This is a genomic window from Herbaspirillum sp. NPDC101397 (genome assembly GCF_044767325.1).
GTDB lineage: Bacteria > Pseudomonadota > Gammaproteobacteria > Burkholderiales > Burkholderiaceae_D > Herbaspirillum.
The window spans coordinates 55870-102786 of the sequence record NZ_JBIWNS010000012.1; the positions used below are offsets into that span (position 1 = coordinate 55870).

A 46917-nucleotide genomic window follows, 5' to 3' on the forward strand; every position below is an offset into this window, starting at 1 on the left:
CGCCGTAGCGGAACTGCACACCGAGTTCTTCAGCCATTTTCGCCAGCTTTGTGGTGAACAGTTGGCAGTCGCCGGTTTCGTCATTGGGCAGACGCAGGCCGCCGGTCAGCTTGTGGCTGACTTTCGCCAGCGCAGGTTCGGCGCCGGCCAGTTGCTCGCGGCTCAGCAGTTCGAACGGCACGCCGGTCTGGCGCAGTACGGCGATGTCCTTTGCCGCGCCGTCGAACTGCTCCTGCGTGCGGAACAACTGCAGCGTGCCTTGCTGGCGGCCTTCGTAATCGATGCCGGTGGCGGCGCGCAATTCACGGAAACAATCGCGGCTGTATTCTGCCAGGCGCACCATACGTTCCTTGTTGACGGCATAGCGGTCGGCGCTGCAATTGCGCAGCATCTGCCACATCCAGCGCAATTGCTGCAGTGTTCCGTCAGGGCGGATCGCCAGCGGCGCGTGTTCTTCAAACATCCATTTCAGGGCTTTGAGCGGAATGCCGGGCGCAGCCCAAGGCGAGGCGTAGCCGGGCGAGATCTGGCCGGCGTTGGCGAAGCTGGTTTCCAGCGCGGGGCCTGGCTGGCGGTCGAGCACGGTGACCTGATGGCCGGCCTTGGCCAGATAGTAGGCGCTGGTGACGCCGATGACTCCGCTACCTAGAATGACGACGCGCATGATGGATTCCCCGAAATGATGATGAGTATGTAGAATATAAAACCATGATATTGGCAATCGACCAGTATTTGTTCTGGTATTGAGTGAATAAAACGAGAATAAATCATGAGAACACAGCAGCTTTCAGTACGCACCCTGGACAAGCTCGACCGCCGCATCCTGGCGGTCCTGCAAAAGGACGGCCGCATTTCGATGAAAGACCTGGGAGAGCAGGTCGGGCTGTCGATCACGCCCTGCATCGAGCGCGTCAAACGGATGGAGCGCGACGGCGTCATCAGCGGCTATTACGCGCGTATCGATCCGGCCACGCTGGGCGCGACCTTGCTGGTGTTCGTAGAGATCACGCTCAACCACAAATCGGGCAACATGTTCGAGCAGTTCCGCCGCGAAGTGCTGCGCATTCCGGAGGTGCAGGAATGTCACCTGGTGTCGGGCGACTTCGACTACCTGATCAAGGCGCGCATCCGCGGCATGGCGGAATACCGCAAGCTGCTTGGCGACATCCTGCTGCAACTGCCGGGCGCTGCGCAATCCAAGAGCTACGTGGTGATGGAAGAAATCAAGGAGACGCTGGCGTTGCCGCTGGAAGAGTGAGGCGATTTGCCAACGCGATGTGCTTTTCCAAAGTTTTTTTCATCATGAAAATGGGCTGAAGACCTCGTCGCCTTTGTCATTTTTGTTGCTGTTTTTTTACGATTTTCAGTTGCACCATCTCGTCTCACGGCCGCGTCCTGCGACCGTTATCTCGTCCGTTTTCGATAATCCCCCGGGCCTGCTTTTGCGGCTTTCCGGGGTTGTCGCGCGCCAACCCGCAGTGCGCCTCAGTTTGGTGATGAGGGCAATATCTGCGCCCGATTTTGGAGCAGTGCAGCATTTGTGTTACTAAATAACAGTCCTTGCTTTTTCTTCTTATCGTGCATGGGTAAAGAGTTTTAGTTGTTTGGGCCGGTGTTTACTTATTGCTGCGACAAAGATCGTGATATAAACTACCAAAAAATTTCAGCAAGCAGTCCACAGCAAATAACAACGAATAAACAGCCGGACGCTGAGACCGCCGCAAGGCGCGTGTCGCGACAGTTGGTCAAGCCAGGATTTTTAACCCAGCAGCATCGAGGAGAAGATGATGACAGTGCGAACTTTTTTACCGTCGTTCAACAAGGGCAGGCGTCTGCTATTTCAATGTGCAGTGAGCGCCGCCGTGTTGGTTACGGCGGGCGTGTCGCCACTGGCGCAGGCTGCTCCCGGCGGTGTCGCCAACCTGGCGATGGTGGCCGAGCCGCAAACGCTGGATCCGATGGCATCGACCACCGATTTGGTCGCCACCATCATGCAGCACGTCTATGAGCCGCTGTACACCTTCGATGCCAAGTGGGTCATCCAACCGATGCTGGCCGAAAGCCTGCCCAAGGTGAGCGCCGACGGCAAGACCGTCACCATCGAATTGCGCAAGGGCGTCAAGTTCCACAACGGCAAGGAAATGAAGTCCGACGACGTGGTCGCTTCGCTCAAGCGCTGGATGGACATCGCGCCACGCGGCAAGGCCGTCTCGAAAGAGATCAAGAGCCTCGACGCCAAAGGTCCTTACACCATCGTGCTGAACATGCAGAACGCCTATGCGCCGCTGTTGGCGCATCTGGCATTGCCGTCCGGTTTCGCCGCGATCATGCCGAAAGAGTCTGTCGCCAATCCGCTCAAGGATTTCATCGGCACCGGTCCTTACCAGTTCAAGGAGCGCAAGCCCGACCAATACGTGCTGCTGACCCGCTTCGACGGCTACAGCGCGCGCAAGGAAGCGGCCAGCGGCTATGCGGGCAAGCGTGAAGCCTTGTTGTCGGAGCTGCGCTTCATTCCCGTGCCGAACCCGAACACCCGCGTCGAAGGTTCGCTGTCCGGCCAGTACCAGTTCGCCGACTTGCTGCCGGCCGAGGCCTCGCCGCGTCTGGCGGGAAAATCCAACGTCGTGCCGGTGATCACTGCGCCGTTCGGTTTCCCGTATGTGGTGCTGAACACGGTCCAAGGTCCGCTGCAAAAGCAGGGCGTGCGCCAGGCGATCCAGGCTGCATTGAACATGAAGGAAATCATGACAGCCGGTTTTGGCGATCCGAAGTTCTTCTCGGTGGAGGGCAATCATTTCCCGAAGGGTTCGCCGTTCTATTCGATGGACGGCGTCGCGTCATATAACCAGGCCAATCCTGCCAAGGCGCGCGACCTGGCCGCCAAGGCCGGGTACAAGGGCGAGCCGATCAAGATCCTGACCAGCAAGCAATATGAATTCCACTACCGTATGGCGCTGGTCATGGGTGAAGAACTCAAGCTGGCCGGCTTCAAGGTCGACATGCAAGTGGTCGATTGGGCCACGCTGATCCAGCGTCGCAATGACATGGCGCTGTGGGACATCTACATGACGCACTCGGCCTTCCTGCCTGAACCGACCTTGTCGCCGCCGCAGTTGAGCGACGGCGCGCCGGGCGGCTGGAAGAGCGCGGGCAAGGATGTCTCGGTCACTGTGTTCTCGCACGAAATGGATCCGACCCATCGCGGTGCCTTGTGGGGCAAGGTGCAAAGCACGGTCTACGATGAGGTGCCGTACATCCGCCTGGGCAGCTTCAACAGCCTGACCGCACGATCGGCCAAGCTGCAGGGATATGTGCCGATGCCATGGCCGTACTTCTGGAACACCAAGCTGGCTGACTGATTGCCGTAGCAGGCCCCGGGTTCCGCCCATCGGCAGAACCCGGACCGCGACGCGCTTTTGCACTGCCTTTGCAATACCTTTTTGCCGTGCCCTTGAAATTTTTTTGTACCGCAGACGCAACCGGTTTCATCGACGATGAAGCCGGTTGGCAAGCTGCATCCCTCATTCCTTAACGGATTTCACGTTTATGTTACGTTACCTGTCAGGACGTTTCACCGGCATGGTGATCGTCATGCTGATCGTCGCCGTGCTGGTGTTCTTCATCACACGCCTGGCGCCGGGCGATCCGGCTGCGATCATGCTGGGCGACCAGGCCACCGTTGCCGACATCGCCAAACTGCGCGCCCAATACGGGCTCGACAAGCCGATGCTGGTGCAGTTCGGCTTCTGGCTCAAGGAGCTGGCGCAGGGCAATCTCGGCCAATCCATTTTCCTGCAGATGCCCGTGACCGAAGCGTTGGCGTCTCGCACTGAACCGACTTTTTTCCTGACCATTTTTGCCGTGGCGCTGGCCTGCCTGATCGGCATCCCGTGCGGCATCGTTTCCGCGGTATGGCGCGGTCGCATGGTCGACCAGATTTTCACCGGCGTCGCGATGCTGGGCGCGAGTATTCCGAGCTTCTGGTTCGGCCTGATCCTGATGCAGATTTTTGCGGTCAAGATGGGCTGGTTCCCGGTGGCCGGCTATGGCGACCCGGGCGCGCCGTTGCTCGATCGCCTGCATCACTTGTTGTTGCCGGCGGTTGTCCTGGGCGTACTCAACTCGGCGCTGATCATTCGTTTTACCCGTGCTTCGATGCTCGACGTCCTGTCGGATGACTACGTCCGCACGGCACGCGCCAAGGGCCTCAACGAGCGCCGCGTGATCCTGCGTCACGCCTTGCGCAATGCGTTGATTCCGGTGGTGACCGTGATCGGCCTGACGGCGGCGCTGATGATCGGCGGCGCGGTGGTGACCGAGACCGTGTTCGGCCTGCCGGGCGTCGGCAACCTGGTGGTGTCGGCGGTGCAGCGGCGCGACTACCCGGTGATCCAGGGCGCCTTGCTGGCGATCGCCGTGATCTACGTGCTGATCAACCTGGCCATCGATTTGCTGTACACGCTGATCGATCCGCGCGTGCGTTATTAATCCCGGGGACTCGACATGTTCGCTTTTCTTTCCAAATTCATGCGGCGCAAGCTGGTCATGTTCGGCGTGTTCACCCTGGTGGCGCTGACCTTGCTGGCGATCATCGTGCCGCTGACTTCTCCTTACGATCCGTCCGCGCTGGACATCATGGCGCGCCTGCAGGCGCCGTCCGGCGCGCACTGGTTCGGCACCGACGAATTCGGCCGCGACATCTTTACGCGCGTGCTGACCGGCGGCCGCTATTCGTTGACCATCGGTGCGCTGGTGGTAGTGGTGGCGCTGGCTGCCGGTGTCTTGATGGGCCTGTGCGCCGGTTTCTTCAAGCGCATGGACGCACCGATCATGCGCGTGGTCGACGCCATGATGTCGTTCCCCGACATCCTGCTGGCGATTGCGCTGGTGGCGATCCTCGGTTCGTCGCTGATCAATGTGGTGCTGGCGCTGGCCATCGTCTACACGCCGCGGGTGGCGCGTATCGTGCGCGCCTCGACGCTGGTGGTGCGCGAACTGTTGTTCGTGGAGGCGGCGCGCGCACTTGGCGTGTCGACTGCGCGCATCGTGTTTTTCCATGTGTTGGGCAATATCCTGTCGCCGATCCTGGTGCAGGGAACGTTCATCTTCGCTTACGCGATCCTGGCGGAAGCCGGCTTGTCCTTCCTCGGCGTGGGCGTCCCGCCTGAGCTGCCGACCTGGGGCACGATGATTTCGTCCGGCCAGGCCTACGCCGAACAGGCGATCTGGCTCGTGGTATTTCCCGGCATTGCCATCGTGCTGTCGGCGTTGTCGCTGCAGATGGTGGGCGACGGCTTGCGCGACATGCTCGATCCGCGTCTGCGCAAGAGCCTCTAATTCCTCCAGCAAAGAGAGTACAGATCATGCAAGAACAGAGAGTCCAAAAAGGGACGCCGCTGCTGGAGGTCGATAACCTGCAGACGCATTTTTTCACCGAGCAGGGCACGGTGAAATCGGTCGACGGTGTCAGCTTCACCGTCAATGCTGGCGAGACGCTGGCGGTGGTCGGCGAGTCCGGCTCCGGCAAATCGGTGACCAGTTTGTCCATCATGGGATTGATTCCGGCCGATGCCGGTCGCGTGGTCGGCGGCAGCATTCGCTTCAAGCGCCGCGACGGCGAGATGGTCGACCTGACGCGTCTGCCGCAACGCAGCCTGCGCCAGTTGCGCGGCAATGAAATCGCGATGGTGTTCCAGGAGCCGATGACCAGCCTGAATCCGGTATTTACGCTGGGCGACCAGATTGCCGAGAGCGTGCGCCTGCATCTGGGCAAGAGTCACAAGGATGCGATGATCCATGCGCAGCGCATGCTGGAGCTGGTCGAGATTCCCGCTGCGGCGCGCCGGCTGTACGAGTATCCGCATCAGTTGTCCGGAGGCATGCGCCAGCGCGTGATGATCGCACTGGCCTTGTCGTGCAATCCCTCGCTGCTGATCGCCGATGAGCCCACTACGGCGCTCGACGTGACGATTCAGGCACAGATCCTGGCGCTGTTGCAAAAGCTCCAGCGCGAAACCGGCACCGGCATCCTGTTCATCACGCACAATCTCGGCGTGGTGGCGGAGATCGCCGATCGCGTCGCTGTCATGTACGCGGGACGCATGGTGGAGCAGGGCAGCGTGCCGCAGATTTTCGACGCGCCCCAACATCCCTATACGACCGGCTTGCTCAATTGCCTGCCCGGCCGCAGCAAGAATCATGCAGTCGCCGGCGAGCGTCCGCGACTGGCCGCCATTCCCGGCCAGGTCGCGAGTCCGTTGGCACCGCCGCCGGGCTGCGCTTTCGAGCCGCGGTGCGCCCACGCCTCAGACGCCTGCCGGGTTGCCATACCGTCGCTGACGCTGGGTGAAGACGGTCACAATGTACGTTGCATACTGAGGGAATCGGCATGAGCACCACCGCCACCAACAACACAAACAATCCGACCACGCCTCTGGTCGAGGTGCGCAACCTGAAGAAGTATTTCAGCGGCAAGCAAAAGGATGCGCCGATTCGTGCGGTCGATGACGTCAGTTTCAGCATCATGCCCGGCGAGGTGCTCGGCCTGGTGGGTGAATCCGGTTCGGGAAAAAGCACGGTCGGCCGCACCTTGCTGCGCCTGATGGAAAGCAGCGGCGGTGAAATCCGCTATCAGGGCGAAGACATCTCCAATCTGTCCGCCGCACGCATGCGCGCCCTGCGTCGCGAGATGCAGATCATTTTCCAGGATCCCTACGCCAGTCTGAATCCGCGCCAGCGCGTGCGCGACATCATCGGCGAAGCGCTCGATACCCACGGCCTGCATCGTGGTGACGCACGTGCGACCCGCATTGCCGAATTGCTGCAATTGGTCGGCCTGCGCGCTGAGCATGGCGCCCGCTATCCGCATGAGTTTTCCGGCGGCCAGCGCCAGCGTATCGGCATCGCCCGCGCGCTGGCGGTGGAGCCGCGTTTCATCGTCGCCGACGAGCCGGTGTCGGCGCTGGACGTGTCGATCCAGGCGCAGGTGATCAACCTGCTGCAGGATCTGCGTCAGCGTTTCAATCTGGCGATGCTGTTCATTTCACATGACCTGGACGTGGTGGAATACATTTGCGACCGCGTGGTCGTGCTGTATCTCGGCAAGGTGATGGAAATCGCCCCGGCCGCGGCCTTGTTCGAGCGGCCCCTGCATCCGTATTCGCAAGCCTTGCTGGCGGCGTCGCCCAAACCGGAGTCGAATGCGCGCGAGCAGGCCCTGCTGCGCAAGCCGCTGCAAGGCGACCTGCCGAGCCCGGCTAATCCGCCTTCGGGATGCGTATTCCGCACACGTTGTCCTTATGCACTGGAACTGTGCGCGGCAACGGTCCCGGAGTTGAAGGAAGTCGCACCGGGCCGCTGGCGCGCCTGCCTGCGCGAAGACGTCTTGCTCTGAGGCTGCTGTACTCTTTTTAATCGTGGCGTACTGTGTACATCGCCCCGATCCCTTTGCCGTAAACTGGGCACCATCTGAAATTGTATTGGTGGAGCACAAATGGCTAAGGCTGGCAAAGCAAAGATCGAAACCTACAACAATCCCGCAGGCGGGTGGGGCGCGCTGAAGTACGTCGCGCTCAACCTGGTCAAGGAGCATGTCGCCGACGGCAAAGGCCTGCGCACGTTGTTGTCGCAAAACCAACCTGATGGTTTCGATTGCCCCGGCTGCGCCTGGCCTGACCGCGAGCACACGTCCACCTTCGAATTCTGCGAAAACGGCGTCAAGGCGGTGGCGGCCGAAGCCACCAAGAAGCGCGTCACCAACGAGTTCTTTGCAAGCCATACGGTCGCTGAGCTGATGCAGCAGTCCGACTACGAGCTGGAGGATCATGGCCGCCTGACCGCGCCGATGGTCTACGACGCCGTCAGCGACAAGTACGTGCCGATCGCCTGGACCCAGGCTTACGAACTGATCGCCAGGCATCTCAATGCGCTGCCCGATCCGAACATGGCCGACTTTTACGTGTCCGGCCGCGCCAGCAACGAGGCGGCCTTCCTGTTCCAGTTGTTCGTGCGTCAATACGGCACCAACAATTTCCCCGACTGCTCCAACATGTGCCACGAGCCGACCAGCGTCGGCCTGCCGGGCACCGTCGGCGTCGGCAAGGGCACGGTGCTGCTGGATGACTTCGACCTGTGCGACACCTTGTTCCTGTTCGGCCAGAATCCCGCCACCAATCACCCGCGCATGATGGGTGAACTGCGCCATGCGTCCAAGCGCGGCGCCACCATCGTCGCCATCAATCCGCTCAAGGAGCGCGGCCTGGAGCGCTTCGCCGATCCGCAAAGCAAGATGGAAATGCTGACCATGGGCAGCACCCAGATCAGTTCGATGTTCATCCACCCGACGCTGGGCGGCGACCTGGCGCTGATCAAGGGCGTCATCAAGCGCACCATCGAGCTCGACGACGAGGCCGTGGCGGCAGGCGCCGAACGCGTGCTCGACGTCGACTTCATTGCCGAGCATACCTCGGGCTTTGAAGAATTCGCCGCCGACGCGCGCGCCCAGAACTGGGAAGACATCATCGGCGAGTCCGGCGTGTCGCGCGACGACATTGAGAAGCTGACCCAGGTCTATGTACGCGGCAAGGCCGTGATCGCCACCTGGGGCATGGGCCTGACCCAGCACAAGCATGCCGTTGGCACCATCCAGCTGTTGTCCAACATGATGATGCTGCGCGGGAACATCGGTCGCCCAGGCGCCGGCCTGTGCCCGGTGCGCGGCCATTCCAACGTGCAGGGCGACCGCACCGTCGGCATCGATGAAAAGCCGACCGATGCTTTCCTCGATCGCCTGGAGCAAGTGTTTGAATTCAAGGCGCCGCGCCATCATGGCAACGACACCGTCGGTTCGGTGATGGCGATGCTGGAAGGCCGCACCAAGGTCTTCATCGGCCTCGGTGGCAACTTCGCCATGGCTACGCCCGATACGCCGCGCACCTTCGACGCCATGCGTTCATGCAACCTGACCGTGCACATCACCACCAAGCTCAACCGCAGTCATCTGGTGCACGGCAAGGACGCCTTGATCCTGCCGACGCTGGGCCGCACCGAGATCGACAAGCAGGTCAGCGGCGCGCAAGGCGTGACGGTGGAGGATTCGATGAGCATGGTGCACGTCTCCTACGGCATCAACAAGCCGGCTTCGGAGCTGTGCATGTCGGAAACCGCGATCGTCGCGCATATCGCCGAAGCCACCATGAAGCATCGCAACAACGGCAAGAAGATTGATTGGCTGTGGTACGCCGAAGACTATGCGCGCATCCGTGACGCCATCGAAAAGGTCTACGATTCCTTCAAGGATTACAACCAGCGCATCACCAATCCGGGCGGCTTCCATCTCGGCGTTGCTTCACGCGAGCGCGTCTGGAAGACCAACACCGGCAAGGCCAATTTCGTGGTGCATGCGATCCCGCTGGACACGCCGATTCATCGCGCCCGCAAGATCCACGGCGACAAGCTGATGACGCTGATGACCACGCGCTCGCACGATCAGTACAACACCACGATCTATGGCATGGACGACCGCTATCGCGGCGTGTTCGGCCAGCGTCGCGTGATCTTCATCAACAAGCAGGATCTGGACGTGCTGGGTCTGAAGGACGGCGAGTGGGTCGATGTGGTCAGCGTCTGGGACGATAACATCGAGCGGCGCGCCGATGGTTTCCTGCTGGTTGAATACGACATCCCGCGCGGTTGCCTGGGCAGCTACTATCCGGAAACCAATCCGCTGGTGCCGCTGGAAAGCTTCGCCGACAAGGCGCGCACGCCGACGTCCAAGTCGATTCCGGTGCTGCTGCATCGCGCTGCCGTGCAGCACGCAAAGGCTGCGTAAATAACGTCATGAACGACGATCCGGAATCTTTGCCTCCCGAGTTGGTGCGCATCCTGGATGAGCTGTACCAGGAGCACCAGCGCAGCGGCGCGCCGTTGTCGCTGGCGCGTCTGTCCAAGCGCACCGAACTGCGCATGAGCACGTTAAGAAGATTTTTGACGGCGCTGGAAGAGGCGGGGATTGCGACCGTGGTGGTCAATGATGACGGCACCGGCAACGCCGTCCTGACGGCTGCCGGACTCAAGCTGCACGGTTAGATGTGCAGTATCGACTCAATTCAACTTAACTCTGCAACGATTTTCCCGATCGTCTTCAACGCCTTTTCGATTTCAGCCGACCACGTGTAACTGTAGTTGAGCCGGATGAAATTGCTATATCGATTGGTCGCGGCAAAGATGCGCCCCGGCGCGATCGTGATGCCCAGCACCAGGCAGCGCCGGTACAACTCCATCGCCTCCACGCGCGGCGGCAGCTCTATCCACAGGATGTAGCCGCCGGCCGGCTCCGATACGCGCGTCCCTTCCGGAAAGAAGCGCAATACGAAATGCCGCATCAGGTCGCGCTGCTGCAGCAGGCCGCGGCGCACGCGGCGCAGGTGGCGTTCGTAACCTCCCTGGGTCAGGTATTCTGCGATCGCGCGCTGCGGAATCGTCGGCGTGGCCAGCGTGTTGAGGAATTTGAGTTTTTCGACCTGATTGCGGTAGCGCCCCGGGATCGCCCAGCCGACCCGGTAAGCCGAGCTCAGGCTCTTGGAGAACGACGAGCAGTGCAGCACCAGGCCGTCGCGGTCGTAGGTCTTGAGCGACGTCGGATGAGCGGCGCCGTAGAACAGTTCGCTGTAGACCGCATCCTCGATCAGCGGCATGTTGTGCTGGTGGGCTAGTTCGACCAGGCGCTTCTTGTGCGCGTCCGGCATCATCGAGCCGAGCGGATTCTGGAAATTCGGCATCACCATGCAGGCCGAGATCTTTTGCGTCTTGAGCAATTCTTCGAGGGCGTCGAGGTCCATGCCGGTCAGCGGATCGGTGGGAATCTCGACGGCGCGCATGCCCATGCGTTCGATCGCGTGCAGCATGGCGTAGAAGGTCGGAGTTTCCACCGCGATGGTGTCGCCCGGTTGCGCCACCGCCTGCAGGCAAAGGTTGATGGCTTCGGTGGCGCCGACCGTGATGATGATGTCTTCCGGATCGACGGCCAGGCCGGTTTCCAGGTAGCGCCGCGCGATCTGGCGCAGCAGGTCGGGATGGCCGGGCGGCAGGTCGGTGAAGACGCTGAAGCTGTCGCTGTTGCGCGTGATGCGGCTGGCGTACTGGCCGATGCGCTGCGACGGGAACAGCGCCGGATTCGGATAGGGCGAGCCGAGCGGAATGGTGCCGTCCTGCTGGATGGTCCGAAGCGTGGCCAGCACCAGCCGGCTGACGTCGACCTCATGCGGCTGCTGGGTGGCGGGATGCGAAGGCGGCAGCAGGGTCATGGCGGCCGGCGTGCTTGCCGGCGTTGCGGTCTTGCGCACGAAGTAGCCGGATTGCGGATGGCTTTCGATGATGCCGCGGCTTTCCAGCAATTCGTAGGCGCGCACCACGGTGGTCACGCTGAGGCTGTGCTGTTGGCTGGCGGCCCGCACCGAGGTTACGCGCTCGCCGGGCTGCAAGACGCCGGCGCGGATCGATGCCGCCAGTTCGTCGGCGAATTTCTTGTAGAGCGGGACCTGGGGCGTTGTGGGTGTGCGCGGCATGCTTTTTTATATTGTGCTGTTATGCTTCTTGGGACGCATTCTACAGAAAGGCGCAGCACATGATCACTGTCCACCATTTGAACAATTCCCGCTCGCAGCGCGTACTCTGGCTCCTGGAAGAGCTGGCATTGGAGTACGACATCAAGTTTTACCAGCGCGATCCCAAGACCATGCTGGCGCCGAAGGAGCTGATGCAGGTGCATCCGCTGGGCAAGTCGCCGGTGATCACCGATGGCGACCTGACCATCGCCGAGTCCGGCGCGATCATTGAATACCTGGTCGAGCGCTACGGCAACGGCCAGTTCATCCCCGCGGCCGGCACCCCGGATCGCCTGCGCTATCGCTATTGGCTGCACTATGCCGAAGGCTCTGCGATGCCCTTGCTGCTGCTCAAGCTGATCTTCAGCCGCCTGCCGAAATCGGTGCCGGCGCTGATCCGGCCGGTCGCGCGCCTGATCTGCGGCGGCGTGCTGGGTCGCATGGTCGATCCGCAACTGAAGCGGCACCTGAATTATCTCGAGGGCGAGCTGGCGCGCGGCGGCTGGTTTGCCGGCGACAGCTTTTCGGCGGCGGACATCCAGATGAGTTTCCCGGTGGAAGGCGCGCGTTCGCGCGGCGGCCTGGACGCGCAATACCCGAACCTGCTCAAATACCTGGAGGTGATTCATGCGCGGCCGGCTTACCAGCGAGCCTTGCAGCGTGGCGGGCCGTATGAGTTGCTGCGCTGAACCTGCGCCGGATAGTGTTACCTGAAAAACGCCGCAGCGGTCCTGCGGCGTTTTTTATTGGGCGGCTGTCTTGTATCGGCATGCAGCCGCATGTATCGCAAAGTAAATCCTTGATCCGACGCTGTATTTTTTCTTGCAGTCGCAGTTATAATTGAGAATTATTACCATTTAGGCGATTGCAGCCGCCCGCGACAGATCATGAAGCAAGCCACCATTGCCGGGAAATTGCCTGACCAGAAGCGCCGCTCGTTCTGGCTCAGGCACCTGCATCAATGGCACTGGATCAGTTCGGCGATTTGCCTGATTGCCATGTTGCTGTTTGCGGCGACCGGCATCACGCTGAACCATTCGGCGCAGATTGAGGCGCATCCGCAGGTTTCCGCCAAGCAAGGGCAATTGCCGCGCGATTTGCTGGCGCAACTGACCGCGCAGGAACACAAGGACAAGGAGGCCGTGCCGAAACCGTTGGCGGCCTGGTTCGACAAGCAGTTCGGCGTTGACGTCGGTCCGCAACCCGGCGAATGGTCGCCGGAAGAACTGTACGTTTCTTTGCCGCGCCCGGGCGGCGACGCCTGGCTGCGCGTGGACCTCGGCAACGGCAAGGTCGAATACGAGAAGACTGATCGCGGCTGGGTGTCGTACTTCAACGATTTGCACAAAGGCCGCAACACCGGCGCGGCATGGAGCTGGTTCATCGACATCTTCGCCGTCGCCTGCCTGGTGTTTTGCATCACGGGCTTGTTCCTGCTGCAGCTGCATGCAGGCAATCGCCCTGTTACCTGGCCGCTGGTCGGCCTTGGATTGGTGGTGCCGCTGGTGCTGGCGATCATTTTCATCCACTGATTTTTCATTAATCCTTACTAACGAACGAGGTTGAGTCATATGCGCATGCTGGTTCCTGGTCTCTTGCCGACGGCATTGTCGGCTGCCCTGACGGGCGTGGTGTCGTTGCCGGCGGTTGCGGCGGACCTGAATGTCAAAGTTGAAATCCCGCGCCTGAACGTGGCCGAGTATCACCGCCCCTACGTCGCCGTCTGGCTGGAGCGTCCCGACCAGAGCGTCGCGGCCACGCTGGCCGTGTGGTACGACGTCAAGAAAAAGGACAAGGAAGGCGAAAAGTGGCTCAAGGATCTGCGCCAGTGGTGGCGTCGCACCGGCCGCGAAGTCCACATGCCGGTCGATGGCGTCAGCGGCGCCACGCGTCCCGTCGGCGACCAGCAACTGACCTTGAGCAGCGACAAGGGCCCGCTGGCGCAGTTGCCCGCCGGCGACTACATCCTGATGGTCGAAGCGGCGCGTGAAGTCGGCGGCCGCGAAGTGGTCAAGGTGCCGCTGCAATGGCCGCCAAAAACGGCGCAAACCGCCAGGGGCAAGGGTGAATCCGAACTCGGCGCGATCACGCTCGACTACAAACCATAAGACCAGGGGACGACATGAAACTCTCATTCAAACTTGCGGCAGTCGCGATGACACTGGCGATCGGCCTGCCGTTGTCGGCCAGCGCACACCGCACCTGGCTGCTGCCGTCGGCAACCGTCCTGTCCGGCAATGATCCCTGGGTCAGCGTCGACGCCGCAGTGTCCAACGACCTGTTCTTCTTTGAAAGCTTCGCGCTGAAACTCGATGGCTTGCAGGTGACGGCGCCGGACGGCACGTTCGCCAAACCGGAGAATGCCTACACCGGTAAACTGCGCACCAGCTTTGACGTCCACCTGACGCAAAGCGGAACCTACAAAGTCGCGTTGTTGAGCAACGGCTTGTTCGGCAGCTACAAGGATGCCGCCGGTCAGACCAAACGCTGGCGCGGCAACGCCGAGACGCTGGCCAAGGACGTCCCGGCTGACGCCAAAGAGTTGCAAGTGACGCAGATGCAGGGCCGCATCGAAACCTTCGTCACCGCCGGCAAGCCGTCCCAAAAAGTGTTGGAGCTCAGCGGCACCGGGCTGGAGCTGCAGGCCATCACGCATCCGACCGACCTGATCGCCGGTGAAGCCGCGAACTTCCGCATGGTGCTCGACGGCAAGCCGGCCGCCAACCTCAAGGTCACGGTAGTGCCGGGCGGCACGCGCTATCGCGACAAGTTGAACGAGCTGACGCTGACGACTGACGCCGACGGAAAATTCAGCGTGACCTGGCCGGCTGCCGGCATGTACTGGCTGGAAGCCACGGTCAAGGACAACAAGCCCAACCTCAAGCCGGCTACGGATCGCCGCGCCAATTACACGGCCACCCTGGAAGTCCTGGCGCCATAAGTTGTACGCAGGCGTTCGCCGTACCGGCGGCGAACGCTGTTTTACCGGCCGTCGCAGCGTGGTTGCATTGCTGAGGCGGCTTTCTCTTTTTGGAATCGAATGTTTCAATATTCATGAATCGCGTCTTTATCCCGTTAAGCCTGTCCCAGCCCGATCCGGTTCCCGCCGATGCGCCTACTGAGAGCCTCGCTGGACAGACCATGGGCACGTCCTGGTCGGTCAAGCTGATCCGTCCGCCGCAGCTCGATTTGCCGACCATCCGTGATGGCGTCCAGCGGCAGCTTGATCTGGTGATCGCGCAGATGAGCACGTGGAGCGCGAGCTCGGACCTGAGTCGTTACAACCAGGCCGAGGCCGGTAGCTGGCACGTGCTGCCGACGCATTTCCTGCGCGTGCTGGATTGCGCGCTGCAGATCGCCGAACGCAGCGGCGGCGCTTACGATCCCAGCGTCGGGCCGCTGGTCAATTTGTGGGGGTTCGGTCCTGATGCGGCAAGGTCAACGGCGCCTGACGCGGTTTCACTGGAGCAGGCGCGCGCACGTTGCGGCTGGCGTTGCGTGCGCATCGATCGCGCGCGCAACGCCTTGTTGCAGCCTGGCGGCTTGTACCTGGATTTCTCGTCGATCGCCAAAGGCTATGCCGTCGATCTGGTGGTCGACTATTTGCGCAGCATCGGTGTGCACAGTCATCTGGTGGAAATCGGTGGCGAGTTGCGCGGCCATGGCGTCAAGGCCGACGGCCAGCCTTGGTGGGTCGGCCTGGAGCAGCCGCCTGTGCCGGCAGCCAGCGAGCCCGCCATGCAGAGCATCGTTGCGCTGCACGGCCTGGCGCTGGCGACTTCGGGCGATTACCGGCGCTATTTTGAACATGAAGGGACGCGTTATTCCCACACCATCGACCCGCGCACGGCCCGGCCGATTGCACACACTCTGGCTTCGGTGGCGGTGCTGCACGCCGATTGCATGACGGCCGACGCCTGGGCGACTGCGCTCATGGTGCTCGGTGATGAAGACGGCATGGCGCTTGCCCTTGAGGCCCACCTGGCTGCGCTGTTCGTGCGTCGCGACGGCGCCGGGTTTCGTGAGAGCATGACGCCGGCCATGCAGGCGATGCTGTCATGAACAAGCGCGCGATTTCCGATTTGTTCCCGGGACCGGGTTGGCTTGGCCTGGCTTGCGCGATTGGCGCGACGGCTTCGATCGCACAAACGCAGTTGCTTGACGGGGCTGCCGGACGTTTGTTCGCTGCGGCGCTGGTGCTGCTGTTTTATTGCGTATTCTGTCTGGTCGTCTTCATTGGACATCGTCGCAAGCAGCAAGCTTTTGCGCGCTGGGAGTCCGGCGGCGCAGGTGTAGATAAAGATATAGATGCGGACAACGTCGTGGTGGCGTTCGCCAGCCAGACCGGATTCGCGGAGCAGCTGGCGCTGCAGACCGCGCAATCGTTGCAAGCGGCAGGCATGGCGGTGCGCCTGTGCGAACTGGGGCGCCTGGATCTGGCGCAATTGCAGTCGACGCCGCGCATCCTGTTCATTGTCAGCACCACGGGCGAGGGCGATGCACCCGACAGCGCCGCCGGTTTTGCGCGCAAGGTCATGGGACAGCCGGCGCGTTTCGATGGCTTGCGCTATGGCGTGCTGGCGCTGGGAGATCGCAGCTACGGACATTACTGCGCGTTCGGCCACGCACTCGATGTCTGGCTGCATGGTCATGGCGCACAAAGCTTGTTCGACACGGTCGAAGTCGACGCCGGCGATAACGGCGCCTTGCGCCACTGGCAGCATCATCTTGGCGTATTGAGCGGCCATACCGACATGGCCGACTGGAGCGCGCCGACGTATGAGCGCTGGTTGTTGACGCAACGTCGCCTGCTCAACCCGGGCAGCATCGGCGCACCGGCTTTCCATCTCGCGCTGACGCCCGCGGACGGCAAACAACGCATGACGTGGCAAGCGGGCGATATCGCCGAGATCGGCCCGCGCAATGCGCCCGCGAAAGTCACCGCGCTGCTCATTGCATTGCAGATGGACGGATTACAGGCCGTGCGCGACGAGACGCGCCAGACCTCCCTGAACGAGTTGCTGTCACGCCGTTTACTGCCTGATGATTTGCAGGCGTTGACGGCATTGCGCGCATTGACGCCGCAGACGCTGGTCGCGCAATTGCGCCCCTTGCCGCATCGCGAATATTCCATCTCCTCATTGCCGCAGGACGGCCGGCTGGAATTACTGGTGCGCCAGACCGTACTGGCCGACGGCAGCCTCGGCCTCGGCTCCGGCTGGTTGACCGCGCATCTGGCAGAAGGCGGCGAGCTCGATCTGCGCGTGCGAGAAAACCGCAGCTTCCACTCACCGGCATCCGATGTGCCATTGATCCTGATCGGCAACGGCACCGGCCTTGCCGGTTTGCGTGCGCACATGAGGGCACGCATCGTCGGTCGCCGGAAACGCAACTGGCTGCTCTTCGGCGAACGCTCACAACAGCATGATTTTTTTTACCGCGAAGAAATCGAGCGCTGGCAGGCGCAAGGCATGCTGCACCGATTGGACCTGGCGTTCTCACGAGACCAGAGCGAACGCATCTATGTGCAGGATAAACTGCGCGACGCCGGAGACGAGTTGCGGCGCTGGGTTGACGACGGCGCGGCGATCTATGTCTGCGGCAGCCTGGAAGGCATGGCGGCGGGCGTTGCGCAGGTCCTGCGCGACACGTTGGGCGAAGAAATATTGGAAAGCATGGCCGCAAACGGCCGCTATCGCCGCGACGTCTACTGAGATCGCGACACACGCATCCGGATGTTGCGCGGGTGTACTTTTCGCCCGTGGCAGGCGAGAATGGGTGCATAGCGACTTCAAGAGATAAGAAAAATGAGTTTTTTCGCCAGTTTTTTATTGATCCTCTTGCTCGTGGTCATCAGCGCCTTTTTGTCCTGCGCCGAAATTTCCCTGGCGGCGTCGCGCAAGATCCGTCTCGAAATGCTGGCCAAGGAAGGCGACGCCAATGCCTTGCGGGTACTGGCTTTGCAGGCCCAGCCGGGCAACTTTTTCACGGTCGTGCAAATTGGTTTGAACGCGGTCGCCATCCTCGGCGGCGTGGTCGGCGAGCCGGCGTTGACGCCGCACATGGCCGACCTGGTCGGCAACTTCTACCAGGGCCCGATGCTGGAAACCATCAGCTTCTCGATTTCCTTCCTGCTGGTCACGTCGTTCTTCATCCTGTTCGCCGATCTGATGCCCAAGCGCCTGGCGATGCTGGCGCCGGAGCGCGCCGCCATCGTGCTGGTCTCCCCGATGCTGATGCTCGAGCGTTTGTTCAAGCCGCTGATCTGGTTTTTCAACGGCTTGTCGAAGATGTTCTTCACCCTGTTCGGCCTGCCGCAGGTGCGCCATGACGTGATCACGCCCAACGAAATCCACGCCATCGTCGATGCCGGCGCGCAAGCCGGTGCGCTGCTGCGCCAGGAGCACCACCTGATTGAAAACGTGTTCGAGCTGGAGAGCCGCTACGTGCCGTCGGCCATGACGCAGCGCGAGAGCATCGTGTACTTCCTGATCACCGACACCGAGGAAATGCTGCGCCAGAAAATCATCGACCATCCGCATTCGCGTTTCCTGGTCTGCGAAAACAACATCGACGACGTGCTCGGCTACATCGACAGCAAGGACGTGCTCAAGCGCCTGCTCAAGGGCGAACAGTTTTCGCTGCAGGACAAGGGATTGATCCACGTGCCGCTGTCGATCCCCGACAGCCTCAACCTGTGGGAAGTACTGGAGCGCATGAAGGCGGTCGACGAAGACCTCGCGATCGTCGTCAACGAATACGCGCTGGTGGTCGGCATCATCAGCATCACCGACGTCACCAGCGTGCTGATGGGCAATCTGCTGAACCTGTCCTCGGAAGAGCAGCAGATCGTCAAGCGCGACGAGAACTCCTGGCTCATGGACGGCCTCACGCCGCTCGCGGAAGTCATGAACGCCCTCGACATCGACGACTATCCGAATCCGATGGGATACGAAACGCTGGCCGGCTTCATCATGTACATGCTGCGCAAGATCCCGAAGAAGACCGATTTCGCACTGTTCTCCGAATACAAGTTTGAGGTGGTCGATATCGAAGGCAACCGCATCAACCAGTTGCTGGTGACACGCTACAAGGCAGAAAAAAGCGACAAGCCCGAACAAGAAAAAGTCTGATCGGACCGGCCGGGTTTCATTCACAAGGGAGGGGTTTCGTCGTCAAGGAGCCCCATGCAGCACGTTACAGCTATCGTCACATCCATCATCGGCGCGCGCTCGCGTCATCTCTGTTTTTTCCTGCTATTCCTCTGCTCCCTGCAAGCCGGCGCTGAACGCGCGCCGGTCATGCTGGCCAACGTCTATCGTCCGGGCATCGCGCTCGACGACTATTGGGTCAGCGAAAAATACGACGGCGTGCGCGCCTTGTGGGATGGTCGTCGCCTGCTCACCCGTGGCGGCGAAACGATCCACGCACCAGCCTGGTTCGTCGCCGGCTGGCCGGCCATGGCGCTGGACGGCGAGTTGTGGGCAGGGCGCGGCGGCTTCCAGCAGGCAGTCTCGACCGTGCGTCAGCAAACGCCCGACGACAAGGCCTGGAGCAAAATGCGCTTCATGGTGTTCGACATGCCGGGCAAGGTCGGGGAGTTCAACCTGCGCCTGCGCGCGACGCGCAGCACCGTCCAGCAGATGAATCTGCCCTGGGTGCAGGTGGTTGAGCAGCGCAAGGTCGCGGACCATGCCGCCTTGCAGTTGCTGCTCGATCGCACCGTTGCGCAAGGCGGCGAAGGTCTGATGCTGCATCGCGGCTCGTCGCTGTACCGCGCCGAGCGCAACGACGACTTGCTCAAATTCAAACCGTATGAAGACACCGAGGCCCGGGTGATCGGGTATCTTCCCGGCAAGGGAAAATACGTCGGCATGCTGGGCGCCTTGCAAGTGGAAACACTGGAGGGAGTGCGATTCAAGCTCGGCAGCGGCCTGAGCGACGCCCAGCGCCGTGATCCGCCGGCCATCGGCGCGCTGGTGACCTACCGCTATCGCGGCTTCAACGACAGCGGTATTCCACGCTTTGCGGTGTTCATGCGCGTGCGGGAAGAATGATCAGTTGCGGTGATCCGCTGAGGTGATCAGCTGCGCAGGCCGGACGCATGATTGCGTTCGGAAATCTGCGTATTGAGCGTCCAGAAGTCGTACAGCACGCCGATAAGGAACAGGCCGCCGGTGAACAGGTAGATGATGCCGCTGACCCATTTGCCCATGTACATGCGGTGCACGCCGAAGAAGCCGAGGAAGGTCAGCAGCAGCCACGCTACCGAATAATTGATCGCGCCGCCGCTGAAGCGCTGGTCGGCTTCCTTGTCCATGGAGGGGATCAGGAACAGGTCGATGATCCAGCCGATGCCCAACAGCCCGAGCGTGAAAAACCAGATGGTGCCGGTCAGCGGTTTGCCGTAGTAGAACCGGTGCGCGCCGGTGAAGCCGAAAATCCATAGCAGGTAGCCGATGGTCTTGCTGTGCGTATCGTGGACCGGAATCCCGGAACCGGTTTGGGCGACCGCGTTTGTATTCATGTTCATGCAGTTTCCTCTCATGGAATGGGACGGCCTGGACACCGTCGTCATTGTCTTGGGGAGCGGGAAACGGGATTAGTTCCTGAACCGGCGCCGGCCAGGGCCAGGCCCGGGCCCGGGCCGGCGTGGTTCGCGTCAGGACTGCAGACGATTGGCGGCGCAGAGGATCGCGAGGATGGAGGCCGTCACGATGTTGACATGTCGCGCTGCACCGAAACGCGTGCCGGCCACGCCCGGCGTTGCTGCCTCGACGATGGCCCATGCCTGGGCCTGTGCGCCGCTGCCGATGCTGCGCTCTTCATAACTGTCAATACGCAGGCCTTCCAGCCCCGTCAGCCGGCTGCGCAAGGCATCCACCGTGGCGGCGATAGGACCGTTTCCGCTGCCGTTCAATTGCATCACGACACCGCCGACAATCAATTCAAGCTCGATGTCCTGGGCAGCGTCCGGATTGCTCAGTCGATGGCTGAGGTAGCGTACCCGCCCGTCTTGCTGAGGCGAGCCGAGATAGGTCTTTTCAAACAATTCCCACAAGGCGGCGCTGCTGATTTCGGTTTCGTTGGCGTCCGCGTGCTTTTGCACGATGGCGCTGAACTCCACCTGCATGCGGCGCGGCATGGCGATGCCGTGATCGCGTTCCAGCAGAAAGGCGATGCCGCCTTTGCCCGACTGGCTGTTGACGCGCACGATGCTGTCGTAGGTGCGGCCGATGTCCTGTGGGTCGATCGGCAGATAGGGAACGCGCCACAAGCCGTCTGGTTTCTGCGCTGCGAAGCCCTTCCTGATCGCATCCTGGTGCGAGCCGGAGAACGCCGTGAACACCAGATCGCCGACGTAGGGATGGCGAGGATGGATGGGCAGGGCGGTGCAGTTCTCGGCCACGCGGGCAACCGCGGCGATATCGGAGAAATCCAGCTGCGGATCGATGCCGTTGGTGTACATGTTGAGCGCCAGCGTCACCACGTCGAGATTGCCGCTGCGCTCGCCGTTGCCGAACAGGCAGCCTTCGACGCGTTGCGCGCCGGCCAGCAGCGCCTGCTCCGCGCAGGCCACGCCGGTGCCGCGATCGTTGTGCGGATGCACCGACAGCACCACATGCTCGCGGCGCGGCAGGCGGCGATGCATCCACTCAATCTGGTCGGCGAAGACGTTGGGCGTGCTCACTTCGACCGTGGTCGGCAGGTTGATGATGATGGGCCGAGCTGGTCCTGCATCCCACGTCTGGATGGCGACGCTGCAGGCTTGCAGTGAGACTTCGAGTTCGGCCATGCAAAAAGTCTCGGGCGAGTATTGCAGGATCCATTCGGTTTCCGGATGTTGCGCGGTCAGTTTCTTGAGCAGGCGGACGTTGCGCTCGATCAGTTCCATTACCTGCGGTACGCTGAGGCCGAACACCACTTCGCGCCACAGGGGCGCCACGGCATTGTAGAAATGCACGATAGCGCGCGGCGCCCCTTGCAGCGATTCGACGGTGCGCACGATCTGTTCTTCGCGCAATTGCGTCATGACCATGGGCGTGACGTCGTCCGGAATATGCTTGCCGGTGATCAGCGTGCGTACGACGTCGAAATCGGTTTGCGAACCGGCAGGGAAGCCGACCTCGATTTCCTTGAAGCCAAGCCTGACCAGTTCATGGAACAAGGTCAGCTTGCGTTCGCTGTTCATCGGTTCGAACAGGGCCTGGTTGCCGTCGCGCAGATCGGTCGAGAGCCAGATCGGCGCCTTGTCGATGATGCGTGACGGCCATTGGCGATCGGGCAGATCGACGGTCGGAGGACGGGGGTATTTGGCATGGGGATGAGTAATCATGATGTCAGTCTGCGAGATGATGAACGTTGAATCAGCGATAGCCGATGCGTGCGCCGAACAGGGGCCGTTGCACGATCTGCGTCAGCAGCACGCCGGCCAGGCTGACGCCGCCGCCGATGAGATGGTAGGCGTGCATGCTTTCATTGAGCCAGAGGATAGCGAACAGCGCCGTCAGCACGGGCAGCAGGTTGATGAAAATGCTGCAGCGATTTGGGCCGAGTTTCTTGACGCCTTCGATCCACAGGAACGACAGCAGGATCGAGGAGCCGATACCGGAGTAAGCGATCAGCGGCAACGTCCGCGCGTCCAGCGCCGCGGTGCCGGCCGGCAGCAACAGGAATTGCGGCAGCATCAACACGAGCGCGGCGACCGCCTGCACGTACACCGCTTGCCAGACCGGCACGTTCATTTTCCAGCGACGCAGCAGCACGCCGTACAACGCATAAGAGAACGCTGCCAGCAGCATCAGCGCATCGCCCAGATGCACGCCTTCACGCATGGCCGCACCGAGGTCGCCGTGCCCGACCAGATACAGCAAGCCGGTGAACGACAGCAGGCCGCCCACGGCCATGCCGACCGTGACCGCTTCGCCCAGCACGATGACGCTCAGCAGCGCCGTCAGTAGCGGAATCAGCGCGGTGACGATGGCCATGTTGGTGGCGGTGGTGCTCTCGGCTGCGCGATAGGACAGGCTCTGGAACAAGGCCATCGCCAGCAGTCCGGACAACGCCAGTTGCCACCAGTGGCGGCGGATCTGGACGCGGTTGCGCCAGAGCGTGCGCAGCATGAACGGGCTCATGAGCAGCAGCACCAGCACCAGGCGATAAAAGGTGATGGCGGTAGGCGAGATGGCGGACGCGGCCATTTTTGAGACGATGACGTTGCCGGCCCACAGCACGATGGCGAGGAAAGGATAGAGATAAGAGGTCAATGGCATGGCGGTTTGGGTAGCGTTGGACAAGGAATCGCATACAGCGAGGCACTCATCTTGCTGCGGATCGTCAAGTCCGTCGCGTGCTAACATGCCTTAAGTTGTCGCAAAAGTGACATTGACGAACAGGTCGCATGGACACCTCCAACTACCACCACATGATCAACGCCAACGCTCCCGCTGCGGCGCTCGCGATCGATTATCCGCACGGCCACGTGATCGAGTTGCACCGGCACGCCTATGCGCAGCTGCTGTACGCCATCGAGGGCGTGCTGGTGGTGGAAACCGCCGAAGGGCGCTGGGTGGTGCCGCCCACGCGGGGCGTCTGGCTGCAGCCAGAGGTTGATCATCAGGTGCGCATGCGCGGCGACGTCAAGATGCGCACCGTGTTCGTCAACATGCAGGAGTTGCCGAACATGCCGCAGGAGAACTGCGTGCTCGACATACCGCCTTTGCTGCGCGAGCTGATCGTCGCCGCCGTCGGCATCGGCCCGGCGCTGGTTGCCGACGGCCGCGACTGGCACCTGCTGCGGCTGCTGGTGCACGAGCTGCGCTCGGTGCCGGTGTTGCCGCTGTACCTGCCGCTGCCGGCGGATCGCGGCCTGCGCGTGATCTGTGAAGCGCTGATGGCGCGGCCCGATGATGACGCCACGGTCGACATGCACGCGCAGCAGCTGGGCATCGCCACGCGCACTTTCCATCGCCTGTTCCTGCGCGAAACCGGCATGCGTTTCAGCCACTGGCGGCAGCAGGCGCGACTGTTGCTGGCGCTGGAAAACCTGGCGCGCGGCGACAAGATCATCGACGTCGCGCTTGATCACGGCTACACCAGCCAGAGTGCATTCGCGGCGATGTTCAAGAAACATTTCGGGATCGCGCCGAGCCGGTTTTTTCGCTGAAGCGGACGCGCCTATTTCCTCGCTGCAACGCACAACCCGCAAGTGGTGTAAACTTGGCGCACCTTAGAAGGCTGTCAGAAGCACGTATCCGGCTACAACGCCCGCCGAAACAGCCCGAACTCTTTCCTGTCGTACCGCATCATCGTGTCCCCCTCGCTTATCGTTCCGCTCATCGTCGGCTGTGCGCTGTTCATGGAAAACATGGACGTCACCGTCATCGCCACTTCCTTGCCAGCGCTCGCACGTGATCTCGGCCAGGATCCGATCACCCTGAAACTGGCGCTGACTTCCTACGTGGTCAGCCTCGGCGTGTTCATCCCGATTTCCGGCTGGGTCGCGGACAAGGTCGGCGCGCGCACGATTTTCCGCTCGGCGATGATTACCTTCATGACCGGGTCCATCCTGTGCGCCTTATCGGACTCGCTGCTGACCTTCGTCGCGGCGCGCTTCCTGCAAGGCATCGGCGGCGCCATGATGGTGCCGGTGGGACGTATCATCATCGTGCGCTCGGTGACCAAGGCCGAGCTCGTCAAGGCCATCAGCTATCTCACCTTGCCCTCGCTGATGGGGCCGGTGATCGGACCGCCGCTGGGCGGCTTCATCACGACGTATTTCCACTGGCGCTGGATTTTCCTGATCAACATCCCGATCTGCATCCTCGGCCTGTATCTGGCCGGGCGCTACATCCAGAATTTCCGTGAAGAAGATCCGGCGCCGCTGGACGTGAAGGGCTTCCTGCTGACCGCCTGCGGCGGCGGGGTGGCGATGCTGGGCTTTTCGCTGATCGGCAACCACCTGGTGCAGCAGGCGTGGCCGATCATCATGTGCGTGGTCGGCTCGGTGGCCTTGTTCTTCTACTTCCGCCACGCCATGCGCAGCGAGTATCCCTTGCTCGATCTGCGTCTGCTGAAGATCCCGACCTTGCGCGCCAGCGTGCTTGGCGGTTCGCTCTTCCGCGTCGGTCTCGGCGCGGTGCCGTTCCTGCTGCCCCTGGCCTTGCAGGAAGGCCTCGGGCTCAATCCGTTCGAGGCCGGCACGATCACCTGCGCCTCGGCCTTTGGCGCCATGTTCATGAAGGCGCTGGCGGCGATGGTGCTGCGCCGTTACGGCTTCCGCACGGTGTTGATGGTCAATGCGGTATTCGCCGGCATGGCGATCGCGTCGTACGGCATTTTCTCGTCGCACACGCCTTACTACGTGATGCTGCTGGTGGTGCTGATGGGCGGCTTCTTCCCTTCACTGCAATTCACTTGCCTCAACTCGATCGCCTATGCCGACATCAGCAACCGCGATGCCGGCCGCGCCACCAGCCTGGCCAGCGTGGTGCAGCAATTGTCGCTGGGCATGGGCGTGACTATCGCCGGCCTGGTGCTGCAGATATCGAATTACCTGCAAGGCCACGCGACCATCGTCGAGGCCGATTTCTGGCCGGCATTCCTGGTGGTGGGCTTGTTCTCGGTGGCGTCGGTGCCGGTGACGGCGCGCCTGCCGAAGAACGCCGGGCTGGAACTTACGCGCAGCCGCAGCAGTAGCGGTAAGTGAGATAAAACCGACGTGCTTCGATAGGCAGGCGGCGAGGCGCGTATTATGATGGCGCGTCTTCTTACTCCGGAGTTCCCATGCTGCCCTTCAAGAAATTCAAATACGCTCCCGTCGCTGCAGCCCTGGTGCTGACCAGCACGCTCGCGTTCGCGCTGTCGCTGTCCGACCTCAGCAACCAGGATGCCACCAGCGGCCTGAAAGCGGCGCTGGAGAAGGGCGCCAATGTCGCCGTCTCGAAGCTCGGCGTGGAGAACGGTTTCCTCAACAACGACAAGGTCAAGATCCAGTTGCCGGGTCCGCTGCAGCAAGCCATGCCGCTGCTGAAGATGACCGGCCAGGGCCAGAAGCTGGACGACCTGGTGGTGTCGATGAACCGCGCCGCCGAATCGGCCGTACCGCTGGCCAAGCCGCTGCTGATCAATGCGGTCAAGTCGATGTCGGTCACTGACGCCAAGAACATCCTGTCCGGTGGTGAGACTTCCGTGACCGATTTCTTCCGCCAGAAGACCGCCACGCCGCTCGGTGAAAAATTCCTCCCCATCGTCAAGAAGATCACCGATAAAAACGGCCTCTCCGCCAAGTACAACGGCACCATGGGTCAGGTTGCCAAAACCGGCCTGGTGTCGGGCGACCAGGCCACGGTCGAGGGCTATGTCACGCAGCGTTCGCTGGACGGCTTGTTCTACATGATCGGCGAAGAAGAGAAGGCGATCCGCGCCGATCCGATCGGCGCCGGCAGCGCGATCATCGGCAAGGTCTTTGGGGCACTCAAGTAAGCTCAGCTTTTGCTTCAAAACCCCCTGAAAACCGGCCTTTTTGGCCGGTTTTTCGTTTCTACAGATTCGCCGGTTATGACTTCTGGAATTGTCATTTCTGGACTTCATTAAGCAAGTCGGTTATACTGCCGTCTGTCCTAGCGACAACACTTGTTCAACTACTAAGTAATTCCTGATCCGTTCACGGGTCGTCTCGTTGTCCGGCACGCCGATTCATTGCCGCCGGATGCATACATCATCGATTACGCCTTCGTGCGATCGATTTCATCGCTGCCTCGGCAGCACCGGTTCGAATCCAAACGATTAGCCCTGCGAGGGCGACGAACCACTACAAATAGTCAAAGCGCTGTCGCGGTTTCGATATCGGCATTTCATTGATCTCGACCATGGCGGCCACACAGGGGGAACCATGACGCGAAGTCTTCGCAACGTCATCGGTGGCGCAGCCGCGGTCACAGCCGTTTCAGTGCTCGCCGTCGCCGGCCTGATCCAGTGGATCGGGATGGACGTCATCACGCAGTACCGCAGCGATCTGATCTACTACACCGGCAAGCATCTGCAACTGGTCGCGTGGTCGATGCTGCTGGCAATCGCCACCGGCATTACGGCCGGCATCGCGCTGAGCCGGCCGGCGCTGGCGCGCCGCGCCGAGTACTTCATCCAGGTCTTCAACATCGGCAACACCATCCCGTCGATTGCTGTGCTGGCTCTGGCGCTGGCGTTCTTCGGCATCGGCAACTGGCCGACCATCCTGGCGCTGTGGCTGGCTTCGTTGCTGCCGATCGTGCGCAACACCTTCGAAGGCCTGAAGAACGTGCCGGCGCCGCTGCGCGAAGCCGCCAAAGGCATCGGCATGAAGCCTTATCAGGTGTTGCTGCGCGTCGAGCTGCCGAACGCCTTGCCGATCATCGTCGGCGGCATCCGCACGGCGCTGGTGATCAACGTCGGCACCGCGCCGCTGTCGATGCTGATCGGCGGCGAAAGCCTGGGCGGATTGATCTTCCCGGGCATCTACCTGAACAACCACGGCCAGCTGTTGCTGGGCGCCGCCGCGACCGCTTTGCTGGCGCTGTTGCTGGACGCGATCGTCACGCTGCTGTCGCACTGGTATCTGTCGCGTCGCGGCCTCGCATGAGCCAGGTACACAACAACAACAAGGGAACAGCCATGAAATCTTCTTATCTTTTACGTGCGTTCGGCTTTGCGCTCAGCCTGCTGGCAATGTTGCCGGCCACGGGCGCCACGCTGGTCGTCGGCGGCAAGAACTTCACCGAACAACTGATCCTGTCGTCGATGACCGCGCAGTACCTGCGCGCCAAAGGCTACGACGTCGATCTCAGGAACGGCCTCGGCTCCACGCTCATGCGCAAGGCGCAGGAAAGCAAGCAGCTCGACATCGTGTGGGAATACACCGGCACATCGCTGATCGTCTACAACCACGTCGACGAAAAGCTCGACGCTGAAACCACCTATGCGCGCGTCAAGGAGCTCGACCAGAAAATCGGCCTGACCTGGCTCAACGAGTCCGGCCTCAACAACACTTACGCCTTCGCCATGCCGCAAAAGCTGGCCGACGAACAAGGCATCAACACGCTGGAAGACCTCGCGCAGCACATTACGCGGGAGCAGCAGGCCGGCGGCAAGCCGCAGCTGATGGGCGTGGATTACGAATTCGCTTCGCGCCCCGACGGCCTCGAGCCGATGCAGAAGCTCTACGGCTTCCAGCTCGATCGCAGCGAGGTCAAGCAGATGGATCCGGGACTGGTCTACACCGCCTTGCGCAACGAGCAGCTGTATGTCGGCCTGACGTATTCGTCGGACGGCCGCATCAAAGGCTTCAACCTCAAACTGCTGGAAGACAACAAGGGCTACTTCGCTGCGTACAAGGCGACACCGGTGGTGCGCGAAGAAGTGTTGCAGCAGCATCCGCAGCTGGCTGACCAGCTGAACGCCTTGTCCGCCGCCATCGACACCGAAAAAATGACCGACATGAACAAGCGCGTCGACATCGACCAGGAGCCGATCGGCAAGGTCGTCACCGAATTCCTGCAGCAGCAGGGACTGATCTGAGGAGCCGGCCATGAATCTGATCGACTACCTCGCCGGCGACTGGCACAACATTCTCAACCTGACGCTGCAGCATCTCAGGCTGGTCGGCGTCGCCGTCAGCTTGGCCATCGTCATCGGCGTGCCGCTGGGCATCCTGATCACGCGGCATCGCTGGCTGGCCACGCCCTTGCTCGGCCTCGCCACGGTGGTGTTGACCTTGCCGTCGATCGCATTGTTCGGCCTGATGATTCCGCTGTTCTCGCAATTCGGCGCCGGCATCGGGCCGTTGCCGGCGATCACGGCGGTGTTCCTGTACTCGCTGCTGCCGATCATGCGCAACACCTTCCTCGCGCTCGACAACATCGACAGCGGCATCCGCGAAGCCGGCATCGGTATCGGCATGACCTTCTGGCAGCGCCTGCGCATGGTTGATCTGCCGCTGGCGCTGCCGGTGATCCTCGGCGGCGTGCGCACGGCGGTGGTGATGAACATCGGCGTGATGGCGATTGCCGCAGTGATCGGCGCCGGCGGCCTGGGCGTGCTGATCCTGCATGCGATCAGTCAGAGCAACATGCAAAAACTGGTGGTGGGCGCCGTGCTCATCAGCGTGCTGGCGATCGTCGCCGACGTGCTGCTGCAAGGCCTGCAACGAATTCTGACTCCGAAAGGACTGCAAAAATGATTGAACTCGAACAACTCAGCAAAACCTATACGCAAAAAGACGGCACGGCCGTGAAGGCGGTCGACTCGGTCAGCCTGAAGGTGGCCGAAGGCGAGATCTGCGTCTTCCTCGGTCCGTCCGGATGCGGCAAGACCACGACGCTGAAAATGATCAATCGCCTGATCGCGCCGACATCCGGTCGCGTGCTGCTCAACGGCGAAGACACCACCGGCATCGACGAAGTCAGCCTGCGCCGCCACATCGGTTACGTGATCCAGCAGATCGGCTTGTTTCCCAACATGACGATTGAAGAAAACATCACCATCGTGCCGCGCCTGCTGGGTTGGGACAAGAAACGCTGCCGCGAGCGCGCGACCGAACTGATGGCGATGGTGGCGCTGGATCCGGCGAAATTCCTTAAACGCTATCCGCGCGAACTGTCGGGCGGCCAGCAACAGCGCATCGGCGTGATCCGCGCGCTGGCGGCCGACGCGCCGGTGCTGCTGATGGACGAGCCGTTCGGCGCGGTCGATCCGATCAACCGCGAATCGATCCAGAACGAGTTCTTCCAGATGCAACGCCAGCTCAGGAAGACCGTGATCATGGTCAGCCACGACATCGACGAAGCCATTAAGCTGGGTGACCAGGTGGCGATTTTCCGCGCCGGCAAGCTGGTGCAGTTCGATCATCCGGATACCTTGCTGGCGCGTCCCAAGGATGATTTCGTCAGCGCCTTCGTCGGCCAGGACCATACGCTCAAGCGCCTGCTGCTGGTGCGCGCGGGCGATGCCGCGACGACGCCGTCGACCGCGCGTCCGGGCTTGCCGCTGCAGGATGCGATGAGCTTGATGGATGATCAGGATGCACGCTATCTGACGATCACCGACAACGACAACCGTGCGCTCGGCTACATCAGCCGGCGCGACATCCGCAGCGCAGGCATGGTCGGCGTCAGCGGCGACAAGGTCAAGCCATTCAATCTCAACGCAACGCCGGATGAGAACCTGCGCGTGGTGCTGTCGAAGATGTACAAGCACAGCGCCAGCTGGATGCCGGTCATTGACGCAGAGGGAAAATATCTCGGGGAAGTGACACAGGATTCGATCGCCGACTACCTGAGTTCGGGCAAATCGCGCGGCCAGAAGATGGCAGCTTGAGATAAGCAATGGCAATAAAAAAGCCCCGGATCTCCGGGGCTTTTTTACGTCACAGCAAGCGGTGCATGAACACGGCTTTGCCGGAGGAGGGATCGAGTTCGTAGCCGACGAAACCGGTGGATGCGTAGAGCGAACGCGCCACGGTATTGCCTTCCAGGACTTCCAAGGTGATCTTGCAGCAACCGAGTTCGCGTGCGCAGGTCTCGACCGCTTGCATCAACTGCTTCGCAATGCCGCGTCCGCGATAAGCGGGCGCCACGGCGAAGTCGTGGATGTTGAGCAGCGGCTTGCAGGCGAAGCTGGAAAAGCCTTCGATGCAATTGGCGAAGCCGGCAGCCTGCTCGCCGTCGAACGCCAGGAACACATGCACCGCAGGACGCTTGCGCAATTCCTCGATCAGATGGGCGCGGACGAAATCGCTGATACCTTCGCCGCCTCCCATCAGGTCGGATGCATACGCATCAAGCATCTCGAGGATAGCGACGCCATGTCGCGGATTGTTGAGGTCAGCTTTGACGACGGTTATCAATTCGGATGCCTTTCTGCGAGATGCAATCGGAAACGGCTATGTTACCTGCCGCGACCGCCGGAGCGATGGGTCGATGCAGGGCGCGCAGCAGGGCCGCGGTTCTGCGCCGGACCTGCGCCCGGACCTTGCGGTTTGGCCGGACCGCCTTGACGGGGCTTGGCTGCTGCCTGGCCCTGGCCGCCGGTCTTCGGTTGCTGGGAGCGATTGCCGCCACCGCCGCCATTGGCGCTGCGACCGCCGCCGCCGCCACCTTGTGGGCGACGTCCGCCGCCGCCACCGCCGCGATGGCCTTCGCTGCGCAACTGGATCGGTTGCGGCTTGGCCTTCGGATCGGGTTCGAAGCCGGGTACGATTTCAACCGGGATTTCACGCTTGATGAAACGTTCGATGTCGTTCAGCAGGTCGCGTTCGTCGACGCAGACCAGCGACACGGCGGAGCCGGTGGCGCCGGCGCGGCCGGTGCGGCCGATGCGGTGGACGTAATCTTCGGAGACGTTCGGCAGGTCATAGTTGACTACGTGCGGCAACTGGTCGATGTCGATGCCGCGGGCAGCGATATCGGTGGCGATCAGTGCTTGCAGCTTGCCGTCCTTGAAGTCGGCCAGGGCGCGGGTGCGCGCTGCCTGGCTCTTGTTGCCGTGGATCGCCATGGCGGTGATCTCGTCGCGGGCCAGCTGTTCGACCAGCTTGTTGGCGCCGTGCTTGGTGCGCGTGAACACCAGCACCTGGTTCCACTGGTTGGTCTTGATCAGATGCGCCAGCAGCGGATGTTTCTTGTCGCGGTCGACCGGGTGGATCTTTTGACCGATCACTTCCACGGTGGAGTTGCGGCGCGCCACTTCAATCATTGCAGGCGAGTTCAGCAGGCCGTCGGCCAGTGCCTTGATCTCGTCGGAGAAGGTGGCTGAGAACAGCAGGTTCTGGCGCTTCTTCGGCAAGACCGCGAGGATCTTCTTGATGTCGCGGATGAAACCCATGTCCAGCATGCGATCGGCTTCGTCCAGGATCAGGACTTGCACGCTCTTCAGGTCGACCGTGTTTTGCTGCATGTGGTCGAGCAGGCGGCCCGGCGTGGCAACCAGGATATCGACGCCTTGCTTGAGCAGACGGATTTGCGGGTTGATGCCGACACCGCCGAAGATGCAGGCGGAAGTCAGCGGCAGATACTTGCCGTAGACGCGCACACTTTCTTCGACCTGCGCCGCGAGTTCACGCGTCGGAGTCAGGATCAGCGCGCGGATCGGCACATGGCCGTTGACCTTGACGCGTTCCACGGACGACAGGCGTTGCAGCAGCGGCAAAGTGAAGCCGGCGGTCTTGCCGGTACCGGTTTGTGCGCCGGCCAGCAGATCGCCGCCGCCGAGTACGGCAGGCACGGCTTGCATCTGGATTGGCGTGGGCGTGGTGTAGCCTTGTTCGGTTACGGCACGAACGATTTCCTCGGAAAGACCGAGAGATGAGAATGACATAGTGGGATTTTAAAAATATCGGCCTGTCGCCGCAGTGGGCGCCAGTCGCAGGCAAACGGGTTGAAACGTCGGGAGGACAGCGGACTTTGACTGGAGAATGTGCCGCACGGGGCGCAGTATAACAGGTGCGGGGACGGGACGTGGATAAATCTTGGCAGGCGTCGTGCAGCACAGGCCGCACGACGCCGCCTCTGGCTGCCGCGAGTCAGGCGTCCAGCAGGCGCAAGCCGATGGTGCCGCCGATGATCAGCGCAATGCACAGCAGGCGCAGCGGCGACAGGGCGTCGTTGAACAGGTAAATGCCGAGCACTGCGACGCCGACCGAGCCGGTGCCTGTCCAGATCGCATAGGCGGTGCCGGCCGGCAGGCTGCGCATGGCCAACGTCAGGAACAGCACGCTGCAGGCGGCCGCGCCGACGCCGATCAGGCTGGGCGTGAGCCGGGTCCAGCCGTTTGCGTACTTGAGCGCGATCGCCATGATGATTTCCACTACACTTGCCAATGACAGGAATACCCAGGCCATTATTTTTCTCCGTGAATTGAACAGGCGCTCAGCATAGGCAGGCAGGGCGGACCCAACAAGAAGGCACTTTTTGGTAACCATGAAACCGGTAAAAAAACTCCCAGTCGAAGAACCGCAAACCGATATCTACAGTCTCGCCTGTCCGTCGCGCAAGGCGCTGGAACTGGTCGGCAGCAAATGGGCCTTGTTGATTTTCCCGGCGCTGGCGGCGGGGCCGATGCGCAACAGCGCATTGCTGCGCAAGATCGAAGGCATCTCGCAAAAGATGTTGACGCAGACTCTGAAGGAGCTGGAGCGCAACGGCCTGGTGACGCGTTGCAACCTCGAGACGGCGGCGCCGCACGTGGAATACGAATTGAGCCCGCTGGGGGAATCGCTCAGCGATACGCTGATCGCGCTGGACAACTGGGCCGAACGCCATCACGCCGATTTGCAGCGTGCGCGCGAGCAATTCGACAAAGAAAAAACCGGCGAACAGGTCGCCGGCCGGCTGGTGCACAAACTCAAATAAGACTCAGCTGCGCGTTTGTGCAGCGAGAAATTCCAGCAACGGCGGCAACACCAGCTGGCTCTGCATCAGGCCGCCGAAATGCGTCACACCGGGCAGCGACACGAAACATGCGCGCGGCAACAATCCGGCGCAGCGCTCGACCGCCGCATGGCGCGCATCGGCGTCGCCGCAAAACATCAGGCAGGGCAGGTCGATCAGCGGCAGCAACTCTTCCATCGAGACGCGCGGCTGTTGCGCGGCGGCGGCCAGCGCCTGCAGATCGTTGGCGCGTATCAGCATTTTTACTTCGGGTGAAATGCGTTCATTGAGCACGCTCTCAAATGCCGTGATGAAGGCATTGGCATCGGCGCCGTCGAGTCCCCCGAAGGCATCCCAACTGGTATCGGCATACGGATGCGCGGCGCCAAGGATGAGCGATTGCAGGCGTTCGCGTGCGTGGCGCACCATGCCGTAACCGACCCAGCCGCCGAGCGAGTAACCACAGTAATGCACCTTGTCGATGCCGAGATCGTCGAGTACGGCAACGACATCGGTGCTGCGCTGCTGCAGTGTATAGGCGTCCGACTCGTGCGGCTTGTCGCTGAGGCCGTGGCCCAGCGCATCGAGCGCAATGACGCGGTAGTGTTGTTGCAATACTTCGGTAAAACCGAAGAAGCGCCAGGCTTGCGAGCTGCTGGTGAAACCGTGGTGCAGGAACAGGTCAGGGCCCTGGCCGCTGACTTCGTAATGGATGCGCCGTCCGGCGCTGACGACAAATGGCATGGGATGGAAGGAAAGAGGACTCAGGCCTGGGTGGGTTTGCACTTGTGGAGCAGCGCCTGCGAGCGGCTGCGGATCTCTTCGTTGGAGAGGTCTTCCTTGTGTGTGGCAATTGACCAGATGTGGCCGTAGGGGTCGCGCAGCATGCCCGAGCGGTCGCCGTAGAACTGATCCTGCACAGCGCGCAGTTTGGCGGCGCCTGCGGCGATGGCCTGGGTGAACACGGCATCGACATCGTCGACGTAAATCAGCATGCTGACGCCGGCGCCGCCGAGCGTCTTGGGGCAATGGATGCCCATTTCGATGAACTCGTCGGCGAGCATGATGCGGGCGTTGCCGATCTGGATTTCGGCGTGCCAGATTTTATTATGGGGGCCGTCGAGACGCATGACTTCGGTCGCGCCGAAGGCTTTCTCGTAAAACGTGATGGCGCTGGCGGTGTCGGCGACGATCAGATAAGGCGTGACGCTGCTGTAGCCTTCAGGAATGGGATTGACTGCCATGCTCGTCTCCTTGGGTGGCTGGGAAGCGGTGCCGATCAAATCAAATTGAATTGCATCGCCTCCCTGGCGTGACTTGGTGACTGCTCCGGTTCTCCGACCGGATCGTGCTGCTGAGGTTGATGCTGATGCGGAGCTGAAGTCTGAATCTTATGCGAATTCAGACAGCAAATTGACTTGCTGCGAGAAAATCTTTGGATTGCCGGCCAGGACGTCGCCCTTGTACAGGTAATCGGCTTCACCCTTGAAGGTGCCGACGATGCCGCCGGCTTCGGTCACCAGCAGCGAGCCGGCGGCGATGTCCCAAGGCTTCAGGCCCTTTTCGAAGAAACCGTCGAGGCGGCCGGCGGCGACGTAGGCCAGGTCCAGCGCGGCAGCGCCCGGACGGCGCAGGCCGGCGCAGCTTTCGGTCATGATCTTGAACATCTTCATGTATTCGTTCAAGCCGTCCATGTCGCGGAACGGGAAACCGGTGCCGATCAGGCCGTCAGCGATCTTGTCGCGCTTGCTGACGCGGATGCGCTTTTCGTTCAGGTAGGCGCCGGCGCCTTTGGAAGCGGTGAACAGGTCGTTGCGGGTAGGGTCGTAGACCACTGCTTGCGTGATCTGGCCACGCTGTTGCAGCGCGATCGAGACGCAGTATTGCGGGAAGCCGTGAATGAAGTTGGTGGTGCCGTCGAGTGGATCGATGATCCAGACGTTTTCATTTTCGTCGTGCAGGTTGGCCGATGGGCCGGACTCTTCCGCCAGGATGGCGTGGTCGGGATACGCGGTCTTCAGGACCTCAATGATGGCGTCTTCCGCCGCCTTGTCGACTTCAGTGACGAAGTCGTTGTGTTGCTTCTTGGTGACCTTGAGCAGCGACACGTCGAACGACGCGCGATTGATGACGGCAGCACCGCGGCGAGCGGCCTTGATGGCCGTATTGAGCATTGGGGGGATAAGCATCCTGAGGGTTCCGTTAAAATGGCGTCTTCGCCGCCCGGTTCGCTACCCGGCGGAAATTTGCACAACTATGAAATTAATGAGCGATGCACTGTCCGAAAATTGCCGGTTTGTCATCAAATCGGCATTGCCCGGCGTGTTTTGGATCGTTTTGATCCCTTACAGGCCGGCTTACGATGTTTTCCTGACGTGCGAATACCGCTATTTTAAATGAACACGCCCAAAATCGATAATTCTGTTTTCAAGCGCCTGCGTTTCGTGTTGGTGGAAACCAGCAGTCCAGGCAATATCGGCGCGGCTGCCCGCGCCATCAAGACCATGGGGTTCGGCGAGCTGGTGCTGGTCAATCCGCGCTTTCCCAATGCGGTCGAGGAGGAGGCCGCCGTGGCCTTCGCCAGCGGTGCGCAGGACGTGCTGTCGGGCGCCCGCATCGTGCCGAGTATCGAGGAGGCGTTGCAGGATTGCAATTTTGCCGCCGCCATCAGCGCGCGCCTGCGCGAGTTTTCGCCGCCGGTGGTGTCGCCGCGTGCGATTGCCGAGCAGATTGCCGGCGACGTCGGACTGAACGCTGCGCTCATTTTCGGCAACGAGCGTTTCGGCCTGCCCAACGAGTTGGTGCAGCAATGCAATGTGCTGATCAACATTCCGGCCAATCCCGATTATTCTTCGCTCAACCTGGCGCAGGCGGTGCAGGTGCTGGCCTACGAATGCCGCATGGCCGAACTGGGCGACCGCAAGCAAGCCACCGATATCGGCTTCCAGGGCGAGATGGCCGGCGTGGCGGAGATCGAGGGCATGTTCCGCCATCTCGAAGAGGCGCTGGTGGCGATTGAGTTCCTCAAGCCCGACAGTCCCAAAAAATTGATGCCTCGCCTCAAACGCCTGTTTGCGCGCACGCAGCTGGAAACCGAAGAGGTCAATATCCTGCGCGGCATCGCCCGCCAGATACTGACGCCCAAACAAGACAGAAAGCCCAAGCAATGAGCAAGTTGACCCTGGATCGCATCCTCCAGTCGCAAGGTTTCGGATCGCGCAAATATTGCCGTTCGCTGATCGAAGACGGCGAAGTCGCCATCAACGGCGAAGTCGTCGACGACTACCGTTTTGCCCCCGATACCGAAGGACTGGCGTTCACGCTGTTCGACGAAGAATGGATCTATCGCGAACACGTCTACATCGCCCTGAACAAGCCGGCCAATTTCGAATGCTCGCGCAAGCCCAGCCATCATCCGGGCGTGCTGACGATTTTGCCGGAACAGTTTTCGTGGCGCGACGTGCAGCCGGTTGGTCGCCTCGATCACGACACCACCGGCTTGTTGCTGATGTCGGACGACGGCGCCTTCATCCATGCGCAATCTTCGCCCAAGCGCCATGTGCCGAAAGTCTACGCGGCCACTACGCACGATGCGGTGACGGACGAGCTGATCGCGCAATTGCTGGGCGGCGTGCAACTGCACGACGAGCCGGCGCCGCTGGCGGCGGTGACTTGCCGCAAGCTTGATGCGCATTTGCTGGAGATCGTGCTGGAGCAGGGAAAATACCATCAGGTCAAACGCATGCTGGCGGCCGCCGGCAACCATTGCAGCGCCTTGCGCCGCACCGCCATCGGCGGTTTGCAGCTGGATGCACTGGAATTGGAAGAGGGCGAATGGTGTTATCTCGATGCAGAGCAGCTGGGTTTGCTGGTGCCGGCTTGACGCGCTAGTCCTTCAACGATCTTTCAAAGAAAAATGGCCGCCGCTGGAATCCAGCGGCGGCCATTTTTTGCGTCAAGAGCAGTGAGAATTAGTGGCGTGTATCAGTCTGCGGCACTGCATCCGCCGGTGTTTCGGCACGGAAGATCTGCGCGCAATCGACTGCGTCGAACTCGTAGTGCAATCCGCAGAAATCACAATCGACGCTGAGCTTTTCCTGCGTGGAAAGCGCATCTTCGACTTCAGCCTGGCCGAGCATCTTGAGCATGTTGCCGACCTTCTCGCGCGAGCAGGTGCAATGGAATTCCGGATGCGCAGGATCGAAGACGCGGATGGTTTCTTCCCAGAACAGGCGATGCATCAGCGTCTCGATGTCGGTGCTCAGCAGTTCTTCCGCACGCAGCGTATTGCCCAGCATCGACAGGCGATTCCAGGTTTCCAGTTCTTCCTCGGGTGCGGCTTTGCCGACGTCCTTGCCGCCGTGGTTCGGCAGCTTTTGCAGCAGCAGGCCGCGCGCTACCTTGTCGTCGGCGGCGAGCCACAACTTGGTGTCGAGCTGCTCGGAACGCAGCATGTAGTTTTCGATGACGGTGGCTACAGTGTCGCCATCCAGCGGCACGATGCCTTGATAAGCCTGTTGGCCCGGCATCTTGTCCTTGGGGTCGAGCGTGATGGCGAAACGGCCTTCGCCGTTGGCGTTGACCAGCTGGGTCAGGGTGGCGTCGTCGGCCACTTCAGCGTCTTCCACCAGCTTGGCGGTGGCGCGCAGGCGCAGCTCGGAGTCGCACTCGACCACCAGCAGGCGGACCGGGCCGTCGCCGTGGATCTGCATGACGACCATGCCGTTGAATTTGAGGTTGGCCGTCAGCAGCGCGGCCGCCGACAGCATCTGGCCGAGCAGCGCCTTGACCGCAACCGGATAGTCGCGACGCGCCAACACCTGTTGCCAGGTCGACGAAATCTCTACCAGTTCTCCACGAACCGGAGCGTTTTCCACCATGAATTTTTGCAGCGTATCTTTCATTGTTTCTTTCTTGTTGCTCACAAACTCACAAGAAGCGGCGCAAAGCCGCATCGTGCAGTTGCGTTGTTGCCTTGCTTCGATAGCGCTTCAGGCGATGCGCTTGAGACTGGTTTTGAACAATTGCGCGCGTTCGACATAACTGTCGGTGCCGGCGCGCATGCGGGCGATATCTTCTTCGCTCAGGGTGCGCACGGCCTTGGCCGGCGAACCGATGATCAGCGAATTTTCCGGGAATTCCTTGCCTTCGGTGACCAGCGCGCCGGCGCCGACCAGACTGTTCTTGCCGATCTTGGCGCCGTTGAGCACGATGGCCTGGATGCCGATCAGGGCGCCTTCGCCAATGGTGCAGCCGTGCAGCATGGCCTGATGGCCGACCGTCACATTCTTGCCGATGTGCATCGGATAGCCGACGTCGGTGTGCAATACTGCACCTTCCTGGACGTTGCTGTTCTCGCCGATGGTGATCAATTCATTGTCGCCGCGGATGCTCACGTTGAACCACACGCTGGCGTGTTCTTCGAGCTTGACCTTGCCGACCACGACGGCCGACTCGGCCACCCAGGCGGTTTCCGCGATTTCCGGCGTGTTTTCTTCCAACTTGTAAATTGCCATAATAAAATTGTCTCCTCGGTTATTCGGGGACACAGACATCCATATTGGGACAAACTGTGTTCCATCAACCCGCCATTTTACCGCTGCTGTCATAAATCAACGTGAATCCATCGCCGAACCCCGATTTTCCTGAAAACAAGTTTTCCGCCGCGACCGAACTGCGTCGCGCCGCGCTGCATTGGCTGGTGCATACCGACAGTGCCGCCAAGGCGGCCGGCGTGCGCGCCATGTCGCAGGCCTGGCATGCCGGCGCACTGGCGTTGGACCGGGGCGCTGCCTTGTCGACCGATGCCGCGGTGCCGGGACGGCCGGCGCATCCGGAGCTGGTGTCGCCGCTACTGGTGAAGTCGCGTTCGATGCGTACGGAAGAGGGACGTGCCGCGATGATCCATGCGCTGGCGCATATCGAATTCAACGCCATCAATCTCGCGCTCGACGTGATCTGGCGTTTTCCGGACATGCCGGAGGCGTTCTACGTCGACTGGCTCAAGGTGGCCGACGAAGAGGCCTATCACTTCTCCTTGCTGGAGGCGCATTTGCAGGTGCTCGGTTGCGCCTACGGCGATTTCACCGCGCATAACAGCCTGTGGGATATGGCCGAGAAAACCAAAGACGACATCCTTGCCCGCATCGCACTGGTGCCGCGGACCATGGAAGCGCGCGGACTCGACGCCGCACCGCCGGTGCGCAACAAACTGGCGCAAGCCGGCGATCACGCCGCGGCGGCCATCCTCGACATCATCATGCGCGACGAAATCGGCCACGTGGCCATCGGCAATCGCTGGTACGGCTGGCTGTGCGAGCAGCGCGGACTGGATCCGATTGCGACGTTCGCGCACTTGACGGTCGAATTCAAGGCACCGGTAATGCGCGGGCCGTTCAACATGGAAGCGCGTCGCGCAGCAGGATTTACCGAGGCGGAGCTGGCCTTGATGTAAGACGAAGGCTGCTTGGAAATCTTGTTATTTTGACGGGGAATTATTACCGTTTTTACGTTTTGGATACCGCATGGTTTGTTCATCATGCTATCGTGCGGCAGGATGTTTTTTCGGAACTGTTCCGCTGTTTTCTTGTGAGAGGATGCTATGAAATTGATCAAAGTGATCGGTGCTGCGTTGGCTATAGGCGCGGTAGGACTGGCGATCTCCGCCTGCCAGAAGAAAGAGGAAACGCCAGGACCGGCGGAAACCATGGGCAAACAGATCGACAGCGCGGTGAAGAACGCCGGCGATCAGGCCGCAGTGGTGGCGGACAAGGCGCAAGAGAAGGCGGCTGAAGCCAGCCAGAAGCTGGACAAGGCCGTCGGCGACATGAAAGACGGCGCCAAGGACCTGACGCAGAAAGCCGGCGAAAAGATGGAAGCCGCAGGCCAGAAAATCCAGGACACGGCAAAAGAAGCGCAGAAGTAATTTGCCGCTTGCAGCACCGGAAACCCGCATGTCGCCATGCGGGTTTTTTTATATCCCCGCCTTGTGGATTTCTGCGACGACACGCGCCTGGATGGTCGGGTCCAGCGCCAGTGCGACATGGCCGATGCCGCTGATGGCGACGTTTTCAGCGCCGGGCAAGTGCGAGGAGATTTGCGGCGAGACGATATTGTCGTGATGCGAATAGAGCGACAGGATGACGGCGCGCGTGGCCGGTTCTTCGGTGGCGGCGAGTTTTTGCAGCCACTCGCTGCTGGTGCCTTCTTCGGCGCGGCCGAGCCAGTTCATTTCGCCGCAGTTGATGCCAATGCCGAAGTTGGCAATGGTGGTGCCGTGATGCGGCGTTCCCAGCGTGATGACTTTAGCGATATTGGCGCAGCCGTGGTCGCGCAGGTATGCGCGTGCCGCCAGGCCGCCCATGCTGTGAGCGACGATGACGATCTTGTCCTGGCCGCTTTCGGTTACCAGCCGTTGCACCGCTTCATGGACCAGCGGTGCGTAGCCGTCGATGCTGCCGAAGACGGGCTCCATGTCGACCGCGTAATGCGTGATGTGGGCTTCTTCCAGGGCCTTGCTCATCCAGTGCCAGTAGCCGCTGTTGCAGCCGTAGCCATGGATCAGCAGCACCGGCAATGAGGTAGTGTCGGTGTAGATGCGCTTGTCGAAACGCTGGAACGGCATGCCCCAGGAAGAGCACAGCATGGTCGCGCAGTATTCGCCGGCAAACAGCCGGAAAATGCCGGGCCAGCTCAGTTCAGGCGTGTGCGCCGATTTGGCGCGGTTGGGCCAGGTCAGGAAGAAGCTGTTGGCCGTGATCGAGGCGCGGAACAGCCCGACCATCGCCAGGCTGAGGACGATGGCGAGCGGAACGTTGGTGACATGCAGCTTGACGAGCAGGAGGTAGAACAGGGCGGCGACGCCGAATTGGGTCAGCAGCAGGGTTCGGGCAATGCGGGCGATCATGCAGTGACGGCCTCTTGATTGTGGGCGAAACGACTAGCGTAACAGGATTGCATGACCGTTTTATTGCAGCGCAGCTTATTGTTTCTTTTTTGGTGGATTCAGGTCCACGATCCGGGTGCCAGCCAGACGATCGTGTAAGAACTGGCGTTGCGGATCGGCGTAGATCAATGCGGCCCAGACCACGACATTGACGGCGGGAATCCATATCAGCATCCAACCCTTGGCGCCCAGCACCCATGCCAGCGCCAATCCCGGCAGGAACCACAGCCAGCTGAGCAGGAAGCGCAGCAGCGCGCGCCATGCGTTGACCGGTGCGCCGTCGGCGCGGGTCAGGCGGATGCGCCAGGTCTTCATCGCCAGCGTCTGGCCGCCGCGGTTCCAGAACCAGATGAAGTACAGGCCGAGGATGACGAACAGCCAGCTTTCCAGCGCATGGCGCAGATAAAGCGCGTGGCGCTGTTCGAGGACGGTCGAGAATATCAAGGTCGAGATGAACACCACGCCGAACAGCAGCATGGATTCGTACACCATGCTGAACAGGCGGCGGCGCAGGGAGGGCGTGGGCAAGGTGGTGATGGGTGCGGTTGCGGGCGTCAATGGGGAGCTCAAGGCGGTCTCTTTTCTTGGTGTGGGCAAGTATTCTTTGGTCGGCGTGGCGCAGAGGCTTGGATGCGCCGGGAAGCATGATACGCGAACTGGAGGGGAATCAGGCGCAAACGGGAGCGTAAACTGAACACGCCGGCGTCATGCAAAAACGCCATGTCGGCGTGTATGCGCGGACATGGCGTTTTTGTTTTCCTGGTCTTTCTGGGAGGCGTCGGCCCTGGCGGCTTTACTTGATCTCGGTCGGTGTCGCCGCTGTCGGTGTAACAACTGTCGGCGGCGGCACCAGAGTCTGCTCCAGTGCCTCAGGAGGCAGCTGGATGGTCGGCGCAGCCTTGGCCTGAGTCGGCGGCAGCGCAGCGACGTGCTTGGGCAGCTTGGCTTGCGACAGTTTCTTCTTTTGTTCGTCCGACAACTGCTGGTATTCCTTCCACTGGGCGGACTTCTTGTCGGCATCCAGCTTCTTGGCGCGGGTGTAGCTTTCACGCACCGAACGGCGCTGCACCGGCGTCAGCTTGACCCAGTCGCGCATGCGTTCCTGCAGGCGTTCCTGTTCGGCAGGGCTCATGGCGGCGAACTTGTTGCCGATGACCAGCCATTTTTCCTTGCTGTTGAATTCCATCTTCTTCCATTCGCCGGCCAGCGGCGCGAGCGCCTGCTGCTGAGCGGGCGTCAGCTCGCTCCAGGTCGGCTTGGAATCGGGTTTCTTGGCGATCTTGGACGGCGTGGTCGGCGCCGATGCCGGCTGCTGGGTTGCCGCCGTGGAGTTCGGACCTTGTGCATGCACTGTTTTGCACGTCAGGACGGACAGGCCGGCCAGTGCGACGACTGCGGCAACGGTAAAGCTCAACATGTTGCGTGCTGTGGTGCTCATGGAAGTCCGGATGCCTGCCATCAATTATTCGCCTTGCTGCGCCAGATAGGCGTTGAAACCGTGATCGAGATAAGCCGACAGCGGCAGTTCATCCGACAGCACGCCAGCATCGATTTCAGCCAGGGCGCTGATACGCTGTTTGTGCTCGTGTTCATACAGGCCGGCAAACAGCATCACACCGGCCAGCAACGGAATGGCGACGCCAAGGCGGCCCAGCCAGGAGAACGACGACGATGGCGTGAAGTTGCCGCCCAACGCGCCTGCCAGTGCAAATTGCGGCGCCACGGCACGAACCGGAGCGGTGGTTTTCTTGCGGGCAAGCGCAACGCGACGCGCTTCCGCAAGGCTTTGCGTGGTCGATTCGGGCAGGTGTTCCAGATTGGCGTCCAGAGCGCGCTTTACCCGGTAAGCAAATTGTAGTTCTTTGTTGTTCATAAAGTGATTCCTTTGGCCCTGAGAGCTTGAGCCAGGGCGTGTGTTGCGCGAGAGCAATGAGTTTTGACGCTGCCCTCTGAGCATCCCATCGCGGCAGCTGTCTCGGCGACATCCATGTCTTGCCAGTAACGCATGAGGAAGGCTTCCCGTTGACGGGTTGGAAGTTTTTGTACTTCGGCGTCGATCAAGGCGAGCGTTTGTTCACGTTCAACCTTGTCTGCGCTGGACTCCGAAGCCTGAGTGCCTTCTTCAGCTTCGTAGCTTTCGAGCAGGTCGAAGTCTTCCTGGTTCTCGCTGTCGCGGCCGATGCTGGAAAACAAGCTGACCCAGGTGGTGCGGACTTTTTCCCGGCGGAAAAAATCATGGATGGTGTTTTGCAGGATGCGCTGGAACAGCAAGGGAAGTTCGTTGGCCGGCTTGTCGCCGTACTTCTCGGCCAGCTTGATCATCGCATCCTGGACAATGTCGAGCGCCGCTTCATCTTTTCGCACGGCGTAAACCGCCTGCTTGAAGGCGCGGCGTTCGACATTTTCGAGAAAATCGGAGAGTTCTTTGTCAGTTGCCATGCAATACGGCTTGTCGATGTGCAGCCGGGAATAGATGAATCGAATGCAATTCCAACGGGTATGTTGGAGGAGTGTACGGATTTGTAACAGAGCGCATGCTAGCAAAAAAGCCCTTGTTTGTGGTGGTGTTTATCGGAAAAGCACAATTACAGGGCGGTTTTGCGGGCTGCCGCACTAAATTAGCTTGACCAAAATGATGCGACGCATTAACGTGTCAGTCCGCTTCATCAACATGAAGTTCTATGGTCTTTACCGTGGTTACGCATAATGTAGCGATTGTCAAAGACGCGCTTTATTTAAAAGCTGTTTGTTCTAACCCGCGCCACAAGCGCGAGAAATTCGTAACGGTGTACTTGCACCAAGGCTGAACGAGTCGCGCTGAGCGGCATTTTGAACCTCACTACGGTTGGGGCGCAGAAATGACGTGACCGCACAAAGAAGGGATGCCGAAGGACGCAGGTCGATCAGTGCGATTTCGCCAGGAGAGAACATCCGATCAATCTCCAATGGACCTTGAAAGGAAGTAGTAATGAGTGCAGAAAACCTCACCGGTGCGGAGATACTCGTCCGTTGCCTGGCTGAAGAGGGCGTTGAGCACGTCTTCGGCTATCCTGGTGGCGCCGTGCTTTATATTTACGACGCTATCTTCAAGCAAGACAAATTCCAACATATCCTGGTACGCCACGAGCAGGCTGCGGTGCATGCAGCGGATGCCTATTCGCGCAGCTCCGAAAAAGTCGGCGTTTGCATCGTGACCTCCGGTCCCGGCGTGACCAATGCGGTGACCGGCCTGGCGACCGCGTACATGGATTCGATCCCGATGATCGTGATTTCCGGCCAGGTGCCGTCGACCGCCATCGGTCAGGACGCCTTCCAGGAATGCGACACCGTCGGCATCACGCGTCCCTGCGTCAAGCACAACTTCCTCGTGAAGGATGTGAAGGACCTGGCGGCAACGATGAAAAAAGCTTTCTATATCGCCACCACCGGCCGTCCAGGCCCCGTGCTGGTCGATATCCCGAAGGATATCTCGATGCACACCTGTGCCTACGAGTATCCGAAAACCGTCGAGATGCGTTCGTACAAGCCAGTCGACAAGGGCCACTCCGGTCAGATCCGCAAGGCGCTGCAACTGTTGCTGACGGCAGAGCGTCCGATGATCTACACCGGCGGCGGCGTGATTCTCGCGAATGCCGCTCCCGAGCTCAACAAGCTGGTGGATCGTCTCGGCTTCCCTTGTACCAACACGCTGATGGGCCTGGGCGCTTACCGCTCGACCAGCGACAAGTTCGTCGGCATGCCGGGCATGCACGGGACCTACGAAGCCAACATGGCGATGCAGCACAGCGATGTGATGATCGCCATCGGCGCGCGTTTCGACGACCGCGTGATCGGCAATCCAAAACACTTCGCCTCCAACGCACGCAAAATCATCCATATCGACATCGATCCTTCGTCGATTTCCAAGCGCGTCAAGGTCGACATTCCTATCGTCGGCAACGTCAAGGATGTGCTGCAGGAATTGCTGGCCCAGCTTGACGCCGCCGAAACCAAGCCGAATGCGCCTGCACTGGCCAACTGGTGGAAGCAGATCAACAAGTGGCGTGAGCGCGACTGCCTGAAGTTCGCAACCTCGGACGAGTTCATCAAGCCGCAGGCAGTCGTCAAGAATGTCTGGGAAATCACCAAGGGCGACGCCTTCATTACCTCCGACGTCGGCCAGCATCAGATGTGGGCCGCGCAGTACTACGGTTTTGACAAGCCGCGCCGCTGGATCAATTCAGGCGGTCTCGGCACCATGGGTGTCGGCTTGCCGTACGCCATGGGCGTGCAGAAAGCCAATCCGGACGCGACCGTCGCCTGTATCACAGGCGAAGCGTCGATCCAGATGTGCATCCAGGAACTCGCGACCTGCAAGCAATATCACCTGACGCCGAAAATCATTCTGCTGAACAACCGTTTCCTCGGCATGGTTCGCCAGTGGCAGCAAATCGATTACGGTTCGCGCTACTCCGAGTCCTACATGGATTCCTTGCCCGACTTCACCAAGCTGGCTGAGTCCTATGGCCACGTCGGCATGAAGATCGAAAAGCCGGGCGATGTGGACGGTGCGCTCAGGGAAGCGTTCAGCATGAAAGACAAGCTGGTCTTCATGAACTTCATTACGGATCAAACCGAAAACGTCTGGCCGATGGTCAAGGCAGGTAAGGGTTTGACTGAAATGCTCTTGGGTTCGGAGGATCTGTAATGCGCCATATTGTTTCTGTACTGCTGGAAAACGAAGCCGGCGCTCTGTCCCGTGTGGTTGGGCTGTTCTCCGCGCGCGGCTATAACATCGAAACCCTGACTGTTGCACCTACCGAAGACGCCACTTTGTCGCGCATGACCATCGTGACCAGCGGCTCGGACGACGTGATTGAACAAATCACTAAACACCTGAACCGCCTGATCGAGGTGGTGAAGGTCGTGGATCTGACTGAAGGCGCGCATATCGAGCGCGAACTGATGCTGATCAAGGTACGTGCCGTGGGCAAGGAACGTGAAGAAATGAAGCGCACTGCGGACATCTTCCGCGGCCGCATCATCGATGTCACTGAAAAAACCTACACCATCGAATTGACAGGCAACAAGGGCAAGCTGGACGCGTTTATCGACTCGATCGACCGTGCGGCGATTCTTGAAACCGTGCGTACCGGCGGCTCCGGCATCGGCCGCGGCGAACGGATCCTCAAGGTCTGATGCACGACCATCGCTGGTAGTTCTATCGCTCTCTCTGTACTTAATTCAGTATTGAATATTTTAAAAATTAGTTAATAGGAAAAATCATGAAAGTTTTTTACGACAAAGACGCAGACCTGTCCCTGATCAAGAACAAGAACGTGACCATCATCGGTTACGGTTCGCAAGGCCACGCGCACGCGCAAAACCTGAATGACTCCGGCTGCAAAGTCACCGTCGCGCTGCGCAAGGATGGCGCTTCGTGGAACAAGGCCAAGAACGCCGGTCTGAACGTGGCTGAAGTCAACGAAGCGGTCAAGGGCGCCGACGTCATCATGATCCTGCTGCCGGATGAAAACATCGGCCAGGTCTATGCAGAAAACGTCGCACCGCACGCCAAGCAAGGCGCGACAGTCGCCTTCGCCCACGGCTTCAACATCCATTACGGTCAAGTCGTGCCGCGCGCCGATCTGGACATCATCATGATCGCACCAAAGGCGCCAGGCCACACCGTGCGTTCGACCTACACCCAAGGTGGCGGCGTGCCGCACCTGATCGCGGTCTATCAAGACAAGTCCGGTACTGCCCGTGACGTCGCGCTGTCGTACGCTACCGCCAACGGCGGCGGCCGTGCCGGCATCATCGAAACCAACTTCCGCGAAGAAACCGAAACCGACCTGTTCGGCGAACAAGCGGTTCTGTGCGGCGGCGCTGTTGAACTGATCAAGGCCGGTTTCGAAACGCTGGTGGAAGCCGGCTACGCGCCTGAAATGGCGTACTTCGAATGCCTGCACGAACTGAAGCTGATCGT

The 46917-nt window shown here is 60.9% G+C and carries 49 protein-coding genes (1 of these 49 only partly in view); 31 read left to right on the plus strand and 18 right to left on the minus strand.

Annotated elements, in window-relative coordinates:
- On the minus strand, nucleotides 1–664 hold the 5' portion of the coding sequence (locus tag ACIROW_RS23050; protein WP_402279294.1) for a D-amino acid dehydrogenase. 620 nt of this gene lie to the left of the window's left edge; 664 of the gene's 1284 nt are visible here — the first part of the coding sequence; its start codon is at nucleotides 662–664; its stop codon lies beyond the left edge, outside the window.
- Nucleotides 665–769: 105 nt separating this feature from the next.
- Between ACIROW_RS23050 and ACIROW_RS23055 the strand changes: the two genes are divergently transcribed.
- The 8 genes from ACIROW_RS23055 to ACIROW_RS23090 all read left to right on the plus strand — a co-directional run bounded on the left by ACIROW_RS23055 (nucleotide 770) and on the right by ACIROW_RS23090 (nucleotide 10086).
- Nucleotides 770–1258, plus strand: a complete 489-nt coding sequence (locus ACIROW_RS23055; protein ID WP_053198436.1) for an Lrp/AsnC ligand binding domain-containing protein — start codon at nucleotides 770–772, stop codon at nucleotides 1256–1258.
- Nucleotides 1259–1787: 529 nt separating this feature from the next.
- A complete protein-coding gene (locus tag ACIROW_RS23060) occupies nucleotides 1788–3359 on the plus strand; it encodes an ABC transporter substrate-binding protein (RefSeq protein WP_402279297.1) in 1572 nt (523 codons plus the stop codon).
- A gap of 187 nt (nucleotides 3360–3546) precedes the next feature.
- Nucleotides 3547–4488 (plus strand): ABC transporter permease, encoded by a 942-nt coding sequence (locus tag ACIROW_RS23065; RefSeq protein WP_402279300.1) that lies wholly within the window; start codon nucleotides 3547–3549, stop codon nucleotides 4486–4488.
- Between the two features lie 15 nt (nucleotides 4489–4503).
- Nucleotides 4504–5337, plus strand: coding sequence for an ABC transporter permease (locus tag ACIROW_RS23070; RefSeq protein ID WP_402279303.1), 834 nt, complete (start codon nucleotides 4504–4506; stop codon nucleotides 5335–5337).
- A gap of 26 nt (nucleotides 5338–5363) precedes the next feature.
- Entirely contained in the window at nucleotides 5364–6392 is a 1029-nt protein-coding gene (locus ACIROW_RS23075; RefSeq protein WP_402279305.1) for an ABC transporter ATP-binding protein, read from the plus strand.
- Nucleotides 6389–7393 (plus strand): ABC transporter ATP-binding protein, encoded by a 1005-nt coding sequence (locus tag ACIROW_RS23080; protein ID WP_402279307.1) that lies wholly within the window; start codon nucleotides 6389–6391, stop codon nucleotides 7391–7393. Before ACIROW_RS23075 ends, ACIROW_RS23080 begins: the two co-directional genes overlap by 4 nt.
- A 99-nt stretch (nucleotides 7394–7492) precedes the next feature.
- Entirely contained in the window at nucleotides 7493–9829 is a 2337-nt protein-coding gene (locus ACIROW_RS23085; RefSeq protein WP_402279310.1) for an FdhF/YdeP family oxidoreductase, read from the plus strand.
- An 8-nt stretch (nucleotides 9830–9837) separates the two neighbouring features.
- Complete coding sequence (locus ACIROW_RS23090; protein WP_402279311.1) at nucleotides 9838–10086, plus strand: helix-turn-helix domain-containing protein; 249 nt, start codon at nucleotides 9838–9840, stop codon at nucleotides 10084–10086.
- 20 nt (nucleotides 10087–10106) lie between these two features.
- Here the strand turns inward: ACIROW_RS23090 and ACIROW_RS23095 are convergent, their stop codons facing one another.
- Nucleotides 10107–11564 (minus strand): PLP-dependent aminotransferase family protein, encoded by a 1458-nt coding sequence (locus ACIROW_RS23095; protein ID WP_402279314.1) that lies wholly within the window; start codon nucleotides 11562–11564, stop codon nucleotides 10107–10109.
- 59 nt (nucleotides 11565–11623) lie between these two features.
- On the opposite strand from ACIROW_RS23095, the gene ACIROW_RS23100 reads away from it, so the two are divergent.
- The 8 genes from ACIROW_RS23100 to ACIROW_RS23135 all read left to right on the plus strand — a co-directional run bounded on the left by ACIROW_RS23100 (nucleotide 11624) and on the right by ACIROW_RS23135 (nucleotide 19660).
- Nucleotides 11624–12292, plus strand: coding sequence for a glutathione S-transferase (locus tag ACIROW_RS23100; RefSeq protein ID WP_402279316.1), 669 nt, complete (start codon nucleotides 11624–11626; stop codon nucleotides 12290–12292).
- A 198-nt stretch (nucleotides 12293–12490) separates the two neighbouring features.
- Nucleotides 12491–13135, plus strand: coding sequence for a PepSY-associated TM helix domain-containing protein (locus tag ACIROW_RS23105; RefSeq protein WP_402279319.1), 645 nt, complete (start codon nucleotides 12491–12493; stop codon nucleotides 13133–13135).
- Nucleotides 13136–13174: 39 nt separating this feature from the next.
- Nucleotides 13175–13711: a DUF2271 domain-containing protein gene (locus ACIROW_RS23110; protein WP_402279386.1), complete on the plus strand. Its 537-nt coding sequence runs from the start codon at nucleotides 13175–13177 to the stop codon at nucleotides 13709–13711.
- Nucleotides 13712–13725: 14 nt separating this feature from the next.
- Nucleotides 13726–14544: a DUF4198 domain-containing protein gene (locus tag ACIROW_RS23115; protein ID WP_402279322.1), complete on the plus strand. Its 819-nt coding sequence runs from the start codon at nucleotides 13726–13728 to the stop codon at nucleotides 14542–14544.
- A 113-nt stretch (nucleotides 14545–14657) separates the two neighbouring features.
- Complete coding sequence (locus ACIROW_RS23120; protein WP_402279323.1) at nucleotides 14658–15665, plus strand: FAD:protein FMN transferase; 1008 nt, start codon at nucleotides 14658–14660, stop codon at nucleotides 15663–15665.
- Nucleotides 15662–17317, plus strand: a complete 1656-nt coding sequence (locus ACIROW_RS23125) for a flavodoxin domain-containing protein (protein ID WP_402279325.1) — start codon at nucleotides 15662–15664, stop codon at nucleotides 17315–17317. The genes ACIROW_RS23120 and ACIROW_RS23125 overlap by 4 nt, the downstream gene beginning before the upstream one ends.
- Before the next feature lie 93 nt (nucleotides 17318–17410).
- On the plus strand, nucleotides 17411–18736 hold the full coding sequence (locus tag ACIROW_RS23130) for a hemolysin family protein (protein ID WP_402279327.1): 1326 nt from the start codon (nucleotides 17411–17413) through the stop codon (nucleotides 18734–18736).
- 168 nt (nucleotides 18737–18904) lie between these two features.
- On the plus strand, nucleotides 18905–19660 hold the full coding sequence (locus tag ACIROW_RS23135; RefSeq protein ID WP_402279388.1) for a DNA ligase: 756 nt from the start codon (nucleotides 18905–18907) through the stop codon (nucleotides 19658–19660).
- 26 nt (nucleotides 19661–19686) lie between these two features.
- Here ACIROW_RS23135 and ACIROW_RS23140 read toward each other — a convergent pair whose 3' ends face one another.
- The 3 genes from ACIROW_RS23140 to ACIROW_RS23150 all read right to left on the minus strand — a co-directional run bounded on the left by ACIROW_RS23140 (nucleotide 19687) and on the right by ACIROW_RS23150 (nucleotide 22876).
- Nucleotides 19687–20136, minus strand: a complete 450-nt coding sequence (locus ACIROW_RS23140; RefSeq protein ID WP_402279329.1) for an NINE protein — start codon at nucleotides 20134–20136, stop codon at nucleotides 19687–19689.
- Nucleotides 20137–20265: 129 nt separating this feature from the next.
- Complete coding sequence (locus tag ACIROW_RS23145) at nucleotides 20266–21939, minus strand: 2-isopropylmalate synthase (RefSeq protein ID WP_402279332.1); 1674 nt, start codon at nucleotides 21937–21939, stop codon at nucleotides 20266–20268.
- 31 nt (nucleotides 21940–21970) lie between these two features.
- Complete coding sequence (locus ACIROW_RS23150) at nucleotides 21971–22876, minus strand: DMT family transporter (RefSeq protein WP_402279391.1); 906 nt, start codon at nucleotides 22874–22876, stop codon at nucleotides 21971–21973.
- A 128-nt stretch (nucleotides 22877–23004) separates the two neighbouring features.
- Between ACIROW_RS23150 and ACIROW_RS23155 the strand changes: the two genes are divergently transcribed.
- The 7 genes from ACIROW_RS23155 to ACIROW_RS23185 all read left to right on the plus strand — a co-directional run bounded on the left by ACIROW_RS23155 (nucleotide 23005) and on the right by ACIROW_RS23185 (nucleotide 29954).
- A complete protein-coding gene (locus ACIROW_RS23155) occupies nucleotides 23005–23769 on the plus strand; it encodes an AraC family transcriptional regulator (protein WP_402279334.1) in 765 nt (254 codons plus the stop codon).
- Between the two features lie 192 nt (nucleotides 23770–23961).
- Nucleotides 23962–25311 (plus strand): MFS transporter, encoded by a 1350-nt coding sequence (locus ACIROW_RS23160; protein ID WP_402279393.1) that lies wholly within the window; start codon nucleotides 23962–23964, stop codon nucleotides 25309–25311.
- A gap of 77 nt (nucleotides 25312–25388) precedes the next feature.
- Nucleotides 25389–26087 (plus strand): DUF4197 domain-containing protein, encoded by a 699-nt coding sequence (locus ACIROW_RS23165; protein WP_402279336.1) that lies wholly within the window; start codon nucleotides 25389–25391, stop codon nucleotides 26085–26087.
- Between the two features lie 409 nt (nucleotides 26088–26496).
- A complete protein-coding gene (locus ACIROW_RS23170; RefSeq protein ID WP_402279339.1) occupies nucleotides 26497–27222 on the plus strand; it encodes an ABC transporter permease in 726 nt (241 codons plus the stop codon).
- A gap of 32 nt (nucleotides 27223–27254) precedes the next feature.
- On the plus strand, nucleotides 27255–28157 hold the full coding sequence (locus tag ACIROW_RS23175) for a glycine betaine ABC transporter substrate-binding protein (RefSeq protein ID WP_402279341.1): 903 nt from the start codon (nucleotides 27255–27257) through the stop codon (nucleotides 28155–28157).
- 10 nt (nucleotides 28158–28167) lie between these two features.
- Nucleotides 28168–28818: an ABC transporter permease gene (locus tag ACIROW_RS23180; RefSeq protein WP_402279343.1), complete on the plus strand. Its 651-nt coding sequence runs from the start codon at nucleotides 28168–28170 to the stop codon at nucleotides 28816–28818.
- On the plus strand, nucleotides 28815–29954 hold the full coding sequence (locus tag ACIROW_RS23185; protein ID WP_402279346.1) for a betaine/proline/choline family ABC transporter ATP-binding protein: 1140 nt from the start codon (nucleotides 28815–28817) through the stop codon (nucleotides 29952–29954). The genes ACIROW_RS23180 and ACIROW_RS23185 overlap by 4 nt, the downstream gene beginning before the upstream one ends.
- 49 nt (nucleotides 29955–30003) lie before the next feature.
- On the opposite strand, the gene ACIROW_RS23190 is transcribed toward ACIROW_RS23185, so the two are convergent.
- The 3 genes from ACIROW_RS23190 to ACIROW_RS23200 all read right to left on the minus strand — a co-directional run bounded on the left by ACIROW_RS23190 (nucleotide 30004) and on the right by ACIROW_RS23200 (nucleotide 32475).
- The gene (locus ACIROW_RS23190) at nucleotides 30004–30483 is read right to left on the minus strand and encodes a GNAT family N-acetyltransferase (RefSeq protein ID WP_402279348.1); all 480 of its coding nucleotides are present in this window, start codon (nucleotides 30481–30483) and stop codon (nucleotides 30004–30006) included.
- 41 nt (nucleotides 30484–30524) lie between these two features.
- The gene (locus ACIROW_RS23195) at nucleotides 30525–31952 is read right to left on the minus strand and encodes a DEAD/DEAH box helicase (protein WP_402279350.1); all 1428 of its coding nucleotides are present in this window, start codon (nucleotides 31950–31952) and stop codon (nucleotides 30525–30527) included.
- Between the two features lie 205 nt (nucleotides 31953–32157).
- A complete protein-coding gene (locus ACIROW_RS23200) occupies nucleotides 32158–32475 on the minus strand; it encodes a multidrug efflux SMR transporter (protein ID WP_029362995.1) in 318 nt (105 codons plus the stop codon).
- A gap of 79 nt (nucleotides 32476–32554) precedes the next feature.
- On the opposite strand from ACIROW_RS23200, the gene ACIROW_RS23205 reads away from it, so the two are divergent.
- Complete coding sequence (locus ACIROW_RS23205) at nucleotides 32555–32986, plus strand: winged helix-turn-helix transcriptional regulator (protein ID WP_402279352.1); 432 nt, start codon at nucleotides 32555–32557, stop codon at nucleotides 32984–32986.
- Nucleotides 32987–32989: 3 nt separating this feature from the next.
- Here ACIROW_RS23205 and ACIROW_RS23210 read toward each other — a convergent pair whose 3' ends face one another.
- The 3 genes from ACIROW_RS23210 to ACIROW_RS23220 all read right to left on the minus strand — a co-directional run bounded on the left by ACIROW_RS23210 (nucleotide 32990) and on the right by ACIROW_RS23220 (nucleotide 35193).
- Nucleotides 32990–33748, minus strand: a complete 759-nt coding sequence (locus tag ACIROW_RS23210; RefSeq protein ID WP_402279395.1) for an alpha/beta fold hydrolase — start codon at nucleotides 33746–33748, stop codon at nucleotides 32990–32992.
- A gap of 20 nt (nucleotides 33749–33768) precedes the next feature.
- Nucleotides 33769–34248: a VOC family protein gene (locus tag ACIROW_RS23215; protein WP_402279355.1), complete on the minus strand. Its 480-nt coding sequence runs from the start codon at nucleotides 34246–34248 to the stop codon at nucleotides 33769–33771.
- Between the two features lie 147 nt (nucleotides 34249–34395).
- Nucleotides 34396–35193, minus strand: a complete 798-nt coding sequence (locus tag ACIROW_RS23220) for an inositol monophosphatase family protein (RefSeq protein WP_029362996.1) — start codon at nucleotides 35191–35193, stop codon at nucleotides 34396–34398.
- 207 nt (nucleotides 35194–35400) lie between these two features.
- On the opposite strand from ACIROW_RS23220, the gene ACIROW_RS23225 reads away from it, so the two are divergent.
- Together ACIROW_RS23225 and ACIROW_RS23230 are read left to right on the plus strand one after the other, a co-directional pair.
- Nucleotides 35401–36174 carry an RNA methyltransferase gene (locus ACIROW_RS23225; protein ID WP_402279359.1) on the plus strand — a complete coding sequence of 258 codons (774 nt, stop codon included), beginning with the start codon at nucleotides 35401–35403 and terminating at the stop codon, nucleotides 36172–36174.
- Nucleotides 36171–36887, plus strand: coding sequence for a pseudouridine synthase (locus tag ACIROW_RS23230; RefSeq protein ID WP_402279361.1), 717 nt, complete (start codon nucleotides 36171–36173; stop codon nucleotides 36885–36887). Before ACIROW_RS23225 ends, ACIROW_RS23230 begins: the two co-directional genes overlap by 4 nt.
- A gap of 88 nt (nucleotides 36888–36975) precedes the next feature.
- Here the strand turns inward: ACIROW_RS23230 and hslO are convergent, their stop codons facing one another.
- Both hslO and ACIROW_RS23240 read right to left on the minus strand, forming a co-directional pair.
- A complete protein-coding gene (hslO, locus tag ACIROW_RS23235) occupies nucleotides 36976–37908 on the minus strand; it encodes an Hsp33 family molecular chaperone HslO (RefSeq protein ID WP_402279363.1) in 933 nt (310 codons plus the stop codon).
- Between the two features lie 87 nt (nucleotides 37909–37995).
- A complete protein-coding gene (locus tag ACIROW_RS23240) occupies nucleotides 37996–38520 on the minus strand; it encodes a gamma carbonic anhydrase family protein (protein ID WP_053198376.1) in 525 nt (174 codons plus the stop codon).
- Nucleotides 38521–38615: 95 nt separating this feature from the next.
- Here ACIROW_RS23240 and ACIROW_RS23245 point away from each other — a divergent pair, with 95 nt between their 5' ends.
- Both ACIROW_RS23245 and ACIROW_RS23250 read left to right on the plus strand, forming a co-directional pair.
- On the plus strand, nucleotides 38616–39458 hold the full coding sequence (locus ACIROW_RS23245; RefSeq protein WP_402279398.1) for a ferritin-like domain-containing protein: 843 nt from the start codon (nucleotides 38616–38618) through the stop codon (nucleotides 39456–39458).
- A 147-nt stretch (nucleotides 39459–39605) separates the two neighbouring features.
- Nucleotides 39606–39929, plus strand: coding sequence for a hypothetical protein (locus ACIROW_RS23250; RefSeq protein WP_402279366.1), 324 nt, complete (start codon nucleotides 39606–39608; stop codon nucleotides 39927–39929).
- Between the two features lie 48 nt (nucleotides 39930–39977).
- Here ACIROW_RS23250 and ACIROW_RS23255 read toward each other — a convergent pair whose 3' ends face one another.
- From ACIROW_RS23255 to ACIROW_RS23275, 5 genes are all read right to left on the minus strand, one after another.
- Nucleotides 39978–40910 (minus strand): esterase/lipase family protein, encoded by a 933-nt coding sequence (locus ACIROW_RS23255; RefSeq protein WP_402279368.1) that lies wholly within the window; start codon nucleotides 40908–40910, stop codon nucleotides 39978–39980.
- Nucleotides 40911–40985: 75 nt separating this feature from the next.
- Nucleotides 40986–41486 (minus strand): RDD family protein, encoded by a 501-nt coding sequence (locus ACIROW_RS23260; protein WP_402279400.1) that lies wholly within the window; start codon nucleotides 41484–41486, stop codon nucleotides 40986–40988.
- A gap of 256 nt (nucleotides 41487–41742) precedes the next feature.
- Nucleotides 41743–42387: a DUF3106 domain-containing protein gene (locus ACIROW_RS23265; RefSeq protein ID WP_402279370.1), complete on the minus strand. Its 645-nt coding sequence runs from the start codon at nucleotides 42385–42387 to the stop codon at nucleotides 41743–41745.
- Nucleotides 42388–42411: 24 nt separating this feature from the next.
- Nucleotides 42412–42822, minus strand: a complete 411-nt coding sequence (locus ACIROW_RS23270) for a DUF3619 family protein (protein WP_402279372.1) — start codon at nucleotides 42820–42822, stop codon at nucleotides 42412–42414.
- On the minus strand, nucleotides 42819–43388 hold the full coding sequence (locus ACIROW_RS23275; RefSeq protein WP_402279374.1) for an RNA polymerase sigma factor: 570 nt from the start codon (nucleotides 43386–43388) through the stop codon (nucleotides 42819–42821). The genes ACIROW_RS23270 and ACIROW_RS23275 overlap by 4 nt, the downstream gene beginning before the upstream one ends.
- 529 nt (nucleotides 43389–43917) lie before the next feature.
- Here ACIROW_RS23275 and ACIROW_RS23280 point away from each other — a divergent pair.
- From ACIROW_RS23280 to ilvC, 3 genes are all read left to right on the plus strand, one after another.
- The gene (locus ACIROW_RS23280; RefSeq protein ID WP_402279376.1) at nucleotides 43918–45636 is read left to right on the plus strand and encodes an acetolactate synthase 3 catalytic subunit; all 1719 of its coding nucleotides are present in this window, start codon (nucleotides 43918–43920) and stop codon (nucleotides 45634–45636) included.
- Nucleotides 45636–46127: an acetolactate synthase small subunit gene (ilvN, locus tag ACIROW_RS23285; RefSeq protein WP_007882202.1), complete on the plus strand. Its 492-nt coding sequence runs from the start codon at nucleotides 45636–45638 to the stop codon at nucleotides 46125–46127. Before ACIROW_RS23280 ends, ilvN begins: the two co-directional genes overlap by 1 nt.
- Nucleotides 46128–46213: 86 nt before the next feature.
- Nucleotides 46214–46917, plus strand: a 704-nt coding sequence (gene ilvC / locus ACIROW_RS23290) for a ketol-acid reductoisomerase (protein ID WP_402279379.1), incomplete at its 3' end; no start/stop codon positions are given.

Excerpts from the sequence above, each read along its gene's own strand:
- ACIROW_RS23055 (WP_053198436.1), top strand. The coding sequence starts at position 770 with ATGAGAACACAGCAGCTTTCAGTACGCACCCTGGACAAGCTCGACCGC.
- ACIROW_RS23060 (WP_402279297.1), top strand. The coding sequence starts at position 1,788 with ATGACAGTGCGAACTTTTTTACCGTCGTTCAACAAGGGCAGGCGTCTG.
- ACIROW_RS23065 (WP_402279300.1), top strand. The coding sequence starts at position 3,547 with ATGTTACGTTACCTGTCAGGACGTTTCACCGGCATGGTGATCGTCATG.
- ACIROW_RS23070 (WP_402279303.1), top strand. The coding sequence starts at position 4,504 with ATGTTCGCTTTTCTTTCCAAATTCATGCGGCGCAAGCTGGTCATGTTC.
- ACIROW_RS23075 (WP_402279305.1), top strand. The coding sequence starts at position 5,364 with ATGCAAGAACAGAGAGTCCAAAAAGGGACGCCGCTGCTGGAGGTCGAT.
- ACIROW_RS23080 (WP_402279307.1), top strand. The coding sequence starts at position 6,389 with ATGAGCACCACCGCCACCAACAACACAAACAATCCGACCACGCCTCTG.
- ACIROW_RS23085 (WP_402279310.1), top strand. The coding sequence starts at position 7,493 with ATGGCTAAGGCTGGCAAAGCAAAGATCGAAACCTACAACAATCCCGCA.
- ACIROW_RS23090 (WP_402279311.1), top strand. The coding sequence starts at position 9,838 with ATGAACGACGATCCGGAATCTTTGCCTCCCGAGTTGGTGCGCATCCTG.
- ACIROW_RS23095 (WP_402279314.1), bottom strand. The coding sequence starts at position 11,564 with ATGCCGCGCACACCCACAACGCCCCAGGTCCCGCTCTACAAGAAATTC.
- ACIROW_RS23100 (WP_402279316.1), top strand. The coding sequence starts at position 11,624 with ATGATCACTGTCCACCATTTGAACAATTCCCGCTCGCAGCGCGTACTC.
- ACIROW_RS23105 (WP_402279319.1), top strand. The coding sequence starts at position 12,491 with ATGAAGCAAGCCACCATTGCCGGGAAATTGCCTGACCAGAAGCGCCGC.
- ACIROW_RS23110 (WP_402279386.1), top strand. The coding sequence starts at position 13,175 with ATGCGCATGCTGGTTCCTGGTCTCTTGCCGACGGCATTGTCGGCTGCC.
- ACIROW_RS23115 (WP_402279322.1), top strand. The coding sequence starts at position 13,726 with ATGAAACTCTCATTCAAACTTGCGGCAGTCGCGATGACACTGGCGATC.
- ACIROW_RS23120 (WP_402279323.1), top strand. The coding sequence starts at position 14,658 with ATGAATCGCGTCTTTATCCCGTTAAGCCTGTCCCAGCCCGATCCGGTT.
- ACIROW_RS23125 (WP_402279325.1), top strand. The coding sequence starts at position 15,662 with ATGAACAAGCGCGCGATTTCCGATTTGTTCCCGGGACCGGGTTGGCTT.
- ACIROW_RS23130 (WP_402279327.1), top strand. The coding sequence starts at position 17,411 with ATGAGTTTTTTCGCCAGTTTTTTATTGATCCTCTTGCTCGTGGTCATC.
- ACIROW_RS23135 (WP_402279388.1), top strand. The coding sequence starts at position 18,905 with ATGCTGGCCAACGTCTATCGTCCGGGCATCGCGCTCGACGACTATTGG.
- ACIROW_RS23140 (WP_402279329.1), bottom strand. The coding sequence starts at position 20,136 with ATGAACATGAATACAAACGCGGTCGCCCAAACCGGTTCCGGGATTCCG.
- ACIROW_RS23145 (WP_402279332.1), bottom strand. The coding sequence starts at position 21,939 with ATGATTACTCATCCCCATGCCAAATACCCCCGTCCTCCGACCGTCGAT.
- ACIROW_RS23150 (WP_402279391.1), bottom strand. The coding sequence starts at position 22,876 with ATGCCATTGACCTCTTATCTCTATCCTTTCCTCGCCATCGTGCTGTGG.
- ACIROW_RS23155 (WP_402279334.1), top strand. The coding sequence starts at position 23,005 with ATGGACACCTCCAACTACCACCACATGATCAACGCCAACGCTCCCGCT.
- ACIROW_RS23160 (WP_402279393.1), top strand. The coding sequence starts at position 23,962 with ATGGAAAACATGGACGTCACCGTCATCGCCACTTCCTTGCCAGCGCTC.
- ACIROW_RS23165 (WP_402279336.1), top strand. The coding sequence starts at position 25,389 with ATGCTGCCCTTCAAGAAATTCAAATACGCTCCCGTCGCTGCAGCCCTG.
- ACIROW_RS23170 (WP_402279339.1), top strand. The coding sequence starts at position 26,497 with ATGACGCGAAGTCTTCGCAACGTCATCGGTGGCGCAGCCGCGGTCACA.
- ACIROW_RS23175 (WP_402279341.1), top strand. The coding sequence starts at position 27,255 with ATGAAATCTTCTTATCTTTTACGTGCGTTCGGCTTTGCGCTCAGCCTG.
- ACIROW_RS23180 (WP_402279343.1), top strand. The coding sequence starts at position 28,168 with ATGAATCTGATCGACTACCTCGCCGGCGACTGGCACAACATTCTCAAC.
- ACIROW_RS23185 (WP_402279346.1), top strand. The coding sequence starts at position 28,815 with ATGATTGAACTCGAACAACTCAGCAAAACCTATACGCAAAAAGACGGC.
- ACIROW_RS23195 (WP_402279350.1), bottom strand. The coding sequence starts at position 31,952 with ATGTCATTCTCATCTCTCGGTCTTTCCGAGGAAATCGTTCGTGCCGTA.
- ACIROW_RS23200 (WP_029362995.1), bottom strand. The coding sequence starts at position 32,475 with ATGGCCTGGGTATTCCTGTCATTGGCAAGTGTAGTGGAAATCATCATG.
- ACIROW_RS23205 (WP_402279352.1), top strand. The coding sequence starts at position 32,555 with ATGAAACCGGTAAAAAAACTCCCAGTCGAAGAACCGCAAACCGATATC.
- ACIROW_RS23210 (WP_402279395.1), bottom strand. The coding sequence starts at position 33,748 with ATGCCATTTGTCGTCAGCGCCGGACGGCGCATCCATTACGAAGTCAGC.
- ACIROW_RS23215 (WP_402279355.1), bottom strand. The coding sequence starts at position 34,248 with ATGGCAGTCAATCCCATTCCTGAAGGCTACAGCAGCGTCACGCCTTAT.
- ACIROW_RS23220 (WP_029362996.1), bottom strand. The coding sequence starts at position 35,193 with ATGCTTATCCCCCCAATGCTCAATACGGCCATCAAGGCCGCTCGCCGC.
- ACIROW_RS23225 (WP_402279359.1), top strand. The coding sequence starts at position 35,401 with ATGAACACGCCCAAAATCGATAATTCTGTTTTCAAGCGCCTGCGTTTC.
- ACIROW_RS23230 (WP_402279361.1), top strand. The coding sequence starts at position 36,171 with ATGAGCAAGTTGACCCTGGATCGCATCCTCCAGTCGCAAGGTTTCGGA.
- hslO (WP_402279363.1), bottom strand. The coding sequence starts at position 37,908 with ATGAAAGATACGCTGCAAAAATTCATGGTGGAAAACGCTCCGGTTCGT.
- ACIROW_RS23240 (WP_053198376.1), bottom strand. The coding sequence starts at position 38,520 with ATGGCAATTTACAAGTTGGAAGAAAACACGCCGGAAATCGCGGAAACC.
- ACIROW_RS23250 (WP_402279366.1), top strand. The coding sequence starts at position 39,606 with ATGAAATTGATCAAAGTGATCGGTGCTGCGTTGGCTATAGGCGCGGTA.
- ACIROW_RS23255 (WP_402279368.1), bottom strand. The coding sequence starts at position 40,910 with ATGATCGCCCGCATTGCCCGAACCCTGCTGCTGACCCAATTCGGCGTC.
- ACIROW_RS23265 (WP_402279370.1), bottom strand. The coding sequence starts at position 42,387 with ATGAGCACCACAGCACGCAACATGTTGAGCTTTACCGTTGCCGCAGTC.
- ACIROW_RS23270 (WP_402279372.1), bottom strand. The coding sequence starts at position 42,822 with ATGAACAACAAAGAACTACAATTTGCTTACCGGGTAAAGCGCGCTCTG.
- ACIROW_RS23275 (WP_402279374.1), bottom strand. The coding sequence starts at position 43,388 with ATGGCAACTGACAAAGAACTCTCCGATTTTCTCGAAAATGTCGAACGC.
- ACIROW_RS23280 (WP_402279376.1), top strand. The coding sequence starts at position 43,918 with ATGAGTGCAGAAAACCTCACCGGTGCGGAGATACTCGTCCGTTGCCTG.
- ilvN (WP_007882202.1), top strand. The coding sequence starts at position 45,636 with ATGCGCCATATTGTTTCTGTACTGCTGGAAAACGAAGCCGGCGCTCTG.